The sequence below is a fragment of the Bradyrhizobium erythrophlei genome (assembly GCF_900142985.1).
Classification (GTDB): Bacteria; Pseudomonadota; Alphaproteobacteria; order Rhizobiales; family Xanthobacteraceae; genus Bradyrhizobium; species Bradyrhizobium erythrophlei_B.
Map to the genome: position 1 here is coordinate 3537752 of NZ_LT670849.1, position 57476 is coordinate 3595227.

The window sequence follows — 57476 nt, forward strand, 5'->3', positions numbered from 1 at the left end:
GCGACATCACGACCGATCCGGCGGTGACGTTGACACTGGACACGGTGACGCTCGATGGTGTGACGCTGTCCGGTGGCACCGACGATGCCACCGCGGTGACGGTGAGCGCCGACAGCACGATCAAGAATGCCACGGTGACCGGCGACATCACGACCGATCCGGCGGTGACGTTGACACTGGACACGGTGACGCTCGACGGTGTGACGCTGTCCGGTGGCACCGACGATGCCACCGCGGTGACGGTGAGCGCCGACAGCACGATCAAGAATGCCACGGTGACCGGCGACATCACGACCGATCCGGCGGTGACGCTGACGCTGGATACGGTGACGCTCGATGGCGTGACGCTGTCCGGTGGCACCGACGATGCCACCGCAGTGACGGTGAGCGCCGACAGCACGATCAAGAATGCCACGGTGACCGGCGGCATCACGACCGATCCGGCGGTGACATTGACGCTGAATACGGTGACGCTTGATGGCGTGACGCTGTCCGGTGGCACTGACGATGCCACCGCGGTGACGGTGAGTGCCGACAGCACGATCAAGAATGCCACGGTGACCGGCGGCATCACGACCGATCCGGCGGTGACGCTGACGCTGGACACGGTGACGCTCGATGGCGTGACATTGTCCGGCGGAACCGACGATGCCACCGCGGTGACGGTGAGCGCCGACAGCACGATCAAGAATGCGACCGTTACCGGCGACATCACGACCGATCCGGCGGCGGCGCTGACCCTGGACACGGTGACGCTCGACGGTGTGACATTGTCCGGCGGAACCGACGATGCCACCGCGGTGACGGTGAGCGCCGACAGCACGATCAAGAATGCCACGGTGACCGGCGGCATCACGACCGATCCGGCGGTGACATTGACGCTGAATACGGTGACGCTTGATGGCGTGACGCTGTCCGGTGGCACTGACGATGCCACCGCGGTGACGGTGAGTGCCGACAGCACGATCAAGAATGCCACGGTGACCGGCGGCATCACGACCGATCCGGCGGTGACGCTGACGCTGGACACGGTGACGCTCGATGGCGTGACATTGTCCGGCGGAACCGACGATGCCACCGCGGTGACGGTGAGCGCCGACAGCACGATCAAGAATGCCACGGTCACGGGCGGCATCACGACCGATCCGGCGGTGACGCTGACCCTGGATACGGTGACGCTCGATGGCGTGACGTTGTCCGGCGGTACCATTGATGATGTTGGCTCGATCGCAGGATTTGGCACGATCGGCTCGGCCATTACAGGTTCGGGTGCGCTGACAGCGAGCGGCGGCACGCTAACTCTGACGGGCGACAACACCTATAGCGGCGTGACCACGATCACGGGCACGCTGGTGCTATCAGGTTCGGGCTCGATTGCCGACTCCAGCGGCGTCATTGATGACGGCACCTTCGATATCTCCGGGCTGACGAGCGGCACCTCGATCGTGACGCTGTCGGGCAACAGCACTGGCAAGGTCATACTTGGCAACAACACGCTGACGCTGACGGCTGGCGTCGGCATCTTCTCCGGTGTGATCAGTGGCAGTGGCGGCCTGACGGTCGATGGCACCGGCACGGAGACGCTCACGGGCATCAACACCTTTGGTGGTGCGACCACCATCGGGTCTGGCGAGACGCTGGCGCTGACGGGCACCGGTTCGATCGCGGCCTCCAGCGGCCTCGCCGACAACGGCACCTTCGATATCACCGGGCTGACGGCCTCGGGCGCCTCGATCACGACGCTGTCGGGCAATAGCACCGGCAAGGTCCATCTCGGCGGAAAGACGCTGACGTTGACCAACGCCAACGATACCTTCTCCGGCGTGATCGACGGCACGGGCGGCGGCCTGATCTTGACGACCGGTACCGAGACCTTGACCGGCACCAATACCTACACCGGCGCAACGACGATCAATGGTGGCACGCTGGCGCTGTCGGGCACCGGCTCGATCGCAACCTCCAGCGGCGTCGCCGACAACGGCACCTTCAACATCTCCGGGCTGACGAGCAGCACTTCGATCGTGACGCTGTCGGGCAACAGCACCGGCAAGGTCATACTTGGCAACAACACGCTGACGCTGACGGCTGGCGTCGGCATCTTCTCCGGTGTGATCAGTGGCAGTGGCGGCCTGACGGTCGACGGCACCGGCACGGAGACGCTCACGGGCATCAACACCTTTGGTGGTGCGACCACCATCGGGTCTGGCGAGACGCTGGCGCTGACGGGCACCGGTTCGATCGCGGCCTCCAGCGGCCTCGTCGACAACGGCACCTTCGATATCACCGGGCTGACGGCCTCGGGCGCCTCGATCACGACGCTGTCGGGCAATAGCACCGGCAAGGTCCATCTCGGCGGAAAGACGCTGACGCTGACCAACGCCAACGATACCTTCTCCGGCGTGATCGACGGCACGGGCGGCGGCCTGATCTTGACGACCGGTACCGGTACCGAGACCTTGACCGGCACCAATACCTACACCGGCGTCACCACGATCAATGGTGGCACGCTGGCGCTGTCGGGCACCGGCTCGATCGCAACCTCCAGCGGCGTCGCCGACAACGGCACCTTCAACATCTCCGGGCTGACGAGCGGCACCTCGATCGTGACGCTGTCGGGCAACAGCACTGGCAAGGTTATACTTGGCAACAACACGCTGACGCTGACGGCTGGCGTCGGCATCTTCTCCGGTGTGATCAGTGGCAGTGGCGGCCTGACGGTCGACGGCACCGGCACGGAGACGCTCACGGGCATCAACACCTTTGGTGGCACGACCACCATCGGGTCTGGCGAGACGCTGGCGCTGACGGGCACCGGTTCGATCGCGGCCTCCAGCGGCCTCGCCGACAACGGCACCTTCGATATCACCGGGCTGACGGCCTCGGGCGCCTCGATCACGACGCTGTCGGGCAATAGCACCGGCAAGGTCCATCTCGGCGGAAAGACGCTGACGTTGACCAACGCCAACGATACCTTCTCCGGCGTGATCGACGGCACGGGCGGCGGCCTGATCTTGACGACCGGTACCGAGACCTTGACCGGCACCAATACCTACACCGGCGTCACCACGATCAATGGTGGCACGCTGGCGCTGTCGGGCACCGGCTCGATCGCAACCTCCAGCGGCGTCGCCGACAACGGCACCTTCAACATCTCCGGGCTGACGAGCGGCACCTCGATCGTGACGCTGTCGGGCAACAGCACTGGCAAGGTTATACTTGGCAACAACACGCTGACGCTGACGGCTGGCGTCGGCATCTTCTCCGGTGTGATCAGTGGCAGTGGCGGCCTGACGGTCGACGGCACCGGCACGGAGACGCTCACGGGCATCAACACCTTTGGTGGCACGACCACCATCGGGTCTGGCGAGACGCTGGCGCTGACGGGCACCGGTTCGATCGCGGCCTCCAGCGGCCTCGCCGACAACGGCACCTTCGATATCACCGGGCTGACGGCCTCGGGCGCCTCGATCACGACGCTGTCGGGCAATAGCACCGGCAAGGTCCATCTCGGCGGAAAGACGCTGACGCTGACCAACGCCAACGATACCTTCTCCGGCGTGATCGACGGCACGGGCGGCGGCCTGATCTTGACGACCGGTACCGAGACCTTGACCGGCACCAATACCTACACCGGCGTCACCACGATCAATGGTGGCACGCTGGCGCTGAAGGGCTCGGGCTCGATCGCCCACTCCAGCGATGTCATCGATGACGGCACCTTCGACATCTCGGCGACGACCTCGGGCGCCTCGATTGTGACCTTGTCCGGCAACGGCGCGCTCACCCTCGGCGCCGAGACGCTGACACTGACAAATGCCTCGACCACATTCAGCGGGACGATCAGCAGCACCGACGGCGGCATCACGGTCGCCAGCGGCACGCTAACCCTCGGCACGATGACCCTGGACGACCTGACGCTGGCGGGGAGCTTCAGCAATTCCGGCACGCTGACCATCGTCGACACCGTTACGTTCAATGGCGTCACCATGTCTGGTGGTACGCTCGATGTCTCCGGTATTCTGGATACGACCGGAACCACCACGATCAGCGGCGCCTCGATCATCAACCCCGGCCATATCGTTCAAGTGAGCGGCACGCTCACGATCGACCCCACGCCGTTCACCAACACCGGCACGTTCGAAGTACAGAGTTCCGCGGTCTTCAGTGGCGAAGTCCACACGGATACGCATGGTAATGTTACCAGCATTGACCAGGAAGTCGTTACCAACACAAATGGCACTATCCAGATTGACCATGGCGGCACGCTGACGCTGTTCGACGCCACCATCAATGGCGGTACGATTATCGACAATGGCACGCTGTTGCTCACGGGCACCACGAGCAAGCTCGAGAACGTCACGTTCACCGGCACTGCGACCCTCGATGTCGCCAGCGGCGCGACACTCGAACTCGGCGGGTCTGGCTATTCCGGTGTGACCGTGAATTTTGGCACGCCTGGACCGCATGGTAATGTCGTGTCCACGAGCGGCCTGCTGATCCTCGACGATTCTCACCACTTCGGCGGAACGATCTCCGGCCTGACCGAAGCTTCGTCCGAGAGCCAGGAAAACCACGTCGATCTCACCGATTTGCACTACGATCCGTCCCAGTCGGCGCACCAACGCGTAGCTGCGGTCGATTCCAACGGCGAGGTTACCGTTACGGTGACCGACGCGCATGGCCATACTCTGGATCAGGTTTCGCTTGCAGTTTCCGGGAATAGTTCTGGATCGTTCGAAACTTCGTCAGACGGACACGGCGGGGTATTGCTCGACGATCCCTCGACAACCGGCAATGTGACGATCGACAGCGATCAGACCCTGAGCATCTCGGCGGCAAGCTCAAACACGGTGACCTTCACCAACAATAGCGGCACCACAGGTGAGCTGCTGCTTGCCGACTCCAAGGATTTCACGGGCTCGATCACAGGCTTCACCGGTGACGGGACGGTTGCGAACTCTGATTTGATTGATGTTACCGACATCAACTTCGCGAATGTCGCGACGGACAAGACGACCTATACGGAAAATGCCGCCGGTACCGGCGGAACGCTGACCCTGCATGACGCGAACGGGCAGGCGCTCGACAGCATCAACTTCACCGGCAACTATCAGCTGGCGAACTTCACCATCGAGAACGACGGCTCCGGCGGTACGCTGATCGTCGATCCGCCGGTCGATACGAGCAGCCCGACGCCGACCAACACGGTCGTTGCCAGCGGCCCCAACCAGGTCTTGAGCGGCTCCGCACCCGGCGACAACTTTGTCTTCAACTTCGCCGGCGTCGGCCATTCCACGATCACAAACTTTGACCCGGCTGCAGATGCGATCAAGTTCTCCAGCTCCATCTTCGCCAATGCCCAGTCGATCCTGAACGCTACGCACGACGATGGCCACGGAAATGCGATCATCGCCATCGACGCTCATGACAGCATTACGTTGAATGGCGTTTTGAAAGCGCAGCTGCACGCCAGTGATTTCCACGTCGTTTAGGACGGTTTTGCGCGAAGTGCGCGGCCGTCGCTGTCGGGGCGTCACATCGATTCGCCGAAACAAGATTCGTGATCAATTCCGCATGTCGTGATATCGAAGCGGCATGAAACGTCTCAAAATCATCCGGCGCTGGTTCAGCCGAAAATTCGGCTACGCGCGCTTGATCTGCCTCGTCTTGCTGGTCGGCATCGCGGCGCTGCGCCTCGCCGATTTCGCGCCGATCGAGGAATTGCGGGTCAGGACCTTCGACTTCTACCAGCGCTTCGAGCCGCGCGTGAAGACGACGCGCCCCGTCACCATCATCGACATCGACGAACCGAGCCTGAAGAAGCTCGGACAGTGGCCGTGGCCGCGCACGTCCATCGCCGACATGGTCATCAACCTCGCCAATCTCGGCGCGGTTGCGATTGCCTTCGACATCGTGTTCTCCGAGCCTGACCGGCTCAATCCGGATGTCGCGGCCAAGAGCATGCGTTATCTGGATGAACTGACCCGGACCCGTTTGCGGGAGTTGCCGAGCAACGACCAGATCCTCGCCGATTCCCTCAGGCGGGCGCGCGTGGTGCTCGGCGAGACGGGTCTGGCGTCCGTGGTCTCCGAACTCGACATGGACCTTCCGTTCACGGGATTTGCGACGCTCGGCGACAAAGCGGGCGCGGAGCCGCGCTTCTACGAGTTTCCCGGTCTGTTGCGCAACGTCCCCCCGCTCGAAAAGGTGGCCGCAGGCCGCGGCCTCCTCACCATCGTTCCCGAGCGCGACGGCATCGTTCGCCGGGTGCCGATGATGCTGCGGGCGCAGGGCCAGATGATGCCATCATTGAGCATGGAATTGCTTCGGGTGATTTCGGGGACGTCGACGATCCTGGCCAAATACGACGAGGCTGGCGTCAAGAGTCTCGCGGTCCGGGGGCTCGACGTGCCGACCGACAGGAACGGCCAGCTCTGGGTGCACTTTGCGCGGCAGGATCCGTCGATCTACGTGTCGGCGGCGAGCGTTCTCGACAACACCGCGCCGCTCGACAAGATCAGGGGCAAGCTGGTCCTGATCGGCACATCCGCAGTGGCGCTGAACGACCTCAAGACGACGCCGGTCTCGGCCGCGATGCCGGGGGTGGAGATCCATGCCCAGGTGCTGGAGGCGGCGCTGACGCATGCGGTGCTGGCCCAGCCGAGTTACGCGATCGCGGTCGAATTCCTGGGCGCGATGGTGCTCGGAATTCTGGTCATCATCTTCGCACCCAGTTTCGGGCCCATCACGCTCGTCGGCGTCGGCGCCGTGTTCGCCACGCTGCTGTTCGGTTCGTCCTGGTACTTCTATCAGGCGCATCGGCTGCTGATCGACTTCACCTATCCGCTGCTGTCGACCACCGCGATCTATCTGACGCTGATTTTTGCAAGCTTCGTCAGGGAGCAGCGGCAGCGCCGTCAGATACGCTCGGCTTTCGGCCAGTACATTTCGCCGGCGCTCGTCGAGCAGCTCGCGCACTCGCCGGAAAAGCTCAAGCTCGGCGGCGAGGAGCGCGAGATGACGATCATGTTCTCCGACGTTCGCGGCTTCACGTCGATCTCGGAGTCCTACAAGCACGATCCGCAGGGCCTGACGGCCCTGATGAACCGCTTCCTGACGCCGCTCACCGACGCCATCCTGGCGTGCAAGGGCACCATCGATAAATATATGGGCGATGCGATCATGGCGTTCTGGAACGCGCCGCTCGACGACAACGATCACCAGGTCAACGCCTGCAATGCGGCGCTCGACATGCTGGAGAAGATCGACGCCCTCAACAAGGATCGCGAAATCGAGGCGCAGAACGGTGGCCATGTCTATATCCCGATCAATGTCGGGGTCGGCCTCAATACCGGCGTCTGCGTCGTCGGCAATATGGGTTCGAACCTGCGCTTCGACTATTCGGTTCTGGGCGACAGCGTCAATCTGGCCTCGCGCCTGGAAGGTCAATCCAAGGAATACGGTTTTCCGATTATCGCGGGCTCGAAGACGGCGCTCGCGGCCAAGGACAAGTTCGCCATTCTCGAGCTCGACTTCATCATGGTCAAAGGCAAGAAGGAGCCGGAGGTCATTTACGCCATCGCCGGGCGTCTGGATGTTGCCAACTCGGCGAAATTCCAGACGTTGCGCAATCTCACTATCGAGATGCTCGCCTGTTATCGCAGCCGCGATTGGGAAGGGGCGCTGGCCTCGATCGAGCGCGGCCGGCGCAAAGACGAAGCCGGCGCGCTCAACTATCTCTACAAGCTCTATGAAGCGCGGATTCACGATTATCAGCAAAATCCGCCGCCAGAGGACTGGAACGGCGCCTTCGCGCTATTGACGAAGTAGCGCGCCGCTCCTTTGCGAGCGCCTCATTCCACGCCGATCGTCGTCAGGTCCTGGAACCAGTGCTGGGCCTGCACGAACTTCTTGACCCGCGGCGACAGCGCATGCGGATTGGTGTCGTGCACCACCCACACCAGCGCGGCATCGTCGACGATCAAGGCGTGGGCCTGCGCGATCAACTCGTCCTGCTTCTTGATGTCGAAGGTCTGCTTGGCCTCACTGATCAGCGCGTCCACCTTGGGGTTCTTGTAGCCGCCCCAGTTGACGCCAACGGGCGCGACCTGGTCAGAAGCAAAGAACCGCACGATCGCGTAAAGCGGATCCGACGTCACATAGGCGATGTTGTTGGACGTAATGCCGGCATTCATCTCGTCGGCCGCGCCCTTGCGCCAATGCGTATAGAGCGTTTCGAGTTCGACGACCTTGAAGTCGATGTCGATACCGATTTCCTTGAAACTCTGCTGCAGGAATTCGTTCATCGGCAGCGACAGCATCTGCCCGGTGCCGCCTTGGGCGATGATGAACGTCGTCTTCAGCGGCTTTTCCCTGGAATAACCGGCTTCTTCGACAAGCTTCTTGGCGGCAGCGAGATCATACTTGATGTCGAACTCGGGCTTTCCAAACCAGGGGCTCGAAGGGTCGACCTGGCCTTTGGCGGGCTTCGCCAGGCCGTTCATCAGCCCGACCACGCCATCGCGGTCGATCGCGAGGTTGAGTGCCTTGCGCAGGCGAATGTCGGTCCATGGCGAGCCCGGCAGCACGCTTAAATGATAGTTCCACACATGCGGGGTAATGTTGTCGACGATCCGCATGCCGGCCGCCTTGAGCTGCGGCACCGCATCCGGCGCCGGGGTCTCGATCAGGTCGACTTGCCCTGCGAGCAGCGCGTTGGTGCGCGTCAATGCCTCGGGCATCGGAATCAGCACCAGCTTGTCGACCTTCGGAAGCCGTTTCTTGTCCCAGTAGTCCGGGTTCCTGGTCAGCTCGGCGAGTTCACGCGGCACCAGCTTGGTCAGCTTGAACGGACCGGTGCCCGAGGGCTGGCTTGCAAACTTGTCCCAATCCTTGCCGAGCTTTTCGTATTGCGCGGGGCTCGAGACCAGGAACCAGAGCATCTGGTAGGGGAAGAAGGAATCGACCGTCTTGGTCGTGATCTCGATGGTGTCGTCGTCGATCTTGGCGTAACTCGCGACCGACGGCAGGCGGGTCTTCACCTGCGCGCTCTGGCGCTTGTCGAATTGCGGCGCCTTGTCGTTGAGGACCTTGTCGAGATTCCAGATCACCGCGTCGGCATCGAAGTCGCTGCCGTCGTGAAATTTGACGCCCTTGCGCAGGCTGAAGCGCCACTTGGTCTTGTCCTTGTCGTCGACCTTCCACTCGGTCGCGAGGCCGGGAACAAGTTTTCCCGGACGGTCCGCGACGTCCATTTCCCAGGCGACCAGCGGATCGTAGATCGTATAGGCTGTGAACTGATAGCCGCCCGCGCCGCGATCCGGCTGTCCCGTCGTCAGCGGGACGTCGGCCATCGAAATCCCGTAGCGCACCACCGTTTCGGCGCGAGCAGATTTCGCGTCAAGACTGAGGCCTGCGGCAAGCGTCAGAGTGAAGGCGAGGATGAGATAGCGGACGCGCATAAACGAAAGCTCCGTTGAACGAGCAACGGCGCCTTGGCCTGCAAGCTTGATGCCAAAAAATGCACCTGCGACAATGCGTTCCGAGGTGTCCCGGGGCGGCGGCGTGGGCATCACGTTCGAGGGAGCTATTGCCGTCGGTGGCACAGCCATTGCATAAAGTTGCTCAGAAAATAGTCATCGAAAAATCGAGGGGATTGATGTCCATCCTGAGTGAAATCACGGGAAAACGCCGGCCTGCGGTGCTTGTGCTTGTGCTTGCCGCTGCGCTGAGTGCGTCGCTGCCGCAACTGGCGCGTGCGGAGACGGTGATCCGCATCGGCATGACGGCGGCCGATATTCCGCGCACGCTGGGTCAGCCCGATCAGGGTTTTGAGGGCAACCGATTCACGGGCCTCACGATGTATGACGGTTTGACGATGTGGGACCTGTCGTCGGCCGACAAGGCGAGTGTCGTGATTCCCGGCCTTGCAACCGAATGGGCGGTCGATGCGGCCGACAAGAAGAAGTGGGTCTTCAAGCTTCGTCCTGGTGTCACATTCCACGACGGTTCGTCGTTCAATGCCGACGCGGTGGTGTGGAACGTCGAAAAAGTACTCAAGCAGGACGCGGTCCAGTTCGATCCGAGCCAGGTCGGCGTGACCGCCTCGCGGATGCCGACGCTGGCTTCCGCGCGCAAGATCGACGACATGACGGTGGAATTGATCACCAAGGAGCCGGACAGTTTTCTCCCGATCAATCTCACCAACCTGTTCATGGCGAGCCCGGCGAAATGGCAGAAGCTGTTCGACGCTGCTTCAGGCGCGGACGCCAAGGCGAAATCGCAAGCGGCGTGGGACGCCTTTTCGAAGGATGCTTCCGGCACAGGGCCGTGGAAGATGTCGAGCTTCACGCCGCGCGAGCGGCTCGAGCTCGTGAAGAACGCAAACTATTGGGACAAGGCACGCGTTCCCAAGGTCGACAAGATCGTGTTGCTGCCGATGCCCGAGGCGAACGCCCGCACCGCGGCGCTGCTCTCTGGCCAGATCGACTGGATCGAAGCGCCGGCGCCGGACGCACTGCCGGAAATCAAGCAGCGCGGCTTTGTCCTCTATTCGAATGAGGAGCCGCATGTCTGGCCGTGGCAGTTCTCGCGTGTCGAGGGCTCGCCCTGGAACGATATCCGCGTGCGCAAGGCGGCCAATCTCTGCGTCGATCGTGAAGGCCTCAAGGACGGGCTCCTCGCAGGCCTGATGGTGCCGGCGACCGGCACTTTCGAGCCCGGCCATCCCTGGCGCGGCAATCCGGCCTTCCAGATCAAATATGACAAGCCGGCCGCGCAAAAACTGATGCAGGAAGCAGGCTTCGGTCCGAACAAGAAGTTGACGGTCAAGATTCAGACCTCGGCCTCCGGCTCCGGTCAGATGTTGCCGCTGCCGATGAACGAATATCTCCAGCAGGCGCTTGCCGAATGCTATTTCGACGTTCAGCTCGATGTCATCGAGTGGAACACGCTGTTCACGAACTGGCGGCGCGGCGCCAAGGATCCGTCCGCCAACGGCGCCAATGCCACCAACGTCACTTATGCGGCGATGGATCCGTTCTTTGCGATGGTGCGCTTCCTGCAATCGGGCATGGCGCCGCCGGTGTCGAACAATTGGGGTTTCATCAACAATCCGAAGTTCGACGAACTGGTGACGAAGGCGCGCCAGAGCTTCGATCCGGCCGAGCGTGACAAGGCGTTGGCCGAATTGCATGCAGCTTCGGTTGACGATGCCGCGTTCCTCTATGTCGCTCACGACGTGGCGCCGCGCGCGCTGAGCCCGAAGATCAAGGGTTTCGTACAGGCGAAGAGCTGGTTCGTCGATCTGTCGCCGGTAACAGTGACGCCGTGATCGTCATGCCCGGCCAAAGCGCGAAGCGCGTCTTCGTGAAATGGGCCGGGCATCCACGTCTGTCTTGCGCGTTGCCAAGACGTGGATGGCCGGGTCAAGCCCGGCCATGACAAGTGGCGGCGCAATACTTCATTCCGAAACTCCGCGAGAGCGGGATCAAGCGAGTGACCCGTGCTTACCTACGTTGCCCGACGCATCGTCTATGTGATCCCGATTCTCATCAGCGTGGCGCTGGTGTGTTTCATGCTCGTGCACATCACGCCGGGCGATCCGCTGGTGGCGGTGCTGCCGGCGGATGCCTCGCAGGAACTGGCCGATCAGATGCGTGCGGCCTATGGTTTCGATCGCCCCTTGCCGGTGCAGTTCGGGTTATGGCTGTGGCGGGCGGTCAACGGCGATCTCGGCAATTCGATCGCGACCGGGCGTCCGGTTCTTGCCGAAGTCATGCGCGCGGTCGGCAACACCGTGATGCTCGCGGTCGCGGCCGCGCTGATCGGCTTCACGCTCGGATTGCTGTTCGGTCTGATCGCCGGCTATTTCCGCGATACCTGGATCGACAAGGTCGCGACCTCGATCGCGATCGCCGGCGTCTCGGTGCCGCATTACTGGCTCGGCATGGTGCTGGTCATCATCTTCTCGGTACAGCTGAGCTGGCTGCCGGCGGTTGGCGCCGGCCCCGGCGGCTCAGGTGCATGGGCCTGGGATTGGGAGCACATCCGCTACCTGATCCTGCCGGCGATCACTACCTCCGTTATTCCGATGGGTATCATCACCCGCACAGTGCGCGCACTCACCGGCGATATCCTGAGCCAGGATTTCGTCGAGGCGTTGCGCGCCAAGGGCCTGCATGAGACGGATGTCTTCAAGCATGTCATCAAGAATGCGGCCCCGACCGCGATGGCGGTGATGGGCCTGCAATTGGGCTATATGCTCGGCGGCTCGATCCTGATCGAGACCGTGTTCTCCTGGCCGGGCTCCGGACTGCTGCTCAACTCCGCGATCTTCCAGCGTGACCTGCCGCTGCTTCAGGGCACCATCCTGGTGCTCGCAATGTTCTTCGTCATTCTCAATCTGCTGGTCGATATCGCGCAAGCCGCGATCGATCCGCGGATCAAGCGGAGCTAGCCATGAGGTCCCGCCAATGAGCGCGACGATGGATGCGGCACTTCAGGCCCCGCCCGTGACCAAGGCACGCGGCTACTGGGCCACCGTCGGCCGGCGCATCGTCCGCGACAAGATCAGCATGGTCTGTGCGCTCATCCTGATCGCAATTTTTCTCTCGGCCATTTGTGCGCCGTGGCTCGGCCTTGCAGATCCCTATCAAGGCTCGATGATCCGGCGGCTGCGTCATATCGGCACCGCAGGTTTTCCGCTCGGCACCGATGAACTCGGCCGCGACATGCTGGCACGCTTGATCTATGGCGGCCGGCTGTCGCTGGTCATCGGCATTCTTCCCGTGATCCTCGCTTTTGTGATCGGTACTTCGCTCGGCCTTATCGCCGGCTATGTCGGCGGCAAGATCAACACCGCGATCATGCGCACGATCGACGTGTTCTACGCCTTCCCCTCGGTACTGCTGGCGATCGCGATTTCGGGCGCCCTCGGCGCGGGCATCGTCAACTCGATCGTCTCGCTGACCATCGTCTTCGTCCCGCAGATCACCCGCGTCGCCGAAAGCGTCACCACCAGTGTGCGCAACATGGACTTTGTCGAGGCCGCGCGCGCCTCGGGCGCCCGTCCCTTCACCATCATGCGCGTGCATATGCTCGGCAATGTGCTGGGGCCGATCTTCGTCTATGCCACCGGCCTCATTTCGGTATCGATGATCCTGGCCGCGGGCTTGTCGTTCCTCGGTCTTGGCACCAAGCCGCCGGAGCCTGAATGGGGTCTGATGCTCAACACCCTGCGCACGGCGATCTACGTCAATCCATGGGTCGCGGCGTTGCCGGGGGCCATGATCTTTGCTGTCTCGATCTGCTTCAACCTGCTCAGCGACGGCATGCGCTCGGCCATGGACATCAGGAACTAGCCGATGACCCTGCTCGAACCCATCGAAGACGTCGGCGGCGCGGCGCAGCCGTTGCTGGAGGTCAAGGGCCTGACGAAACATTTCCCGGTGCGCGGCGATCTCTTCAGCCCGCGCAAAACGGTGCGTGCGGTCGACGACGTGTCGTTCGCGATTGCCAAGGGTGAGACCGTCGGCATTGTCGGTGAATCCGGCTGCGGCAAGTCGACCACGGCGCGGCTGTTGATGCATCTGATGCCGCGCGACGCCGGCGATATCATCTATGACGGCATGCAGGTCGGGCGCGCATTATCCTTACGTGAATTGCGCCGCGCCATGCAGATGGTGTTTCAGGACAGCTACGCCTCGCTCAATCCGCGCCTGACCATCGAGGAGTCGATCGCCTTCGGTCCGAAGGTGCATGGTATGGCGGATAGGCCGGCCCGTGCGCTCGCGCGTGAATTGCTGGGCAAGGTCGGATTGCGGCCGGAGAATTTCGCCAACCGCTACCCGCACGAGATTTCCGGCGGACAGCGGCAGCGCGTCAATATCGCGCGGGCGCTGGCGTTGTCGCCGCGTCTCGTCATCCTCGATGAAGCGGTCTCGGCGCTCGACAAGTCGGTCGAAGCGCAGGTGCTCAACCTTCTGGCCGATCTCAAGCGCGAATTCGGGCTGACTTATCTCTTCATCAGCCACGACCTCAACGTCGTGCGTTACATCTCCGACCGCGTGCTGGTGATGTATCTGGGTGAAGTCGTCGAGCTTGGCCCGGTCGATCAGGTCTGGGACGCGCCCGCGCACCCCTATACGAAGGCGTTGCTCGCGGCGATGCCTTCATACGATCCCGATCGGCGGACCGAGACGCCGCCGATCTCGGGCGATCCGCCCAATCCGATCGATCCGCCGGCGGGTTGTCGTTTTCATACCCGTTGCCCGTTTGCGGAGCCGCTCTGCGCTACCACTACACCTAAACTTACCGCGCTTGATAAAATGGGCCATCAGGCCGCCTGCTACATGGCTATTCCCGGTTCGGGCCACAGCCGTGCGCCAAAACAAGAAGGAGGAAACACCGCATGACGAGACCCACCGAGAAGGAAATCGGCGCCATTGCCAGCGCCGCCGGCGTGCCGGTCGACACCGAGATCGCTACGCGCATTGCTGGCTCGATCGGGCCGGCGTTTGACGGCTTTGCGGCGATTGCCGGCACATTGCCGTTCGATCTCGAGCCTTCGACGTTCACGCTTGTTCAAACCGAAAAGGCCGCGCGATGAGCACCGAGCCGGCCTTGATGTCGCTGACGGCGGTCGCAAGCGCGATCGCGGACAAGCAACTCTCTTCGCGCGAGGTGACGCAATCCTGTCTCGACCGGATCGCGAGATGGCAGCCTCATCTGAACGCCTTCATGGCGATCGAGGCGGATGAAGCCTTGAAGGCAGCCGACGCAGCCGATGCCGCGCTCGCCAAAGGCGGTCGCCGCGGCAAGCTGCATGGCGTGCCGCTCGCGCACAAGGATATGTATTACGAGGCCGGAAAGGTCGTGACCTGCGGCTCGCGCATCCGCCGTGACTTCGTCGCCACGACGACGTCGACCGCGCTGCAACGCCTCAAGGATGCCGGCACGGTCCGCCTCGGCTCGTTGCAGATGGCGGAATTCGCATACGGCCCGACCGGCCATAACGCCCATTTTGGCCCGGTGCATAATCCCTTTGGATTGCCGCATGTCACCGGTGGCTCGTCGTCGGGATCGGGCTCAGCGGTTGCGGCGCGGCTGACCTTTGCCGCGCTCGGCTCGGACACCGGCGGTTCGATCCGCATGCCCGCGCATTTCTGCGGCGTGACCGGCCTGAAGACCACCGTCGGCCGCGTCAGCCGCGCCGGCGCGATGCCGTTGTCGCAGTCGCTCGACACCGTCGGGCCGCTGGCGCGCACCGTGGAAGACTGTGCGGTGTTGTTGGGCCTGATGGCCGGCGCCGATCCGGCCGATCCCACCGCGAGTGCGTTGCCTGTGCCGGACTACGCGGCGTCGACCGCCCAATCGATGAAGGGGCTGACGGTCGGCGTACCAAGTGCGTTCTATGTCGACGATCTCGATTCCGAAGTAGCCCACGTGCTCGATACAACGATCGCAACACTCAGGCGCGAGGGCGCCAACGTCGTTCAGGTCGATCTGCCCGATCAGCGCCAGCTTGCGAGCGCCTCGCAGTTGGTGCTTGCGGTGGAAGCAGCTGCTTTCCACAAGCGCTGGATGATCGAGCGTCCGCAGGATTATGGGGCGCAGGTCATGATGCGGCTTCAGAACGGGCTTGCGATCTCGGGCGTTACCTATCTCGAAGCGCTGCGCTGGCGCGGTCCAGCGCTGGCGGCGCACAATGCCGCCACCGCCAAGGTCGATGCCGTGATCGCGCCGGTTTCGCCGGTCCCGGCGCCGACCATTGCCGAGAGCGATGTCGGCAGCAGTCCGGGCGCCGAGGCCGTGATCCAGCGGCTGACGCGTTTCACCCGTCCGATCAACTATCTCGGCCTGCCGTCGCTATCCGTTCCGTCGGGCTTTACCCGCGGCGGTCTTCCGGTGGGATTGCAACTGGTCGGCCGCTCGTTCGACGAGGCCACGATCCTGCGGATTGGGGCAGCGTTCCAGCGTGCGACGGATTTCCACGAAAAGGTGCCGCAGTTGCCATGACCGCGATCGTCGACGTCTCTAACCTCAGCATCCGCTTCTCGGGCGACCGCACGGTGCACGCCGTGAACAACCTGTCTTTTTCGGTCGGCGAGGGCGAGGTGCTGGGGCTGCTCGGCGAGTCCGGCTCGGGCAAGAGCGTGACGTTGCGGTCGCTGATGCGGCTGTTGCCGAAGAAGCGGACCGCGATCGAGGGCCGTATTCATCTAGCCGGCCGCGACGTGCTGGCGCTTGACGACGAGGAACTCTCGGCGTTCCGCGGCCAGACCGTCTCGATGATCTTCCAGGAGCCGGCGCTGGCGCTCGATCCGGTCTATACGATCGGCCAGCAGATCGCCGAGACCGTGATCCGCCATGAAGGCAAGAGCGCGAGCGAGGCGAGGGCGCGTGCGCTGGAAATGCTGGAGGTGGTTCGCATTCCCTCCGCCAAGCGCCGGCTCGACACCTATCCGCACGAAATGTCGGGCGGCATGCGCCAGCGCGCGATGATCGCGCTTGCGCTCGCCTGCCGGCCGAAGGTCCTGCTCGCGGACGAGCCGACGACCGCGCTCGATGCCACCGTGCAGATCCAGATTCTATTGCTGCTGCGTGAGTTGCAGCGCGAATTCGGCATGTCCGTGATTTTCGTAACCCACGATATCGGGGTCGCCATCGAGATCTGTGACCGCGTCGCCGTGATGTATGCCGGTGAAATCGTGGAGCAGGGCACGCTCAGCCAGATCGTGCGCTCGCCGGTTCACCCTTACGCCAAGGGGTTGTTGGCCTCGACCGTCCACGGCGCCAAACGTGGCGAGCGGCTGGGGACGATTCCGGGCACGCCGCCGACGCTCGATCATGCGCCGACCCATTGCTCGTTTGCGCGGCGGTGCAGTTTCGCCGAAGCGCGGTGCCTCGATCAGTTACCGCCGAACATACCAATGGCCGGTGGCCGGATCGCAAGATGCATCCTGGCGGAACGCGTAGCGGTTGCCGCGACCGTGTAGCTTGTTTCCTAGGTCTGCCGAAATCCTGGTCTGCAAATATCGCCCGAGCCGGTCCGCCGGTGTTCAAATTGGCATGGTCACGTCAGCCAATAATGGCTAGGTTTCCCACCGGGCGCTGGAGGAACGACGCGCATAAACCGGGGGAGTTTTCATGCATATTTCGAACGAAGGTCTGATTGTCATTCTGTTCGTCGGTCTGGTCGCGGGCTGGCTGGCCGGCAAGATCGTGCGCGGCACCGGCTTTGGCATCATCGGCGACATCGTCGTCGGTATCGCCGGCGCGCTGGTCGCAAGCTACCTGTTTCCGAAGCTCGGCATCGCGATCGGCTCCGGCCTGGTGTCGGAAATCATCTATTCGGCGATCGGCGCCATCATATTGCTGCTGATTGTCAGGCTGGTCCGGACCGGTGGCCGCTTTTAGCTCCGCCTTTACTATGGGAAGACGGCGGGGCGGACTTAAGTCCGCCCTGTCACCCGTAAGATATTGAGTTATAACGATATAAGCTGGTCTCCCGCATTGGACGGGGCTCGCGAAAATTAGTAAAATCTCCATGCGCATCCGTTATTTAAGGGGAATTACGAACCCCGTATGAAGAGATCAGGATAAATGGCAGCCGCCCCCGGCGTCCGGCGTTCCGAACTCGGCGAAGCGCTGCGCGCTTGCCGAAACGCCTTTATCGGCGTCGGCGTCATGAGCTGCATGATCAACCTGCTCTATCTGACCGGGTCGTTGTTCATGCTCGAGGTCTATGACCGGGTGCTGCCGAGCCGCAGTGTTCCAACATTGATCGGCCTGATCATTCTGGCGAGCGGCCTCTACGTGGCCCAGGGTGTCCTTGACCTGATCCGGGGGCGAATTCTTGGCCGCGTCGGAACCTCGCTCGATGAAGCGCTCAACGCGCGGGTGTTCGACACCGTCGTACGGCTGCCGCTCGTCGCCGGCGGACGCGGCGAGGGCCTTCAGCCGCTGCGCGATCTCGACAATATTCGCAGCTTTCTCGGCGGCATGGGACCGGGCGCGTTCTTCGACCTGCCGTGGCTGCCGTTCTATCTCGCGATCTGCTTTGCCTTTCACGTTCTGATTGGCGTCACCGCGCTCATCGGCGCCATCATTCTGGTGACGCTCACCGTCATGACGGAGTTTCTGTCGCGCGACCCGGCGCGTCAGGCGCTCGGGCTGGCGGCGCGGCGTAACGATTTGGCCGCAACCAGCCGCCGCAACGCCGAAGTGCTGGTGTCGATGGGAATGTCCGGCCGGATGTCCCGGCGCTGGGCCGATGCCAACCAGAACTATCTCGATGGCAACCAGCGCGCCAGCGACGTCGCCGGCGGGCTTGGCGCCATCGCCAAGGTTATGCGGATGATGCTGCAATCGGCCGTGCTCGCGGTCGGCGCCTATCTCGTGATTCATCAGGAGGCGACCGCCGGCATCATCATCGCGGGCTCGATCCTGAGCGCCCGTGCGCTTGCGCCGGTCGATCTTGCGATCGCACACTGGAAGAGTTTCATCGCCGCACGCCAGAGCTGGCACCGCCTGACGCATTTGCTGCAATCGATGCCGGTCCGCGCCACGCCGACCTTGCTGCAAACGCCGTCCAGCCGCCTGTCGGTCGAAGCCATCAGCATCCTGCCGCCCGGCGACCAGCGGGTCATCGTCCAGGACGTCACGTTTGCGCTTACGGCCGGAAACGGTCTTGGCGTCATCGGGCCGAGCGGTTCGGGAAAATCCTCGCTGGTGCGTGCGCTGGTCGGCGTATGGCAGCCGGCGCGCGGCAAGGTGCGGATCGATGGCGCCGCACTCGACCAGTGGTCCTCGGACGCGTTGGGCCGCTATATCGGTTACCTGCCGCAGGACGTCGAATTGTTCGCAGGTTCGGTCGCGCAGAATATCTCACGCTTCGATCCCGAGGCGACGTCCGACGCCATCATCGCGGCCGCCAAGGAAGCCGGCGTGCACGAGATGATCATCAAGATGCGCGAAGGCTACGACACCCAGGTCGGCGAACAGGGCACGGCGTTGTCGGCAGGTCAGGCGCAGCGCGTGGGTCTGGCGCGGGCGCTGTACGGCAATCCCTTCCTCATCGTTCTGGATGAGCCGAATTCCAACCTCGACACCGAAGGCGACGAAGCGCTGACCCGCGCCATCCGTGGCGCGCGCGAACGCGGCGCCATCGTGGTGGTGGTCGCGCATCGCCCGATCGGTATAGAGGCGGTCGACCAATTGCTGGTGCTCCGGGACGGCCGCATGCAGGCCTTTGGCCCTAAGGAAACCGTGCTGGCGCAGGTGTTGCAGCCACGCGTGACCGCGCCTTCGCCGATCAAGATCGTCTCCGACGGAGGCGTCGCCAAGCCATGATCACGCTGAAGGACTTCAACGAGAAGGGCACGCGCTTTTCGATCAAGCGGCATTTGATCGTCGGCTTGTCGGTCGTCATCCTGCTCGCGGGCGGTCTCGGCGGCTGGGCGTCGACCGCGCAGATCTCGGGCGCGCTGATCGCGCCGGGCTCGATCGTCGTCGAGTCCAACGTCAAGAAAGTACAGCACCCGACCGGCGGCGTCGTCGGCGAGTTGCGCGCCCATGACGGCGATGTCGTCAAGGCGGGCGACGTGGTGGTGCGGCTCGACGACACTGTCACCAAGGCGAGCCTTGCGATCGTCACCAAGAACCTCGACGGCTTGTGGGCGCGCGCGGCAAGGCTGGAGGCCGAGCAGCGCGGCCTGGACAAGCTCACGTTTCCTCCGATGCTGACGAGCCGCGCCAAGGATCCCGAAGTTGCCGCGATCATGGCCAGCGAAACCAAGCTGTTCGACGTGCGCGTCAACGGCCGGGCCGGCCAGAAATCGCAGTTGCGCGAGCGGATCGTTCAGTTGAACGAGGAAATCTCGGGTCTCACCGCGCAGGAAAAGGCCAAGGATCAGGAAATCGATCTGGTCGAAAAGGAACTAACGGGCGTTCGCGATCTCTACGACAAGCACCTTGTGCAGTTGAGCCGGCTCACGACGCTCGAACGCGATCGGGCTAGGCTCGCCGGCGAGCGCGCGCAATACATCGCCTCGCGTGCCCAGGCCAAGGGCAAGATCACCGAGACCGAATTGCAGATTATCCAGGTCGACAAGGACGTGGTGAGCGATGTGTCGAAGGACCTTCGCGAAACCAACGACAAGATCGGCGAATTCGTCGAGCGCAAGGTGACGGCCGAAGACCAGTTGCGGCGGGTCGACATTCGCGCGCCGCAGGACGGCATGGTGCTGCAATCGTCCGTGCACACGGTCGGCGGCGTGATCACAGCCGGCGACGCGATCATGCTGATCGTGCCGCAGTCCGACGATCTTCTGGTCGAGGCCAAGGTCAATCCGCAGGATATCGACAAGTTGCAGCTCGGACAGAAGACGTTGCTGCGGCTGTCGGCCTTCAACCAGCGTACCACGCCGGAATTGAATGGCGTCGTCACCCGCGTGTCGCCCGACACCACCACCGATCAGCGCACCGGGCAATCCTATTACACGATCCGGGTTTCGATGCCTGCGGATGAAATCGCGCGCCTTGGCGACGTCAAGCTCATTCCGGGCATGCCGGTGGAAGCCTTCGTGCAGACCGGCGATCGAACGCTGCTGTCCTACCTGATCAAGCCGCTGAGCGATCAGTTGATGCGGGCTTTCCGCGAGAAATGACGGCACAGACTAGCGCGACAGATTTTCCAGCAGCAGATTCAGCGCGCGCGCCGCAAACGCGTGCATGTTGGCTTGCCGGTCGGCGCTTCCGGTCTCGAGCGTGACCACCTGCGGGGTGCGCCCCGCGACCGCCATGCAGCTGTGGCCGGCGGCGTCGCCATAGCGGTTGCCGGTCGGACCGGTCGCGCCGGTCTCCGACAGGCCCCAGTCGGTTGAAAAGCGTTCGCGGGTCCGGTTCGCCAGCAATTGCGCGTAGGGCTCAGAGGCCGAACGAAGGCCCTTCATGGCCTCATCGGAAATATCGGCCAACAGCCGCCGGGCATCGCGTGTGTAGACCACGGCGCCACCGAGGAAATAAGCGGACGCGCCCGGCACCGCGAGCAGGCTCGCCGAAATCAGCCCGCCGGTGGAGGATTCCGCAACCGCAATGGTTTCCTTTCGTGCGACCAGTCTGGCTGCAACCTGTTCTGCAATCGCGATGAGGTCTTTCATATGGTTCGATTCCTTGAGCGGGGCGGGTCCGACGAGGCCCGCTTTATAGCACGCCAGCGATCGGATTTTGCCTAGTGTCCCGATTCCGAAGTTCGTATCATTCTGCGGCCCCCGGTTTGCGAACTTCGGAATCGAGAGGACACTAGTAAACTAAGGATCTAGTGTGGCTTTGGTTCAGAAGTTCGCATGATGAAGGCGCGGCAGAACTGATGCGAACTTCTGAACCGCCACACTGGTTGCCGACCAACTGGCAGGCTGCTTCAATAGGTCAAAGCACAGAGGAGGGAACGCCATGACGGCACTGGCCGCGGGCGGTGTGGATTGCGATCTGCATCCTGCCGTTCCTCATTTGACGAGCCTGTTGCCCTATCTCGACGACTATTGGCGCGACCAAGTCACCACACGCGGGATGACCGATCTGGTTTCGCAGTCCTATCCGCCGAACTCGCCGATTTCGGCGCGGCCGGATTGGCGGCCGGCCAAGGGCAAGCCGGGATCAAATCTTGCGGACATGCAGGCGCAAGCCCTCGACCCATTCGGTACCCGTTTTGGTATCTGCAATCCGCTGTTCGGTGTGCAGATGGTGTTCTCGGAAGATATGGCGGTTGCCTTCGCGCGCGCGCTGAACGACTGGCTGGTCAAGGAGTGGCTCGACAAGGACGGCCGCCTGCGCGGCTCGATCGTCATTCCGGCCCAGAGCGTCGAAAAATCCGTCGCCGAAATCGAGCGCTGCGCAAAGGACAAGCGCTTTGTGCAGGTGTTGATGCTGGTGATGGGCGACATACCCCTTGGCAAGCGTGCCTATTGGCCAATCTATGCCGCCGCCGAGCGGCTGGGGCTGCCGATCGGCGTCCATGCCGGTTCGAGCTATCACAACCCGCCGACGTCGGTCGGCTGGGGCTCCTACCACGTTGAGGATTACGTCGCGCAGGCGCAGGCGTTTCAGACGCAACTCACCAGCCTGATTGTTGAAGGCGTGTTCGCGCGGCATCCGAAGTTGAAAATGGTGATGCTAGAAAGCGGCTTCACCTGGCTGCCGCCTTATCTGTGGCGGCTGCATAAGTTCTGGCGTGGCATTCGCATGGAAACGCCGTGGGTCGACCGCGCGCCGCTCGAAATTGTGCGTAGCAATATCCGGTTTTCCTTGCAGCCGATCGATGCGCCGCCGGAACCGGACGTCTTGAATCGGCTGCTCGACCATATGCAGTCGGATGAATTGCTTCTATTCTCGACCGACTATCCGCATTGGCAATTCGATCGCGACGAGGCGTTGCCGGAGGGCATTTCCTCCGATCTGGTCAGGAAGATCATGATCGATAACCCGCTTGCGACCTACGGCCGTCTGAGAGAATCGGCGAGCAAGGAGATGGTGCCATGAACGTCCAGTTCCGTGAGCGACCGGATACGGCTTCGTCGACCGATGCGACGACGCAAGCCAAGACCGCGATTGCCGATTGCGATATTCATCCGGCGCGCGCCAGCGCGACCGAACTTCATCCCTTCCTGGCCACGCGCTGGCACGAGCATCTCGAAACCTACGGCAAGCATCCCTATCAGGGCATGATGGAAGGGCCGCCTTACCCGAAGGCGCAGCCGAACGCCTCGCGCCGCGACGCCTATCCGCCGGAAGGCGGCCCGCAGGGTTCTTCGCTGTCCTTCATGCAGAAGCAACACCTCGATCCGAACAACGTCGTGTTGGGGGTGCTCAATCCGCTCGCGACCGGGCAGGGCATTCGCAACCACGAACTGGCGACAGCGATCTGTTCGGCGATCAACGACTGGCAAATCGATAAATGGACGAGCAAGGATGGCCGCCTGAAAGGCTCCATCGTCGTCGCCAACGAAGACGGGCCGACTGCGGCCGCCGAAATCCGCAAGCGGGCCGGCGACAAGAGTTTCGTTCAGGTGCTGCTGCTCAGCCGCACGGTTGAGCCGCTCGGTCAGCGCCGCTATTGGCCGATCTACGAGGCGGCCGAAGAAGCCGGGCTGCCAGTCGGCGTGCATGCCTTCGGCTTCGGCGGCAATCCGATCACGGCCTCTGGCTGGCCGAGCTTTTACATCGAGGAGATGGTCGGGCATTCGCAATGTCAGCAGGCGGTGCTGTCGAGCCTGGTGCTGGAAGGCGTGTTCGAGCGATACAAGCGGCTGAAGATGATTATGATCGAAGCCGGCTTCGGCTGGGCGCCGTCGCTTTCCTGGCGGCTCGACAAGAACTGGAGGCGGCTGAAGAGCGAGGTGCCGCACGTGAAGCGGCTGCCGTCCGAAACCATTCGCGAACACATCTGGTGGACGACGCAGCCGATGGAAGATCCGGAGCGGCGCGACCATCTGTTTGACGTGATCGACTGGGTCGGCTGGGACAAGTTGTTGTTCGCCACCGACTATCCGCACTGGGATTTCGACGAGCCGTCACGGGTATTGCCGCCCGGCGTCAGTGATGCCAACCGCGACGCGCTTTATCTCGGTAACGCCAAGGCGCTGTACGGGCTGGTGTAAACCGGGATGGCCAGCACCAGGTACGTCATCGCGCCCGTGGATGAGTTGCCGCCGGGGACGCGCAAATTTCTCACCATCGACGACCGCCCGATCGCGGTCTTCAACGTCAATGGCGAGTTCTTCGGTCTGTTGAATCGTTGCCCGCATCAAGGGGCCGCGCTGTGCGAGGGGCCGCTGATCGGCCTGGCGCAGTCGTCCGATCCGGGCGAGATCGAATACACCCGGCTGGGCGAAATCATCCGCTGCCCCTGGCATGGCTGGGAATTCGATATTCGCACGGGCCAGTCCTACTGTGACCCGCGACGCTTTCGCGTGAAAGCCTATCCCGTCAATGTCGAACCGGGGACGGCCGTGGTGAAGGGGCCGTATGTTGCCGAAACGCTGAAAGTTTCGGTCGACAGCAACTACGTGGTGGTGGACCTGTAGGTCTACTGCACCCGGTGCCGTTCATGCGCATAGCGCACCAGCGAAGCAAAGCGAAAAAGCCCGTGGACAAACTTGCCATAGGGCATGGTCACGAACAGCGCGAAAACGACGCCAAGATGTAGCGCCAGCAGTGGGCCCATCGCGGTCGTTTCGCGCCAGGCGAGAAGCGCCAGCCCCGTGAGCCCGGTGAGGAACAGCATCAGCGTGAAGGCGGCGTCCATGCCTGAACTGTTGGTATCGACCAGCGCGGCGTCGCGCTTTGACTTCTCGACCAGCAACCCGATCGGGCCGACCACAAGCCCGATGCCGCCGAGCGTGCCGAGCACGACCGGCAGATCCCACCAGGCATAGGGCGCCTCGCGCGCGAGGAAATAATGATAGAGCGTCGCTACACATGTCGACGCAAAGCACAGCAGGAAGCCGTAGAACGCGAAGTGATGATAGATCCTGCGATGATCAGTCGGGCGTTCGTCTTCGTTGAAGCAACCGACGCCGCCGCCATCGAGATAGCGCAACCGGCTGGCGTCCTTCATCGCCTGCCACAGCGACGGCGGATCGGCCAGAGTCCCTGAGGGCTCGCCGATATCGCGCCAGAAGGCCCGCAGGCCCATCGCGAGTGCAATAATGGCGTAAAGGAATGCCGCGCCAAACAGGATGGCCATCGCATTATGCGGTATCAGCGCATAGAACGCGCCGGGTCCGGTGTGAACGCCGGTCAGAACTTGCGGGTCGTTGGTCGCGGCAAGACCGAAAATGAAGGCGGCGACGCTCAGCGCGCAGATGATGCTGATCGCAACGCCATTGTGGGCGAACAGGCCGGAGAACGCGCGCGGCCAGGCGTAGGTTGCCCAGGATTGCGCGCGCAAGGCAGCCAGGTTTTGCGGCACATTGACGTTGAATTCGTGTGGCGGCGAGAACTGGCAGTCGGTGTAGCAGGCGCCGCAGGCGTGGCAGAGATTGGCAAAGTAGTTGAGGTCGCCGTCGGAAAAGGCGCGGCGCATTTCCATCGCCGGAAACACCGCGCAGAGGCCCTCGCAATAGCGGCAGGAATTGCAGACCGTCATCAGGCGGTCGGCTTCTTTTAGAAGCTGGGTGCTGTGCGCGCCGGTCGGTTGTTGGTTCACTTCGTCAAACCCTTGCGTTCCAGCCAGCCCTGAATGAGACCTGCGACCTCGGCGTTGTTCTTGTCCATCATGACCATGTGCGAATTACCCTTGATGCCGACCTGCGGCAGGTCGATCACATCGACACTGCCGCCGGCAGCCTTGATGCTGTCGGCGAAGGCGACGCCGGCCGCGCGCATCTTCGGCCAGCGCGAATCGCGATCGATATAGTCGCCATACACGATCAGGATCGGAACGTTCTTCAGCGCCTCGACCTTGGCAGGATCGCCGATCGCCGCCGGCTCGACCGCGATCAGCGCCTTGACCTTGTCGGGGCGCGCCTGCGCGACCTTGAAGCCAAAGCTGCCCGACTGGCTGTGCACCATGACGATGCTCGGCCCGACGCGGTCGATTTCGGCGATATAGGCCGCAATCGTCGCATCATCGTTGGTGGTCCAGCGCGGCACGCCTTGCTTGACGAAGTTTTCGTAAGCTTCGACCGGAAACTGGCTGCCCGGCATCACCTTGCGTTTGGCGGGATCGGAAGCGTAGGAGTTCGGTCCGTCGCCGATGCGAAAACGCTCGAACGGGTTGGCCGTGGTCAGAAACACCGGATCGCTTTTGAAAATGTCGGGATATTGCGCCCACCCCGCACGCCCGCGTTCGACCGCATCGGAATTGTAAACGCTCCAGCCCTTGCGCAGGAAATAGGTCAGCCAGCCTTCGCGCCCGTCCGGCGTGGTTTCCCAGGTGACGCCGGTCAGTCCGCCGCCATGCCACATCAGGAGCGGATAGGCGCCGTGTTCGTTGGCGGGCAGGAAGTATTGCACGTACATCTGCTCGACCTGGTAGACGCCATTCGGATCGACCTTGGCCGGCACGCCGCCGGGCGTGAACGTCACTTCCTTGACCGGCTTGCCGCTGATTTCGACGAGCCGTCCGCCGACGTGGAACGAGCCCATGTCGCGCAGCGAGATCGGATCGGCGGCTTGCGCCGACGCTGTGGCGATCAAGTTTATCGCAGCGGCAGCGAAGATCAGCCGTGACTTGGCTCGTCCTTTTCTGCTCCCGCAAGCGGTGCGAGGTATGCAGCGCATCGCTTCAGTTCCTCGCATTCCGTGCCGCTTCCTGTCCCGCAATCCGGCCGAACACGCTGCCGATGGTCATGCCCATGCCGGCGGCGTAGCCCTGGCCGAGCACATTGCCGGACATGATTTCACCGGCGGCAAACATGTTGGCGGATGGCTTCCCGTCCTTCATCAGCATGCGCGCCTGCTTGTTCACGCGCGTGCCGAGATAGGTGAAGGTGATTCCGGGCCGGACCGGATAGGCGTAATATGGCGGCGTCTCGATGCGCCGCGCCCAATGCGTTTTCGGCGGCGTCAGGCCCTCGGTGCGGCAATCGTCGAGAATCGTATGGTCGAAGGTGCCCGGCCGCACCGCGGCGTTGAAGCCGGCGATGGTTTTTTCCAGCGCTGCGGCGTCAAGCTCCAGCTTTTCGGCAAGGCCCGCGACGGTCAGGGCTTCGATCGGCGGAAACAGCGTCGGCATGAAACTGTTGCGCGAGCTCGCATCGAAGATGATGTAGGCGATCTGGCCGGGCTGGGCGGCGACAAGGCGTCCCCAGATCGCGTAGCGCTTCGGCCAGATATCCTCACCCTCGTCGTAGAAGCGCTGCGCGTCGCGGTTGACGACGATGCCGAACACCACGGAATCATGCCGCGTGATGATGCCGCCGTCGAACTTCGGCGCGCGGGCATCGATCGCTACCGCGTGGCATTGCGTGGGGTCGCCGATCTCCTGCACGCCCTTGTCGAGTAGTAGTTTCAACACCGCGCCGCGGTTATAGGGCGTGCCGCGAATCAGGAAGTTGTCGGCAATCTCGCCCCAATATTGCTTGAGCCATTCGATGTTGGCTTCGAAGCCGCCGCAGGCGGCGACCAGCGCCGAGGCCTTGACGGTTGCGCGACCCTCGCCGCGCGTGAAGGTGGCGGACAGAAACATGCCATCGGCGATGTCGATGTCCATAACTTCGGCATCGTAAAGAACGTCGATGCCGAGTTGTTCGGCGGTCAGATAAAGAGCGTTCAGCATCGCGCGGCCGCCACCGAGGAAGAACGAGTTGGTCCGCCCGAGGCTGAGCGTGCCGCCGAGCGAGGGTTGCCAGCGCACGCCCTGCTGGACGATCCAGTGCAGGATGTCCTTGGATTCGCGGATCATGTGCCGCGCCAGCTCTTCGTCGGTCTTGCCGCCGGTGACGCGGACCAGGTCTTCCCAGAATTCCTCTTCCGTATATGGCCCGGTCAGAATCTCGGTCGCCGCATCGTGCGCGCAGCGCATGTTGCGGGTGTGGCGGGTGTTGCCGCCGCGATAGAATTTCGGGGCGGCTTCGAGCACCAGCACCGAGGCGCCGTCGCGAGCGGCGCTGATCGCGGCGCAAAGCGCGGCATTGCCGCCGCCGATCACCAGTACGTCGTATTTGCGGGTCAGGTCCACCATGCAGGCGTGTTATCTCGTTCGCATGGAAATCAGAACCGGCATCCGCGCAGGGCGATACGCCGTCAAGGCATGATCGAACATCAGGCGGCGAGCGCCTGCGCCTTCGCCGCCTCCTCGCCACTTCGATAGACAATCAAGGCGGCGACGATGCCAAGGACAGCAGCGCACATCAGCCAGTAGCCGGGAGAGGCCTTGTCGCCGGTGTGATCGATCAGCCAGGTCGATGCGAAGGGCGTGAAGGTCCCGAACAGGCCCGCTGCCAGCGCGAACGCCATCGAGAAACAGGTGGTGCGAACGTGCTTCGGTACGATCTCGACCAGTGCGCCGAGCATGGTGCCGCTATAGATGCCGAAATAGAACGACAACATCATTTCCACCGCCAGCATCTTGCCAAAGGTCGGCGCCTCGACCAGCCAATGCAGCGCCGGGTAGGCCGTGAGCAGCGACAAGACGGCGATCGCAAGCAGTACGGGCCTGCGTCCGATGCGATCGGACAATGCGCCGCCGACCGGATTCCAGATGAAATTCGTCACCGCGACCAGGATCGTCACGAGAAGCGCATCGGCGGAAGACAGCTTGAGCACGGTCCTGCCGAAGGTCGGGGTGTACACGGTGACGAAGTAGAAGGTCGTTGTGGTCAATACCGCGATCATCATGCCGAGCACGATGATCTGCCAGTTCGCCGCGGCCGATGCGAAGACCTCGCGCTGGGTCGGGTGCTTTTTCATCGCGAGAAATTCCGGCGTCTCTTCGAGCGTACGGCGCAACAGGAAGATGAAGGGAATGATGAGGCAGCCGATGAAGAACGGAATGCGCCAGCCCCAGGCGGCGACGGTCTCCGCAGGTACCATCTCGCTCAGCGCAAAGCCGATGATCGAGGCCACGAAGATCGCGACCTGCTGACTGGAAGACTGGAATGAAGTATAGAAGCCCCGATTTCCCGGTGTTGATATCTCGGCGAGATAGACCGATACTCCGCCCAGCTCGACGCCGGCGGAAAAGCCTTGCAGCAGCCGGCCGAGCAGCACGATGACCGGCGCGGCGATGCCGATGGTGGCATAGGTCGGGCAGAACGCGATGGTGACGGTGCCGATCGCCATGATGGTCAACGTCACGATCAAGCCCTTGCGGCGGCCGATCTGGTCGATATAAGCGCCGAGCACGATGGCGCCGACCGGACGCATCAGGGCGCCGAGCCAGAACACGCCGAAGGTGTTCAACAGCGCTGCGGTTTCGTCCTGGGCCGGAAAGAATGCGGCGGCGATATAGCGGGCGTAGAAACCGAACAGGAAGAAGTCGAACTGTTCGAGGAAATTGCCGCTGGTGGAGCGGAGGATGGCGCCAATTCGTGACTTGATCTCAGCGGGTGGCGAACTTGACGACGGCGTCATTGATTTGGTTCCCCCTGTATCCCGCGCCTTCGGCCCGTTTTCGGGCGCGCGAGTTGTCTGTCGCGGCAATCTGCCACGTTGTAGCGGCTTGACCAACCGTAATCAGGCGACCTTCAGGCCGCCCTGGACCGAGGCCAGAAGCCATCGCCGAAACGCCGACAGCTTGGGCAATTCGGCGCGCGCCTGCGGCGACACGAGATAAAAGCCGGCATCGGCCGGCAGCGCGATCTTGAACGGCACCACCAGCCGACCCTTGGCGATGTCGTCCTGGACATAGGTGGTCCGGCCGAGCGCGACGCCGAGTCCGTCGATCGCGGCCTGCACGGTCATCAGGATCAGGTCGAAGCTCAGGCCCCGCTGCTTGGAAATATCGGTCGGCAGACCGGCCGCGGTTAGCCACAGCCGCCAGTCGTCGTCATAGCCACCGCTGCTGTGCAAAAGCGTGTGGTGGGCGAGGTCTTCCGGGCAGCGCAACGGCTTGTCGCCCTTCAATAGCTCCGGGCTGCACACTGGAAACAATTCGTCCGCTGTCAGCCAGTCGGCGCGCAGGCCGGACCAGTGTCCGCGGCCGTAGCGGATCGCGGCATCGACATCGTCGCGGCGGAAATCGACCAGGCTGGTCGAAGAGGTGATGCGGACGTCGATTTCGGGATGGGCCTGCTGAAAGCTCGATAGCCGCGGCAACAGCCATTTCGCCGCGAAGGATGCCAGCGTGGACACCGTCAGCACGCGGTCGCCGTCCTTGCGCAGCAGGCGGTCAGTGGCGAGCCTGAGATCGTTGAAGGCGGCGCGAATGCCCGGCAGGTATTCCCTGGCTTCGGCGGTCAGCGTCAGGCTGCGGTTCTGGCGAACGAACAGCCTGATCCCGAGCTCGGCTTCCAGCCGCCGGATCTGATGGCTGATCGCGGTCTGCGTGACGTTCAGTTCGGTGGCGGCCGCGGTGAAACTCAAATGCCGGGCGGCGGCCTCGAAGGCGCGTAATCCGTTGAGCGAGGGAAGGCGGGTGGCCATGGATGCCCATAAGCATGAATTTATCTCATGTATTATGGCTCAAAGTGTCGTTTGCCGCAACGCCAAAATCGCCGCATTTTGCATGAAATCATTGGATTTAGGAGGGCGAGATGTCCCTTTGCTTATCCGAGACTGTGACAAATAATCATGATTCGGGCGTTTTGGCCCGGATCAGCCATCAACTCCATATTTGGGCGGACCGCTGGCAGCAGCGTCACGAGCTCAGCCATTGGTCCGAGCGCGACCTGCATGATGTCGGGCTCTCCTGGAGCGAGGTGGTCCACGAGGCTGAGAAACCATTCTGGCGGGCTTGAACGCAGCCACGGCCGGCGTCGCCTCACCCCTCAAGGGACGCCGGCCTTGTTCTTCCAACCTGGTGGAGGCCGCCATGGCCACGATCAGTCTGCTCGAACACCCAAGGCACACCGACCACCTCAGGCTCCGCGACGGCAGGACGCTGACGGTCCGGTTTATCGGCGCCGACGAAGGCGAGGCGTTGCAACGCTACTTCCGCAATCTTTCGGTGGGTTCGCGCCACAGCCGCTTTCTCGGTGCGATGAGCGAACTGCCGCCGGGCGAACTCGGCCATTTCCTTCATGTCGGCGAGAACAACCGCTTCAGCGTACTCGCGACGGTGACGACGGACGGCCGCGAGACCATCGTCGGCGAAGCCCGTTATGGTTTCGAGGCCGAGAGTGGGCGTTTTGAGTTCGGCATTTCCGTCGACGACCTTTGGCACGGCCAGGGCATCGGCGCGGCGCTGATCGGCAATCTGGAGTGCCGCGCGGCGGCGCTCGGTGCGCATGTCATGTTCGGCGACACCTTGCGTTCCAACGAGGCGATGATCTCGCTGGCGCGGAAAATCGGCTACACCTTCATGCGCCATCCGGACGACTGGAAGCTGGTGCGCTTCGAAAAGCCGATCGATTCGATCGCGGAGGAAATTCCCTGCGCAAGCTGGAAGCTCGTCGCCGCGCAGCGCGCGCTCGAGGCTGTGGCGTAAAACCCTCAGCGTCATTGCGAGCGTTAGCGAAGCAATCCAGATAAAGATGCTGGATTGCTTCCGCGTACGCGCAAAGCTGCTTCGGCGGACTGCTACCCCGCGAAGCTCGACAGCGAGCGGAGAGGGGTCGTCGCTTTGCTCCTCGCAATGACAAAGAAACGTCTCTTATCTCAAAACCTCTCGACCCAGGGCCGCAATTCCACTTCCCAGCTCCAGGCGCTGCGCGGCTGTTGCAATACGTTCCAGTAGCTCAACGCAATCGCGTCGGGATCGAGCATCGAATCCGGCTTGTCGGCGGGCTCGGCCCGGGCGGCACTGCGAATGCCGCCATCGATGACGAAGTGCGCGATGTGAATGCCCTGCGGCGATAATTCGCGCGCCATGCTCTGCGCCAGGCCGCGCAGCGCGAATTTCCCCATCGCGAACGGCGCGGACTGCGCATAGCCCTTGACGCTCGCGGAGGCGCCCGTGAACAGGATCGCGCCGCGCTTGTTCGGCAGCATGCGCTTGGCGGCCTGCTGGGCCACCAGAAAGCCGCCGAACGCGCTCACCGTGATCGCCTGCGCTACATCAGCCGGCACCAGATCGACGAACGGCCCACGCGTCCGTCCGCTCGCATTGTAAACCACCACATCCGGCGTGCCGCTCTCGCGTTCGACCAGGCCGAACAGCCGTTCGACTTCCTCAGGGTCGGCTGCGTTGCAGGCATAGGCGCGCGCGCCGGTTTCCGAACACAGCGCGCCGAGCTTTTCGATGCTGCGGGATGCAAGCGCGACCTTGATCCCCTCGCGCGCAAACAGACGCGCCAGCGAGGCGCTGATCCCGGCGCCGGCACCGACAATCAGGGCGTTCTTGTATTTTGGCATCTCCATCGGATGTTCCTTGTTTTACCCGGGGTGGGATGTGCGATAGTTCGCCTCAACAAATGAGGAAGCGGCCGAGGGAATTCAATGCAGGACCCGCAAAATCGCGTTGCCAATTGGAATTCTGAGCCAGGCTTGCTGGCGCCGGATACGTCAGGCATGAATTTTTATCGTGCGGACCCTGCGCTTTCCGACCTCTTGCGTATCCACCTGCCGGAGGCGCTGTTTCGCCATATCGAACCGCATCTGGATCGCCTCGGCGGGCTCGCCGGCGGCCATCTCGATGAATGTGCACGGCTCGCCGATCGCCACGTGCCGGTGCTGCATCAGCGCGACCGCTTCGGCCGTGACGCGCAATGGATCGAATATCATCCGGCCTATCGCGAGCTTGAACGCGCTGCGTTCGGCGAATTCGGCATCCATGCGATGTCGCTGCGCAAGGGCATTCTCGGCTGGCCCGATAAATATCCTGTCGTCGCCAAGCACGCCTTTACGTTTTTGTTCAACCAGGCCGAGTTCGGGATGGGCTGCCCGATCAACGTCACCGATGGCTGCGCCAAGTTGCTCGCGAATTTCGGCAGCGAGGCGCTGAAGGCAAAGTATCTCGATGGTCTGACATCGACGGACATGGACAGACTGACCCAGGGCGGCCAGTTCATGACCGAAAAGGAAGGCGGCTCCGATGTCGGCACGCTGACGACATCAGCCGTGCCGGAGGGCGATCACTGGCGGCTCTATGGCGAGAAATGGTTTTGCTCGAACGCCGACGCCAGGGTCGTGATGCTGCTGGCGCGCCCGGAAGGGGCGGGACCGGGCACGCGCGGCGTCGGTCTGTTCTTGATGCCGCGCACGCTGGATGACGGCTCGCCCAACGCTTACCGGATCGTGCGGCTGAAGGACAAGCTCGGCACGCGCTCGATGGCCTCGGGCGAGATCAAGCTCGAAGGCGCGATCGCTTACGCGGTCGGCCGACTCGACCGCGGCTTCGTGCAGATGGCCGAGATGGTGAATTCCTCGCGGCTGTCGAACGGCGTGAAGTCTACCGCGCTGATGCGGCGCGCCTACCACGACGCGACGACGGTCGCCCGTAACCGCGTGGTGTTCGGCAGCCGCATCATAGATCTGCCGCTGGCGCGACGGCAATTGATGAAGATCATGCTGGCCACTGAGCAGGCGCTGTCGATGAGTTTCCTCACCGCCGACGCGCTCGACCGCGCCGAAGCCGGCAGTCAGGATGCCGCGGCGCTGTTGCGGATTTTGACGCCGACGCTGAAGTTTCGCGCCACGCGCGATGCCCGCAAGGTCTGCGGCGATGCGATGGAGATGCGCGGCGGCATCGGCTACATCGAGGAATTCGCGACCGCGCGGCTGCTGCGCGACGCGCATCTCGGTTCGATCTGGGAAGGCACCGGCAACATCGTCGCGATCGATGCGCTGAAGCGCGCGGTCGGCCGTCACGGCGCGGACGCGGCGCTGTCAGCCGATCTGAATGCAAGGCTCGATGACAGCGCCAATGTACCAAGCGCCTTCCGCGATCGCTTGCGCGGGCTTGCCGACTCCGCCGTTCGATTTGCCAAAGAGGTCGCGGGCCGCAGCGAAAACGAAGCCGAGGCCCGCCGCGCCACCAGTCTTCTCTATCATGTCGCAAGCGCGGTTGCGCTGGCGTGGGAGGCTGGTCGTATTCACGAGGCGCGCGGCGATGCGCGCCGCCTGCTGTTGTCGCGGTTCGTGATCGATCACCGCCTTTCGCCTGGCGATCCGTTCCGGCTTGGCGATGACGGCAGGCAACACGCGATCACCGAACTCCTGCTCGGTGACCGCGCCGTCGGCATGAAAGAGGCTGGCGACCTCGTCGGCTAGGTTTTGATACGGCTTGGAAGATATTGCGGGATTGTTTCCGCTCCGTGAGCTGACACGGCACGGCGCTTGCATTTGAGAGGACAGGTGTTCTGTCCTCTATGCGAGGTGCAGCTTTGAGCGGCTTGATCGATCGCTCGGTGACAAGTTTCGGCTTCGACCGTCAGGAGCCCGTGCTCGGTCACGAGAAAGAGCTGCATCATGCTGGCAGCCCGTGGTTTTTGGCCCTGACTGCGCTCGGCGTGGTGTTCGGCGATATTGGCACCAGCCCGCTTTATGCCTTCCAGGTAGCGCTGACCGGGCTAGGCCACCCGGCACCTACCGCAGCCGAGACCACCGGGATCGTATCGCTCATTCTTTGGGCGCTGATGGCCATGGTCTCCCTGAAATATGTGATTTTCATCCTGCGCGCTGACAATGAAGGCGAGGGCGGCATTCTGGCGCTGCTGTCGTTGGTTGCGGCGGACAAGGTCGCGGACGGCGGGAAACTTCCCCTCCTGGTGCTGCTCGGCGTAGTCGGCGCGTCGCTGCTTTACGGGGACGGCGTCATCACGCCAGCCATCTCCGTACTGTCGGCGATGGAGGGTTTGAAATTGGTCGCACCGACCTTCGAGCACTTCATCCTGCCGGCTACCATCGCGATCCTGGTCGGCCTTTTCATGATCCAGCGTCACGGTACCGAGAGCATCGGAAAACTGTTCGGCCCGGTCATGGTGGCGTGGTTCGTCGTGATCGGTCTGCTCGGCATCGTCAACATCGTTGCTGCGCCGGCGATCCTTCGCGCGGTCAATCCGCTCGAGGCCGCGCATTTCTTGCTCGGCGATCCCAAGGTCGCCTTTGTCGTGATCGGCGCCGTCTTCCTCGCGCTGACCGGAGGAGAGGCGCTCTATGCCGACATGGGCCATGTCGGCGCGACCGCGATCCGACGCGCATGGTTCGGGCTGGTGCTGCCGGCGCTGCTCTTGAATTATTTCGGGCAGGGCGCGCTGATCCTGGCCGATCCGTCCGCTGCCGATAATCCCTTCTACAAGCTCGTACCTGGCTGGGCGCTGATCCCGATGGTGGGTCTGGCGACGCTGGCCACCATCATCGCTTCGCAGGCGTTGGTGTCCGGCGTGTTCTCGCTGACACGCCAGGCGATGCAGATGGGCGTATGCCCGCGGGTACGTATCACCCCAACCTCTTACGATGAGGCCGGCCAGGTCTATGTGCCTGCCGCCAACTGGCTGTTGATGACCGGCACGCTGTTGACGGTGGTGCTGTTTCGCTCGTCCGACAATCTTGCCGCGGCCTACGGCATCGCGGTGTCCGGCACCATGTTGATTACGACCATCCTGCTCTACCGGGTCGCCGTGTCGCGATGGAAGTGGCCGCAAGGCCTCGCGATTCCCGTCATCGCCATCTTCGGCGCGATCGATGCTGCCTTTCTGGTTTCCAACTCGCTGAAGATCGTCGAGGGCGGCTGGTTTCCGCTACTGGTCGGCACGCTGATCGCAACGCTGATGCTGTCATGGCGCAAGGGATCCTCCGAGGTACGGCGCCGCCTGCACGAGATGTCGATGCCACTCAACGAGTTCCTGGACTATGCGGACAAGGCGGTGATTGGTCGCGCGCCCGGCATGGGCGTCTGGCTCACCAAGGTCGAGCATGGCGCTTCGCCGATGCTGCTGCGTCACATCGAGCATAACCGCGTGCTGCATCAGACGGTGGTGCTGCTTACGTTCGTGCCCGATCGCCGGCCGCGCGTGCCCTTCGGCGATCGTCACTCCGTGCACCGCCTCGGTCACGGCTTCTATCGCATCCAGGTGCGGCTCGGCTTCATGCAGACGCCGGACATCCCGCTGACCTTGATTAATTGCAACAAGCTTGGCTTCGACGGCGACCTTGACCACAAGAACTATTATCTCGCGCATGAGACCATCGTCCGCCGCGAGGCCGGATCATCGATGAATCCCTTGACCTTCGCGCTGTTCTCTTTCCTCAACAGGATCGCCAGCCGCGCACCCGACTTCTTCAAGATTCCGCACGACGCCGTGATCGAAGTCGGTTTCCGCGTCGAGGCCTGAAGCCGATCTCTAGTCGTTGAAGTCAGGCGGTGGCACGAAGCCGCCGAACTCGCGTTCGATCAATTCCGCAAGCTTGATCGGCGTGCGATCCTCCAGCCACGGACCGATGATCTGCGCGCCGACCGGCAAGCCGTTGGGCGAAAAACCGATCGGGATTGCGGTCGCAGGCAGACCGGTGAGATTGGCGACGGCCTGCCACGCCATCTGGTCGGCAAATGGAAATTCCTTGCCATCGATCATGATGCGGCGACTTTCCTGCTCGGCGGTGTGATCATGGGGAAAAGCCGGCGTCGGCATCACAGGGCATATCACGGCATCGAAGCTTTCGAACAACGCGCGCCACTTCGCCCGCAACTGCGCGCGTGCGCTCTCCGCCATCACGAAGTCCCGATGGCTGAATGCGATGCCGCGCAGCCGCTCGGCCTGTCCGCTCCGGTCGTCGGCGGGAAGACTGGCCGCGGCCGCAACCGCGCCCTCATAAATCTCCGGCGCGAAACCGACCGAGAGCGCCGACATCAGCATCCGCATGAAGAGAGCAGACGTCGCTGCAAAATCCGGCCAGAGTGGACTTTCGCGCGCAATTTGCACACCGGCTTTGCCGAGATTGGATGCAAGCCTGTCGATCGCTGAGCGCACAACCGTATCGGTCGGCAGCATCGCTTCGCTGTCGATCACGAGTATGCGGAAGCTCTTCAAGTCAGCATGGCAGGGCGGCGGCAATGACAGCTGGTAGGCCTTGCCGGAGTCAAGTGGATCTGGTCCCGCGACGACGTCGAGCAAGAGCGAGAGGTCCGCCGCCGAGCGTGCCATCGGGCCGATCGATCCCATGTCGCGATCGCTGGGCAGCGCCGGAAATGGCGGCGGCACATGACCGCGGAAAGGCACCAACCCCTGCGTGGATTTGTGCGCGAAGACGCCGCAGTGAAAAGCCGGCGCGCGTAACGATCCGGCGAGATCGGTGCCGATCGAGAGCGAACCGTAGCCTGTCGCGAGTGCCGCGCTCGACCCGCCAGAAGAGCCGCCGGGCGTACGGCCGAGATCGTAAGGATTATTCGTGGTGCCGTAGATGTCGTTGTAGCTTTGCCAATCGCCGAGCCCGAGCGGCACGTTCGTCTTGCCGAGGATGACGCCGCCGGCGTCCTTGATACGTGTGATCGCGAGCGCATCTTCTTTCGGGTGAAAATCCTTTTGCGCCGGAATGCCCCAGGTCGTCGGTGTTCCCACGAGATTGAAGGATTCCTTCACCGTCATGGGAATGCCGAGCAGCGGCTTGTTCTCGCCGCGTCCGCGCGCGGCGTCGGCCGCGCGGGCAGATGTGAGCGCGCGCTCGAAATCACGCACGCAAACCGCGTTGACTTTTGTGTCGTGACGTTCGATGCGGCTGATCGCGTGTTCCGTCAGTTCGACGGCGGAGACCTTCTTCTGCGCGAGCGCTTCGGATAATTCGGAGGCGGTCGCAAAACTCCACGGTGATGTCGCCACGTCATCCCTCCCGGTCTAACCTTCGTTCGCGCGGAATATGCGCAGCCGAGATGACAGCCGCTAGACCGGGATTGCTGTCGTTCGATTTCTCTATGCGGCCCCGATCAAAATACCGACGCCAAGCACGATGACGCCGCCAAGCACGATCTGGAACACGGCCTGCAGGAACGGCGTATCCATATAGCGCGCGCGGATATAGGCGATCGCCCACAATTCGACGAACACCACGATTCCGGCGATCGCGGTTGCAATCCAGAATGCATTAGCCCAGCGATCGGGCACCAGATACGGCATGGTGTGTCCGAGGCCGCCAAGTGCGGTCATCAGGCCGCAGGTCAGGCCGCGCAGCCATGGCGAACCACGCCCCGTGAGCGAGCCGTCATCGGACAAGGCTTCCGCAAATCCCATGCTGATGCCGGCGCCGATCGAAGCGGCAAGACCAACGAGAAAGGTTTGCGAGTTCTGGTGAGTGGCGAACGCAGCGGCAAACAGCGGCGCCAGCGTCGAGACCGATCCGTCCATCAGCCCGGCGAGGCCCGGCTGCACATATTGCAGCACGAATACGCGCCGGCGCGTCCTGTCTTCTTCCTCACGTACGTCGGGCGTGAGAATCTCGTCGGTCAGTTTCGCTGCGACGTGCTCGTGGCCTTTTTCGGCTTCGGCAAGGTCGGCGAGCAACCGGCGCACGCCGACGTCCTGGGTCTGCTCGGCGGCCTTGATGTAAAACCGCTCGGCCTCGAACTCCATCGTCGCGGCCTCTTTTCGAATGGTCTCGAGCGAGAGGTTCTTGGTCAGCCAGATCGGGCGGCGGCGCAAAAAGCCCTTGACGTTGTCGCGCCGGATCGGCGGCAGATTTTGGCCAAATCGCTGTTCGTACATTTCGAGCAGCATGTGACGGTGGCCTTTTTCTTCCTCCGCCATCTGCTCGAACAGCTTGGCGGATTCCGGATAGCGCTCCGCGAGGTCTTCCGCGAAACTCATGTAAATGCGGCTGTCTTCCTCTTCGGAGGCGATTGCCACCGCCAGCACTTCCCGCTCTGTCAAATCGGCAAATTTCTTCACGGCGTGGCCCTTGGTATCAGTTTAGAATGATTCTAAATCCGATATAGCAGGTCCCAAGCCAAGGTCAAACATTCAGGTTCAAAAACGCACGATGAATTGCAGCAGCAAGCGGCTGACCTCCTCCGGCTGCTCCTGCTGCACCCAGTGCCCGGCCCCGTCGACCAGGTGAACGTCGGTCATCCGCGTGCAGGCGGTCGTCTGCATGGTCTCGAATACGCCGGGACGCTGATGGGTCCCCCAATCCTGCTTGCCCGAGATAAAGCAGGACGGCACGTCGATGCTCCTGCCAGACCAGGTCTCGAGTTCTGCGGTGAATGCGCCGCGATACCATTGCAAGCCGCCCTGGAATCCGGTGCGCTGATATTCGGCGCTGTAGACCGCGAGCTCATGGTCGGGGAGCCAGGTATTGGCGGCGATTTGTTCCTTGGACGGCATTTCTTGCGCCACCGTCTCCGACATGGTTTTCGCGAGATCCATCACGTAATAGGTCGGGAGCTTCGCAAGCTCAGCCGCCGACCAGGATTTCAGCGGATGCGGCCGGTTGTCTTTCCAGTCCGCGCTCTTGTGATGGTAATAGGCGCGCAGGAAATCATGTACGCCCTGAGGCGCGCGCCACATGTCGTCGTTGGCCTCGCGCGTCGAATAGTGCCAGTGATAGTGCTTGCGCGGACGCGGCAGGGCGGCGAGTTCTTGGTGAACGGGGTCGATGCGCTTTGGCGGTAACGGCGCATCCGCGATGCCGAATGCAAGCTGTGGCGCACCTGCAAAGGGCGCGCTCATCAGCACCACCGAGCGGAACACGTCGGGCCGGATAATCCCGCACCAGGCCGCAACCGAGCTGCCGAAATCATGCCCGACCACGGCCGCTACCGAGCGATGGCCGAACGCCGCGACGACGCCAAGCGCGTCGTGCACCAGGTTGGGCAGGCCAAACGAACGGAGATCTCCGTCGAAACTGCCATCCCAGCCGGTGGTGCGGCCATAGCCGCGCTGGTCCGGCGCAAGCACGTGATAGCCGGCCTGCGCCAGCGCGGGCATCACCTTGCGCCAGCTATAGCTGAGTTCCGGGAAGCCATGCAGCAACAGAACGCAAGGCCGGTCCCGGCTTTCAAAGCCGGCCTCCAGCACATGCATGGTGAGGCCGTTGATGCCTTCGACGAAGCGCGAACGGATGCCTGAGGGGAGCGGGAGGGGCGGATAGCTGGTCGTCATGTTCATCGTTCCGGAGCTGACGTTTCAAGGCTGGCGACTTGCCTCTGCCAGTGATCCACGTTTAGCGTGAGAGCAAGACCGAAAAAAGGACGCTTCGATGCAACGAAAAGACGAGGAACGGATCGCCGTTCTGGAGGAACTGCTCGGCGAGCGCTTTTCCTGCCGCGCCTTCAGGCCTGATCCCGTGCCGCGACCGGTCATCGAGCGAATATTGAAAGCGGCACAGCGCACCGCGTCCTGGTGCAACAGCCAGCCGTGGCAGGTCGTGATCGCAAGCGGCGAGGCCAAAGAAAAGTTTCGGAAAGCCATCTATGCGTCGGCGGCCTCAGGCGTCGATGATGGCGATTTTCCGTTCCCGCGGGAATATCGCGGCGTGTACCTGCAGCGGCGGCGGGAGAGCGGCTTTCAGCTCTACAACACGCTTGGCATCGCCAAGGGCGACAAGGCCGCTTACGCGAAACAGGCGCTGGAGAATTTCAATTTCTTCGGCGCGCCGCACGTCGCCATCATCCACACCGACGAGGCCCTTGGCGTTTATGGTGCGATCGACTGCGGCGCCTATGTCAGCAATTTCATGTTGGCAGCGCAAGCGCTCGGCCTCGGCACGATTCCGCAAGCCGCGCTCGCGCATCAATCAGGTTTGATCCGGCGTCATTTCGATATCGGCGACGACCGACGCGTGGTGTGCGGCATATCCTTTGGCTTTGCAGACCGCGATCACCGTATCAACAGCTATCGCACGACGCGCGCCGAAGTGGCGGAGGCGGCAACTTTTGTTGACACATAAAGCGATGAGAGAAGCCCCGATCGTTTCACCGTTCGGGGCTTCATTGTGTTTTGAAGCGGATCAGTAGCAAACGTTGACCATACGCACGCGCAGGCCGTGGCGGGTCTGTACAACCCGCTCCTGATAGCAATCGTTCACGCCGGTGTTGATGTAGAGGCCGCCGAAGCCGAAGCCGTGGTGCCAGCCGCCATGAAAGCCGCGAGCAGAAGCGGAAGCCGGCGCAAGCGCTGCCGCGGCAAGAGAGGCCGCAGCGATCAGTCCGAGGGTAATCTTGCGAGTCATTGTCGTAATCTCCAGTGTTTAACGAGCCATTGTTATGTCCCGATCGTTGGTCGGGGCGTCTGTGCGGCGCGTTCAATCGAGAACAGAGGAGTTTGGTTTCAGGACGGTTTCATCATCGCAAGAACGAAGGCTCAAAACTTCGGCGGGCGCTTCTCGGCAAAGGCCTTGATGCCTTCCTTGATTTCGTCGCCGCGCATGCTGTCGCGGGCGCGGCGATCGGCGGCCGCTTCGTCAAGCCTGCCGCGCGCGATTTCATGGATCGTCTGCTTCATGCCGCGCATGGCGATCGGCGCATTGCCAGCCAGAATGTTGGCCAGCCGGTCGACTTCCTCGTCGAGGGCCTCGGCGGGCACGACCGAAGTGAGATAGCCGATCCGCAACATTTCCGGCGCGCCGATCTTCTCGGCGGTCAGGAACAGCCGCTTGGCGTTATCGAGCCCGAGCCGCGCCACGTAGCGCGCGATCCCGCTCTTGTAATAGTGCAAACCGAGCCGCGCCGCGGGCATGAACATTTCGCAGGTATCGACGCCGATGCGGAAATCGCAGGCGAGCGCAAGATCGGTCGAACCGCCGTAAACGCCGCCATTGAGCCGGCAGATCGTGGGGATGCCGATATCCTCCAGCCGGTTCACGACGGCTTCAAAGGCCGAGCCCGCGCTTTTCTGTTCGACGTCGCTAACTGCGCGCTCGGCGACCGAATTGAGATCGTAACCCGCGCTGAACGCACGGCCGGTGCCGGTCAGCACGAGAACGCGCAGCCCTGAATCAGCCTCGATCTCCGTAAACAGCCTCATAAGAACGTCGAGATCGTCGGCTTGCAGGCGATTGAGATGTCTTGGCCGGTTCAATCGAATGGCGGCGCGGGCGCCCTGGCGATCAAGCACCGGCGGGCTTGCGTCGTTTTCCGACATTCTTGTCTCCGCTGTTTATTTCGCTACTTGTTTTCCTGCGCACGCCGCTTCGCTTCGGCTTCAATCGTTTCGGCGAGATCGGGATGCCGGGCCATCAACAGCCGAAAGTCGACGAGGTCAAGCACCAATAGCTGCGACACCCGCGTCGTCGTGATATTGGCCGAGCGCAGGTTGTTGCCCAGAAGCGCCATTTCGCCGAAGAACGCGCCTTCGCCAAGCGCCACTTTCTTGCCCGGAAGGTCGACCTCGACCTCGCCGTTGGCGATGAAATACATGCAGTCGCCGCTCTGGCCTTTGCGAATGATGGTGGTTCGCGGCGGAAGATCGATGGTCCGCAGCATCTGGGTGACGTCGGCGATCGCAGACGAGCCGAGCGTGGCGAAGAACGGCACCTTGCTCACGTGCTCCCAGGTCCGCAGGAAATTATCGCGGCGCGTTTCCGCGGCAAAGCCGGTGGCGAGAATGCCGGTCCACAGGCCGAATACGCCGAGGCCACAGATCATGACGGCGGCGGCGATGATGCGGCCGAGCGGCGTGATCGGGACCACGTCGCCATATCCGGTCGTGGTCAGGGTCGCCACTGCCCACCAAAGCGCTGCAGGTACGCTGCCGAAGGCGGCCGGTTGCACCTCGTGCTCCAGGACAAACTCCGCGACGGAAGCCAGGAACAGCACGGTGAGAAAAATAACAAGCACACTCAGCAGTGGACCGGATTCCTGAACGATGACCCGGCGCAATTGCCGCAAGCCGCGAATGCCGGGCACGACCTTGAGCACCCAGAACATGCCGAGCAGCCAGGCGCTTCTTGGACTGATCTCGGCCACCAGGGCGACAGGCACCGCGAGCGCGGAAGCCATATCCACGATTCCCCGGAACGAAAGGATGTAGGCAGGCCGGCGGCCGATATTTGCGGCATGGCGGAGCCTGATCACCCATTCAAAGACGAAAAAAGCCAGGCACGCCCACAGCGCAGTGTAGATCAGGTAATGCAGGGCCGGGTAGGCCGGATCGACCGTCAACAGCACGATCGCGACAACGCCGCAAGTGACGGCAACATAGGCTGCGCTCGTCATGTTGCGGCCGGTTGTTGCGGTCACAAACTGATCGAAAACCGGGAAAGTGGACGATCTGGACATCGGGCGCGCTGTCTCTTAGGCGCTTTGCGCGGTTTTGACGACTACCACGTTGTCGTCGTGCCCGCCCTGCCGCTTCAGGCTCTCGCGCCGCAAGCCGATCTCGTCGCGCACGAATTCATATCCAAGCTTGAAGGTATCCAGCCCATCGCTGGAAATGGTGCCGTCGCGAAGTCCGATCACGACACCGCGAAGCACGCGTTCAAGCTCATCCTGAAGGCTGTCGAGCGCCTCCATGCTCTTTGCATCCGCGGCCCGCTCGCCGATGTCGAGGATGGCGGTTGCGAGTTCGCTGGCCTTTTCCGGCGCGACCCGCGTAACCTTGGTGTAGAGCGCGACAAACAGCGAGCCGATCACGCTGAGTGCGGCGACGCCCAGATAGAACAGGTCGCTGTAGCGTTCGAGGAATGATTTGGCGGTGTCGTTGATATATTCGGTGACGCCTTGATGGGCGACGACGAGGGCGGTCTTGTCGACGTCGGCCGGTTCGATCTTGGTGGCAAAGCCGTCGTCGAGCGCAAGCTCTGCCTTGTTTTCATAGATGGTGCGCGCAAGGTCGCCTGCGGTGTTCGCCGACATGGTGGTCTGTCCGACCAGGAGCCATTGCAGCCCGACCGTGTCGAGATCATCGTCGGGAATCTGCGGCGTCGAGGACAACAACCCCGTGGCCAGCGTCTCCTCCAGAATTCCAGGATGGCGCCGGCTCAAGGCCTTCGCCTCGTCGACGGCGTTCACTGTGAATGGCGCCCGCTTGGCGATCTGTTCGAAGTTCTTGTCCTTCACGATCGCGGATGCATGGTCGACCGCGATGACGGCGCCATAGCCGCCAGAGGCGAACAGCTTGTCGAGTGTTGCATTCGCCGGCGCCAGTTGCAGCCGCGAAGTGGCATCCGAGCCCTCTGCTATGTCGAGAACATTGCGCACAAAGGCGAGATTGTTGCCGCTTGCCAACACGGCGACTTTCTTTTTCTTCAGTTCCGCCAGCGATTTGATCTTCTTGTCGCCGGGACTGATCAGCATCAGCACGTCGTGCTCAAGAATGGCGATCGAGCGGGCGCGAGGTGGAATTTTCGCATCGGTTCGCAACACGGCGAGATCCGCCAGTTTCCGGTCGAATTGGCCGAGCGCCTTGGCATTGTCGGCATTACGGACGATCTTGACCTGAAGCCGCGACGAGGTTGCCTTGAGCATGGCAGCCAATCTGGCGGCAAACCGCGCCTCGGGCCCGCTCGCTTCGCCCACGGCAAAGACCAGCGTTTCGGAATCCCTGAGCAGAATGCGGCCGCCCCACACGGTTGCGACCGTCAGAATCAAGGTCAGCGCGGCAAACAGGACCACCTGTCGGCGGTTGCTGTTGAGAAGCGGCGGACGCGAGTGGCGCGTGTCGGGTGATGATGTCGGGACTTCAGCACTCATGGCTCATATCCGCAACCTTAGGGCGCCTTCGATAGCGCAAGCGGCGCCGAAAATTGCCCGAACGACGTCCTAAATGTCTAAAAAAGAACGATAATTTTATAAGGGTGCATGATATCCGCATAACGGTGGATTGCAATCAAGCTGCCGCAGGTAACCTTACCGGTGGCTGCGCGCATCGGCCACACCCTGTGTTTTTCGAAAGCGACGGTGGTGCATTCCGAACCGGGAGATGTCATAAAATGGGGAACCCCGCGTGTATTTGTCGGGGGTTCAACAAGAAGAAGTCGCGCTGAAGCCGCCGTTTATTTTCAATCTTTCAAGTCCGAGGGCTTCAGCTTTGTCGTTTCCCCCCATGTCCGCATCGGTACCGGTAGGCGCACTGATCGGATGGATGGTCCTTTTGACCGTCAAGCACGTCATTGCCGACTTCGTGTTGCAAACATCCTGGATGGCGATCGGCAAGGATCAACGGGAGGGATGGGCGCTTCCCCTGCTCGCCCATTGCGGCGTGCACTTTGCGGTTGCGCTTGCCTTTATCCTGATCGTGGCGCCACGGTTCTGGTTCGTGGCCGTGATCGATTTTGTCATTCACATCACGGTCGATCGGTGCAAGGGACTGGTGTCGTCGCGGCTCGGCGTGACGCAGGAGAACCAGCATCCCTGGTTCTGGACATTGATCGGCGTCGACCAGGCGCTGCACCACCTGACCGGCTTCGGCCTGTCGATCTTCATGGCCGCGAACTGATTGACGAGCTGGTTTTTCGGCCGCTGGCGCGAACCGAATCAGTCCGATTTACAACATGGGCTGCCGATCAAGTTCTCCGTGGCACTACTGGGGGGCTTGGTTAACCTTTCGTTAGAGAGTCGCATTGCATCCTCAGGCGCGGGGGATATGCAAATGCTCGAGAACGACTTTTGCCCGGTCCGAGACGAACTGCTCGGTGAAATGTATCGCGCCAGCGAGCACGGCTTGCCGCAGCTCGTGGCAAGCGTCTCGCCCGATGTTCGGGCGATGCTGGCACTGTTTTGCTATCGCAAGAGCCACCTGCACTCGCTGGCGCTCGCGATAGCTGCGAGCTGCACCGAGCAGGAGCTGGTTCACGCCGGCGGCCGCGTCGGTTCGACGCTTTTCGCCCTGTCCCGTGAACCCGCAGAGCGGACGCAGCCGACGTCCGTGAACGGCCGCAAGCCGATCACCCTGTCGACCAAGCCGCTCTCGGCGGTCACGCCGATCGACGACGAACTCGACGACGCGGACTTTGCCGAGTTCGCCAAAGCCGTCACGGCGTAAGTTTTGGCCTGTCGTCCCGGCCAAGCGCCAGCGCGAGCCGGGACCCATAACCACCGAATTCGATAATGACTTTCAGTGCCTCATCGAGGCATCACGCGGTATGGGTCCTTGCGTGCCGCTTTCGCTTGCAGCTTCGGCGGCCCAAAGTGCTCGCCCCCGGCGAAGCCTTGGCGTAGCCGGGTCGCAGGGACGACCCACGCGGGAAATCATCCGAGCACCGGCAGCCCCCATTTGCGCCGCGCCATATCGCATTCGGCGTCGCCCGGCATGCAGGTGCGGCACACTTCGGGCCGCACCGCGTAGACCACGCACGAAGTTTCAACGCCGACCCGTCCTGACAGCGCCGAGCAACGGTCGCCTTCGCAGCGCATGCCGGATTGTCTTTCGTTGACGAATTTTTCCGGGATGAGGCCGAGCGCGACATCGTCTTCGGTGGAAAACCGCGGCCAGTTGCTCGAATAGGCGCAGCATGCGCCACAGGACTGGCACGGGCTGTCCGACGTCGAAGACTGATTTGCCGCTGCCACCATCACATATCGCTCGGAGCTTCCCAGACCAGGCTGCGCCGCCATTTTGCCCGGAGCAGGTCTCGCCTTTCAGGGTATTTTTCATCGAGGTAGACGGCGTCGACGACGCGGTCGGTGCGGAAAGAGCGAAAGTCCCGGCGTAATTCGCACCATGCCGCGAGCAGCCGTACCGCTTCCAGATAGCCGATCGCAATCGGCCAGATGGTGCGCTCGCTGTCGCGTCCGTGCTCGTCGCGATAACGCAGTGTGATCTTCTTGCCTTCGTGAATGTGGGCCCGCGTCCGCGCCATGTCGATGCGATCAGGCTCCTTGCGCCAGGCCGGCCGCGCGCGGCTCGCCGGTTCAAGCACGAAGGGCCGCAAGCGCTCGGGCACGGTCTCGGAGATTTTGGCGATCAGGTCGGCAGCGGCGCGTGACAACGCTTCATCCGCATGGCCGGCGACCCATTGCGCCCCCAACACCGCGGCCTCGATCTCGTCGGGCGTCAACATCAGGGGCGGCAGGTCAAAGCCCTTTTCCAGGATGTAGCCCATGCCGGCCTCGCCGCGGATCGGCACCCGCTGCTCCATCAGCGTGGCGATGTCGCGGTAGATCGTGCGTTTGGAGGTTTCGAGTTCGGCCGCGATCGCATCCGCAGTCAGTGGCTTTCGGGTGCGCCTTAGCACCTGAATGATCTGAAACAGACGGTCGGCACGTCGCATGAGAGGTCTCGTATCTTTTTCCGCTCGAATTTTTCCGAGGGCGCTCTCGGATGCTGACACCATGTTGGCAGCAGGTGGCAAGTATACCGGTGACAACACTCAAATCGAGAGGGGTTTGTCCCATGATCCTACTTTACGGCCTCGACCTATGGACGACGTTTTCGCCACTGCTGACACCACGGTGGCAGCAGGGTGTCGCTAGCCTGAAGGCGTTTTTCAGGAGAATCGGAGTGCTCCAGTGATCACGCTTTATGGCTTTGGCCCTGGCTTCGGCCTGCCGGAAATGAGCCCGTTCGTGACCAAAACCGAGGTCCAGCTCAAGATGGCTGGCCTCGGCTACGTCAAGGAAAAGACGAGGCCCAACGCATCTCCCAAGGGGCAGTTGCCCTATATCGTGGATGAGGCCGAGGCGGTCGCCGATTCGACCTTCATCCGTGCGCATGTCGAGGGCAAATACGGTTTCGACTTCGACGCGCCGCTGAACTTGCAGCAGCGCGCCCAAGCCTGGGCGTTCGAGCGCATGATCGAACACCACATGTACTGGGCGCTGATCGGCGCCCGCTGGACCGACCCGGACAACTTCGCCAAGGGGCCGTCGCATTTCTTCGATGGCGCGCCGGCGCATATGCGGGAAAAACTGCGCGAGGACGCCCAGTTCCGCGTCGCCGAGAATTATCTCATCAGCGGCCTTGGCCGTCACGCGCCGGACGAGGACGTCGATCTGGCCGTCCGTTCGCTGCTCTCATTGTCGGTTCAGCTTGGCGACAAGCCCTATCTGATGGGCAAGACGCCTTGCGGCGCGGACGCGACGGCCTTCGGCGTAATGGCCGGGATTCTGACCCCGTTCTTCGTCTCGCCCTTGCGCGAGCGGGCCCAGCAGTTCGACAACCTGATCGCCTATGTCGACCGCATGATGGAACGGTACTATCCCGAGTTTGCCTGGACGCCGCTCTGCGAGGCGGCCTGAGCGTCGCCCGCGTTCTTGGCAACGGACTGGCCCTTCAGGGCGGCTAGTTCTGCTTCAAGCTCGGCGATCCGCTGATCGCGCGCAGCGAGCGCTGCCGCGACGTCAGCCGCATCGAATTTCTGCGGAATGTGCTGCGGGCAGTTGGTATCCCAGGCGGCGATCTTGAACAGGATCGCCTGCTCGGGACGCGCCCGATAGCCCTTTGGCATCAGCGATCGCAAAAGCGCCGGGTCATCTTCGATGACTTTCGCCTCGCCCCAGAGCTTCACCCTGCGCCGCCGCGCATAATCCATGATGAAGATATAGGCCTTCGGATTCTCCGACAGGTTGCCTTGCGTGATGTATTGCTGATTGCCGGCGAAGTCCGCGAAGGCAATCGTCTTGTTGTCGAGAATCCTGATGAACCCTTCCGGCCCGCCGCGGTGCTGGATGTAGGGCTGGCCATCGGCGGAAGCGGTCGCGAGATAGATGCTGTCGGCGTCCAATAGACGCGCCGCCAGATCTTCATCGATCTCGGTTCGCCATCCGCCGCGTTCCTCGACATGGGCATAGGCCTCGCGCGACCCCTTGCGGGCCTGGATCGCCTTCACGGTCGGCGTGAACGCGACGTCGCTGGAATAGATGTTGTTTGAATGGGTTTGGGTCTCTGACATCGGAAATCTCCGGGGTCGCTTGCGCCGATACGGCCGAAAATGGCCTCTGTCGTCGTTTAAAACAATCGTCGCAGTTGACAGTAGATAATTGCAATATATGAAATAATCCCATGGACCGACTGGATGCGATGCAGGCCTTCGTGACGGTTGCGGATCTCAAGGGATTCGCAGCCGCCGCGCGCAAGCTTCGTCTGTCGCCCTCCGCCGTGACGCGGCTGATCGCCTCGCTTGAAGATCGCGTTGGCGCGCGCCTGTTGCAGCGGACCACGCGGCAGGTCGCATTGACGGATGCAGGCGCGCGCTACCTCGAACGCGCCCGGCGCATTCTGGCAGATATCGAGGAGGCCGAGATCGCGGCCGAAGGCGAGCGTGCCCGCCCGACCGGACGGCTCGTGATTTCCGCGCCGGTTGGTTTTGGGCGACTTCATGTCAGTTCGGTTCTGACTGCCTACCTCAAGCGCCATCGCGAGGTGTCGGCCGAATTGAGGCTGGAAGACCGCGTCATCAATCTGGTGGAGGAGGGCGTGGATCTCGCGGTCCGGATCGGTCAGCTCCCGGATTCCTCGCTGGTCGCGCGCCATGTTGGCGACATGCGGCGGATCATGGTGGCCTCGCCCAGCTATCTGAAGTCGCGCGGCGAGCCGAAAAGGCCACAGGACATTGCAGCCCACGATGCCATCCAGTCCGGCTCCACCTCGGGCCAGGCCGAATGGCGTTTCGTCGAAGGCGGAACCGAGATCCGTATGGACTATGCGCCGCGGCTTGTCACCAACACGGCGGACGCCGCGATCCGGTATGCGGAAGCGGGCGGCGGGCTGACACGTGTCCTGGCCTATCAGGCCGCGGAGGCGATCAAGCGCGGCCGGCTCAAGATCGTGCTGGCGAAATTCGAGCAGCCGGCGCTGCCGATTCACATCGTCTACCCGACCTCGCGGCTATTGTCGGCGAAGGTGCGCACCTTCATCGATCTCGTGGTCGAGATCAGCGACTGGCATTTCGGCCGATAGAGTAGCTATGCTTCCTTCGCCTTGACGACGCGAAAGGTTCCGTTGGCGCGGGCGATCACCGCGTCATCGGCGGTGACGCGGCATTGTGCGAAGCAAAGCGTGCCGCCGGTCTTGATCACTTCGCTTTCGATCACCAGCCACTGACCGATCTGGGCACTGCTGATGAAATCGATCGACATGCTGACCGTCACCAGCGAATGCGTGCCGCGCATCTTGTGGCCACAACTGTGGCCCATGGCTTTATCGGTCAGCGCAGCAATCAGTCCGCCATGGGCGAAACAGCGTGCGTTGGTATGCGCTTTGGCCAGCCGAAGTCCCAGAATGATCGCGTCAGGTGTCTGCTTCGAATAAATCGGTTCCCAGGGATCGGTGAGGGGGCTCGGCCGGGTTTGGCGTTCAAAGCCTTCGGGAATATCGGAAGCAGCCATGCGAAACGCCCGAAAATGTGTGATGTCTCATTGAACCCAATCGGACTCCGATTTGCACGGCTTACAAAGTTTAAAACAAAGCTAAAACGGCAGGCCGACATAGTTTTCGGCGAGCGAGGCGGCGGCGGCCTTGGAGTTCACGACATAGTCGAGTTCGGCGAGCTGAATCCGTGCGCCGAACGCGCCGTTGTCCGGAAACTTGTGCAGCATCGAGGTCATCCACCACGAGAAGCGCACCGCCTTCCAGACCCGTGACAGCGCGCGTGTCGAGTAGGCGTCGATGCCGGCGGACGATTTCTCGTCGTAGAACTCACGAAAGGCCTGCGCGAGGTAGTGCGCGTCAGAGGCCGCGAGATTAAGTCCTTTCGCGCCGGTCGGCGGCACGATATGCGCGGCGTCGCCCGCCAGAAACATCCGCCCGAACCGCATCGGCTCGGCGACAAAGCTGCGCAGTGGCGCGATGCTCTTTTCGATCGAGGGGCCGGTGACGAGCTTGTCGGCGGCTTCCTGGTCGAGACGTCGTCTCAGCTCGTCCCAGAACCGGTCGTCGGGCCATTCCTCGACATGGTCGTCGAGTGGACACTGCACGTAATAGCGGCTGCGTTTGGTCGAGCGCATGGTGCACAGCGCAAACCCCCGCGCGTGATTGGAATAGATCAGCTCATGGCTGACCGGCGGGGTTTCGGAGAGAATGCCCAGCCAGCCGAACGGATACACCCGCTCATAAGTTTCAATGGCGGACGGTTTGACGCTGGCGCGGCTGACGCCGTGATAGCCGTCGCATCCGGCGATGAAGTCGCATTCGAGTTCATGCGTGACGCCGTCTTTGACGTAGGTAATGCGGGGGTGATCGGTGTCGAAATCGATCGGCTTGACGTGCTCGGCCTCGTAGATGCTGGTGAGCCCGGCGGCGCGCCGCGCATTCATCAGGTCGAGCGTCACTTCGGTCTGGCCGTAGATCGTCACTGTCTTGCCGGTAGGCTCGTACAGATCGATGCGGTGGCGCTCGCCACCGAACGCAAGCTCGATGCCCTCATGCAACAGGCCTTCGCGGTGCAACCGCTCGCCGGCTCCGACCTCATCGAGTAAAGCGACGGTGCCTTCCTCCAGGAGGCCGGCGCGGATCCGGCCGAGCACATATTCGCCGGTGTGCCGCTCGAGAACGACGTTGTCGATGCCGTAGCGATGCAGCAACTGTCCGAGCAAAAGGCCCGCAGGCCCCGCGCCGATGATGGCAATTTTTGTACGCAAGTCCCGTTCTCCCCGGTTGCACGACTCTGCGATCCGCAATCGTCATATGCAAGTAGCCGAGCTAATTATTATAACAGTTGGCGGCCTAGTGTCCCGATTCCGAAGTTCGGATCATTTTGCGGAGCCACGTTTGCGAACTTCGGAATCGACAGGACACTAGCAGACCTATTGGTCTAGTGTGGCTTAGGTTCAAAACGTCCGCATGAAGGACCTCGCGGCAATAATGATGCGGATTTTTGAACCGCCACACTTTGGAGCGCTTGAAGCAAAATCCACCGCTATATAACATGTTAAATAACAAGACCGGCCAAGCAAGGCCGCCGCCATCCCAGGGGAGGGAGACCGATGAAAAAAGCGCTGCTTGCCGTGCTGTTCGCCGCTTTCGCGGCGCCTGCTTTCGCTCAGGAAAAGACCTTCGAGCTGAAGATTTCGCATTGGGTGCCGGCCTCGCATCCGCTGCAGAAATCGCTGGAGGACTGGGCGGCTGCGGTCGAGAAGGCCTCCGGCGGCACCATCAAGTCCAGGGTCTTCCCGGCGCAGCAGCTTGGCAAGGCGTTCGACCATTACGACATGGCGCGCGACGGCATCGCCGACGTGACCTACGTCAATCCCGGCTATCAGCCCGGCCGCTTTCCGATCATGGGCGCCGGTGAACTACCGTTTTTGATGTCGGACGCCAAGGGTGGCTCGATGGGGCTGGACGCCTGGTACCGCAAATATGCCGAGAAGGAGATGAAGGACGTCAAATTCTGCCTCGCCTTCGTCCACACGCCATCCTCCCTGCATACGCGGACCAAAAAGGTCGTGGTCCCCGACGACATCAAGGGCATGAAGATCCGCCCGGCCGACGCGACGATCGCAAATTTCGTCACCCAGCTCGGCGGCACCAATGTGCAGTCGTCCGCGCCGGAAGTGCGCGACATTATCGAGCGTGGCGTGGCCGATGGCGTTTTTTTCCCGGCCGGATCGCTGGTGCTGTTCGGGGTGGACAAGGTGACGAAGTTTCACATCGACGCGCCGATGTATGTCACGACCTTCGTCTTTGTCATCAACAAGGACAAATATAACGAGATGTCGGAACGGCAGAAGAAGGCCGTCGACGACAACTGCAACACCGAGGCCGCCGGGCGCGTCGGCGAGTTCTGGGGCAAGTTCGAGGATGCAGGCATCGACAAGGTGAAGGCGCAATCGGGTCAGGACGTCTACGCACTGACGCCGGAGCAGGTCGCCTTGTGGAAGAAAGCCTCCGAACCGCTGATCAAGACCTGGGGCGACGGCGTCCGCAAGACCGGCGTCGATCCCGATGCCGCGCTCACCGAGTTGCGCGCCTCGCTCGCCAAGTACAACGCGCTGACACCGTAGCAACCCGCTTTTTCACCCCGCTTGATCGCCGGAGCGCTACATGACGCGCCACTCCATGGATCGCTTCATCGACACGATCGAATGGATCGCGGCCGCCTTTGTCGGCCTCGTTGCGCTCGATATCTTCGTGTCGGTGCTGCTGCGCAATCTCTTCAACTACGCGATCCCCGATTCTTTCGACATCGGGCGGATGCTGCTCGGCATCCTGATCTTCTGGGGCATCGCCGCGACCAGCTATCGCGGCGCCCACATCACCGTCGATCTGGTCTGGGGCAATGTCAGCCCGCGATATCAGCGCTGGATCGACGTGTTCGCGACGCTGGTGCTCTTGTTCGTGGTGACGGTGCAGACCTGGACCCTGTTCGACAAGGTGCGCGGCACCTATCGCGACAATGTCACGACCTTCGATATGCATATGCCGACCTGGCCGTTCTTTGCGGTGGCCTGGATCGGCGACGTCTCCGCGGTGCTGTTGATCGCGATCCGCACTTATCGGCTGGTCTTCCATCCCGAAGACATGCACGACCCCAAGCTCAAGGCCACGGAGTGAGGGAAGCATGAGCACCGATGCCGTCGCCATTACCGGATTTGTCGCGCTGTTTCTCCTGATGCTGTTGCGCGTGCCGGTCGGCATGGCGATGGGTCTCGTCGGCGTCTGCGGTTTTGGCTATCTCACCGGCTTCACCCCGGCGCTGAAGCTGGTCGGCCAGACCTCGATGCGCACGGTGACGGACTACACGTTCGGCGTGATCCCGATGTTCCTGTTGATGGGTACCTTTGTCAGCCATTCCGGCATGAGCCGCGACCTGTTTCGCGCCGCCAACGGCTTTGTCGGTCATTTGCGCGGCGGGCTCGGCATCGCAACGGTGGCGGCCTGCGGCGGCTTTGCCGCGATCTGCGGTTCGTCGGTCGCAACCGCGGCGACGTTTTCCGCCGTCGCCTATCCGGAAATGCGCCGCTTCGGCTATCCGCAGTCCTTTGCCACCGGTGTGATCGCCGCGGGGGGCACGTTGGGCGCCATGCTGCCGCCGTCCACCGTGCTCGCGGTCTACGGCATCATCACCGAGCAGGACATCGGCAAATTGTTCATGGCCGGCATCATTCCCGGACTGCTCGCGATGACCATGTACATGATCACGATCGCCCTGATCGGCTATCTGCGGCCGGGATTCCTGCCCGCGGGCAAGCAAACTCCCTGGCGCGACAGCTTTGCCGCTTTGAAGGATATCTGGGCGCCGGTTCTGCTGTTCATCTTTGTCATCGGCGGTCTCTATGGCTTGCCCTATCTGCCGCGCTTTACGCCGACCGAAGCCGGCGGCGTCGGCGCAACCGGCGCATTCCTGATCGGCGTCCTCACCGGCCGGCTCGACCGCGAAAAGATTCTCGCCTCGCTGTTGCAGGCGACGCGCACGGCGGCCGCCGTGTTCACCGTGCTGATCGGTGCGCTGATCTTCGGCTATTTCCTCACGGTGACGCAGACGCCGCAGAAGGTCACGGAATTTCTCACCGGACTTGGCCTCGGCAGCTACGGCGTGCTTGCCGTGATCATGGTGATGTATCTCGTGCTCGGCTGCCTGATGGACGCCATGGCGATGATCATCCTGACGGTGCCGATCATCTTTCCGGTGGTCTCGCAACTCGGCTTCGATCCGATCTGGTTCGGCGTCATCATCGTGATGACGGTCGAACTCGGCCTGATCCATCCGCCGGTTGGCATGAACGTCTTTGTCATCAAGAGCGTGGTCAAGGACGTCTCCTTCACCACGATCTTCAAGGGCGTGCTGCCCTTCGTTGCTACCGACATCATCAGGCTGATCATCCTGATTGCGTTTCCGCTGCTGGCGACCTGGTTGCCGCAGCAGATGATGGCCCGCTGAGTCTGTCCGATGGTTCGAGACGCGCGGCGTGATCACGCCACGGTTCTCACCATGAGGACCTCATCCTGAAGAGCATCGCGTCGCGATGCGTCTCGAAGGATATGAATAGCAAAAGGTGGCTCGATGGAACCGGTGCTCGCGACCCGTTATGTCTTCACCATCACCGCTGAAGTCGCGGGCATCACCTCGGCCGGCGACATCGGCGTCGGCGAGCGCCGTATCATTCCGATTGTCGGCGGCGAGGTGAGGGGCAAGAACATCAACGGAAAGGTCTGCGCGTTCGGTGCCGACTTCCAGATCGTGCGGCCGGATTCCTCGATCGAACTCGAGGCGAAATATGCGCTTCAGACCGACGACGGCGCGGTGATCTATGTCGATAACCGCGGCATCCGGCGCGGACCCACTGAACTCGTCCAAAAGCTCAACCGCGGCGAGGCGGTCGATCCCGCGCTGATCTATTTCCGCACCGTGCCGCGGTTCGAGACCGGCGCTGTAAAATACCGCTGGCTGATGCAAAGCCTGTTCGTCGCTTCCGCCGCGCGCCACACCGATCGCGTGGTGATCGACGTACATCAGGTGCTCTAGGCCCTCCTGGCGAGGCTCGAAAGCCGTCCCCGACAGGGATTTATTGACTCCACCCAAATTAGTTATAAAACATAACTATTCGGGGGGTGGACACCGGGTATGAGCGTACGGGTATGAGCGCAACAGCCGACCTGTCCTTGCAAGCGAGCGGCGCGCTGCCGTCGTCAGACAGCGGCCTTTTCCCTTTGCGCCCGATTTCATTCAGGGATCCCGAAATAACGGTCGATCGCCGCGCCGATGGCACGATCTATCTGCGGCCGCAACAGCTCGACATCGAATACCCGGTGCGCCTGACCGACTCCTTGCGTTACTGGGCCGCCGTCGCGCCCGACCGCCTGTTCATGGCGGAGCGTGATGCCGCTGGCGGCTGGCGCAAGGTCACTTATGCCGAATTGCTGAACGCAGGCCGTCGCATCGCATCAAGCCTGCTGGCGCGCGATCTCTCGGCCGAGCGGCCGGTCATCATTCTCTCCGGCAACTCGATCGACCATGCGCTGGTCGCGTTCGGCGCGATGGTGGCAGGTGTGCCGTTCTGCCCGGTGTCGCCGGCCTATTCGTTGATCTCGAAAGACTACGGCAAGCTCGCCTACCTGATGAAGCTTCTGACGCCGGGGCTGGTCTTTGTCGACGACGCCGGCCCATTCGCGGCCGCGCTGCAAGCCAATGTGCCCGAGAATATCGAAATCGCCATCTCTCGCGGCGCACTGCCGGGCCGCGCTCTGACGGCCCTGTCGGACCTGCTGGCGACGCCGCTGCATCCCGATCTCGATGGCGTGCAACAGGCGATCGGTCCGGATTCAATCGTCAAGTTTCTGCTGACGTCGGGCTCGACCGGCAATCCCAAGGCCGTCATCAACACCCAGCGCATGCTCTGCGCCAACCAGGTGATGATCCGCGAGAGCATGACTTTCCTGAAGGAGGAGCCGCCGGTCATCGTCGATTGGCTACCGTGGAATCATACGTTCGGCGGCAACCACAATCTCGGGCTCGTGCTGTTCAACGGCGGCTCGATCTATCTCGATGCCGGCAAGCCGATGCCCGGCGGCATCGAGGAGACGGTGCAGAATCTGAAGGAGATTTCGCCGACGGTCTATTTCAACGTACCGAAAGGCTTCGAATCGCTACTGCCCTACCTGCGCGACGATGCGCAGCTGCGGCGGACGTTTTTCGGCAAGCTCCAGGCGATGTTCTTCTCGGGCGCGGCGATGTCGCCGTTTGTCTGGAAAAGTCTCGACGAGCTCTCGGTGCAAGAAACCGGTTTCCGCGTGCCGATGTTGACCGGGCTCGGAGCCACCGAGAGTGCGCCGCTCTCGCTATCGGCGACGCCGCGCACCAGCCGTTCCGGCCATATCGGGCTTCCGGTGCCCGGCAACGAGATCAAGCTCGCACCGCGCAATGGCAAGCTCGAATTGTGCGTCAGGGGGCCGAACGTCACGCCGGGCTACTGGCGTCAGCCGGAGTTGACGGAAGCTGCGTTCGACGAGGAGGGTTTTTATCGGTTTGGCGACGCGGCGAAGCCTGCGGTGGCCGATGATTTTTCGGCCGGGCTCGATTTCGATGGCCGCATTGCCGAAGATTTCAAACTTGCGAGCGGCACCTGGGTCAGCGTCGGCCCGTTGCGCGCCCGTTTCATCGCGGCCTGCGCGCCGCTGGTGCGCGACGTGGTGGTCGCCGGCATCAACCGCGATGAGGTCGCGGCGCTCGTCATCCCTGACTTGGATGGTTGCCGGCTGGTCAATCCGGCGCTGCCGCCGGGCGACGTCGGTGCCTGCGCCCGCGACGAGGCGGTACGAAGCGCCTTCCGGCAGCGCTTCGCGGCGTTTCATACCGCGGCGACCGGCTCTTCGACGCGGATCGTCCGTGCGTTATTCATCGACGCGCCGCTCTCGATCGATCGCGGCGAAGTCACCGACAAGGGATCGATCAACCAGCGCGCGGTGCTCGAACACAGAAAGGCGCTGGTCGAAGCGCTTTATTCGTCCAGCTTGGACGCCGACGTGATAACGCCTTAAGAGAGGTTCAGGAGGAAGCGATGCAATTGAAGGATCAGGCTGCGATCGTCACCGGCGGTGCGTCGGGATTGGGTGCTGCGACCGCGCGGCGGCTTGCGAAGGAAGGCGCCAAGGTCGCGATCTGCGACGTCAACGCCAAGCTCGCCGAGACGGTTGCGAAGGAAATCGGCGGCGTCGCCGTGACCTGTGATGTTGCCGACAGCGCCTCGGCGGAAGCCGCGATTGCCGCTGCCGCCAAGGCCCATGGCCCGGCGCGGGTCTTGATCAACTGCGCGGGCATCGGCGTGGCCAAACGGGTGATCGGCCGCGAGGGGCCGATGGCGCTGGCCGATTTCGACCGCGTGATAAGGATCAACCTGATCGGCTCCTTCAACATGATCCGCCTGGCGGCCGCCGACATGACCAAGCTCGAGCCGCTCACGACCGGAGAACGCGGCGTGATGATCTCGACCGCCTCGATCGCCGCCTATGACGGTCAGATCGGCCAGGCCGCCTATTCGGCCTCGAAGGGCGGCATCGTCGGCATGACGCTGCCGATCGCGCGCGAATTTGCGCAGTTCGGCATTCGCGTGCTGGCGATTGCGCCGGGCCTGTTCCTCACGCCGCTGCTCGCCGCTCTGCCGCAGGAGGCGCAGGATTCGCTCGCCGCCGCCG

At 62.5% G+C, this 57476-nt stretch carries 50 protein-coding genes (2 of these 50 running past the window's edge); 30 read left to right on the forward strand and 20 right to left on the reverse strand.

Going from position 1 to position 57476, the window contains the following annotated elements; all coding sequences use genetic code 11:
* Both BUA38_RS16490 and BUA38_RS16495 read left to right on the forward strand, forming a co-directional pair.
* Window positions 1-5492, forward strand: the 3' portion of a protein-coding gene (locus BUA38_RS16490; protein WP_072819276.1) for an autotransporter-associated beta strand repeat-containing protein. Its footprint begins 4624 nt before the window's first position; only the last 5492 of its 10116 coding nucleotides appear in the window; the start codon falls outside the window, past its left edge; it ends in the stop codon at window positions 5490-5492.
* A 103-nt stretch (window positions 5493-5595) separates the two neighbouring features.
* Window positions 5596-7830 (forward strand): CHASE2 domain-containing protein, encoded by a 2235-nt coding sequence (locus tag BUA38_RS16495; RefSeq protein WP_072819278.1) that lies wholly within the window; start codon window positions 5596-5598, stop codon window positions 7828-7830.
* Window positions 7831-7853: 23 nt separating this feature from the next.
* Here BUA38_RS16495 and BUA38_RS16500 read toward each other — a convergent pair whose 3' ends face one another.
* The gene (locus BUA38_RS16500; RefSeq protein WP_072826170.1) at window positions 7854-9461 is read right to left on the reverse strand and encodes an ABC transporter substrate-binding protein; all 1608 of its coding nucleotides are present in this window, start codon (window positions 9459-9461) and stop codon (window positions 7854-7856) included.
* A 197-nt stretch (window positions 9462-9658) separates the two neighbouring features.
* Here BUA38_RS16500 and BUA38_RS16505 point away from each other — a divergent pair, with 197 nt between their 5' ends.
* The 10 genes from BUA38_RS16505 to BUA38_RS16550 all read left to right on the forward strand — a co-directional run bounded on the left by BUA38_RS16505 (window position 9659) and on the right by BUA38_RS16550 (window position 20669).
* On the forward strand, window positions 9659-11332 hold the full coding sequence (locus BUA38_RS16505) for an ABC transporter substrate-binding protein (protein WP_072819280.1): 1674 nt from the start codon (window positions 9659-9661) through the stop codon (window positions 11330-11332).
* A 171-nt stretch (window positions 11333-11503) separates the two neighbouring features.
* The gene (locus BUA38_RS16510; RefSeq protein ID WP_072819282.1) at window positions 11504-12457 is read left to right on the forward strand and encodes an ABC transporter permease; all 954 of its coding nucleotides are present in this window, start codon (window positions 11504-11506) and stop codon (window positions 12455-12457) included.
* Between the two features lie 16 nt (window positions 12458-12473).
* The gene (locus BUA38_RS16515; RefSeq protein WP_072819283.1) at window positions 12474-13361 is read left to right on the forward strand and encodes an ABC transporter permease; all 888 of its coding nucleotides are present in this window, start codon (window positions 12474-12476) and stop codon (window positions 13359-13361) included.
* A 3-nt stretch (window positions 13362-13364) separates the two neighbouring features.
* Window positions 13365-14414, forward strand: a complete 1050-nt coding sequence (locus tag BUA38_RS16520; RefSeq protein WP_072819285.1) for an ABC transporter ATP-binding protein — start codon at window positions 13365-13367, stop codon at window positions 14412-14414.
* Window positions 14411-14608 (forward strand): hypothetical protein, encoded by a 198-nt coding sequence (locus BUA38_RS16525; RefSeq protein WP_072819287.1) that lies wholly within the window; start codon window positions 14411-14413, stop codon window positions 14606-14608. Before BUA38_RS16520 ends, BUA38_RS16525 begins: the two co-directional genes overlap by 4 nt.
* Complete coding sequence (locus BUA38_RS16530) at window positions 14605-16017, forward strand: Asp-tRNA(Asn)/Glu-tRNA(Gln) amidotransferase GatCAB subunit A (RefSeq protein WP_072819288.1); 1413 nt, start codon at window positions 14605-14607, stop codon at window positions 16015-16017. Before BUA38_RS16525 ends, BUA38_RS16530 begins: the two co-directional genes overlap by 4 nt.
* Window positions 16014-16997: an ABC transporter ATP-binding protein gene (locus tag BUA38_RS16535; RefSeq protein ID WP_072819290.1), complete on the forward strand. Its 984-nt coding sequence runs from the start codon at window positions 16014-16016 to the stop codon at window positions 16995-16997. The genes BUA38_RS16530 and BUA38_RS16535 overlap by 4 nt, the downstream gene beginning before the upstream one ends.
* A 151-nt stretch (window positions 16998-17148) precedes the next feature.
* Window positions 17149-17418 (forward strand): GlsB/YeaQ/YmgE family stress response membrane protein, encoded by a 270-nt coding sequence (locus BUA38_RS16540; RefSeq protein ID WP_072819292.1) that lies wholly within the window; start codon window positions 17149-17151, stop codon window positions 17416-17418.
* A 186-nt stretch (window positions 17419-17604) separates the two neighbouring features.
* Window positions 17605-19353, forward strand: a complete 1749-nt coding sequence (locus BUA38_RS16545; protein ID WP_072819293.1) for a type I secretion system permease/ATPase — start codon at window positions 17605-17607, stop codon at window positions 19351-19353.
* Complete coding sequence (locus tag BUA38_RS16550; RefSeq protein WP_072819294.1) at window positions 19350-20669, forward strand: HlyD family type I secretion periplasmic adaptor subunit; 1320 nt, start codon at window positions 19350-19352, stop codon at window positions 20667-20669. Before BUA38_RS16545 ends, BUA38_RS16550 begins: the two co-directional genes overlap by 4 nt.
* Window positions 20670-20678: 9 nt before the next feature.
* Here BUA38_RS16550 and BUA38_RS16555 read toward each other — a convergent pair whose 3' ends face one another.
* Window positions 20679-21161, reverse strand: coding sequence for a CinA family protein (locus BUA38_RS16555; protein ID WP_072819295.1), 483 nt, complete (start codon window positions 21159-21161; stop codon window positions 20679-20681).
* 292 nt (window positions 21162-21453) lie between these two features.
* Here BUA38_RS16555 and BUA38_RS16560 point away from each other — a divergent pair, with 292 nt between their 5' ends.
* Genes BUA38_RS16560 through BUA38_RS16570 form a run of 3 tightly spaced genes read left to right on the forward strand, consistent with a single transcriptional unit; the run spans window position 21454 to window position 24083 of the window.
* Entirely contained in the window at window positions 21454-22539 is a 1086-nt protein-coding gene (locus BUA38_RS16560; RefSeq protein WP_072819296.1) for an amidohydrolase family protein, read from the forward strand.
* On the forward strand, window positions 22536-23657 hold the full coding sequence (locus BUA38_RS16565; protein WP_072819297.1) for an amidohydrolase family protein: 1122 nt from the start codon (window positions 22536-22538) through the stop codon (window positions 23655-23657). The genes BUA38_RS16560 and BUA38_RS16565 overlap by 4 nt, the downstream gene beginning before the upstream one ends.
* A 6-nt stretch (window positions 23658-23663) precedes the next feature.
* Window positions 23664-24083, forward strand: a complete 420-nt coding sequence (locus BUA38_RS16570; protein ID WP_072819298.1) for a Rieske (2Fe-2S) protein — start codon at window positions 23664-23666, stop codon at window positions 24081-24083.
* A 2-nt stretch (window positions 24084-24085) separates the two neighbouring features.
* On the opposite strand, the gene tcuB is transcribed toward BUA38_RS16570, so the two are convergent.
* The 5 genes from tcuB to BUA38_RS16595 form a co-directional block, all read right to left on the reverse strand.
* Entirely contained in the window at window positions 24086-25207 is a 1122-nt protein-coding gene (gene tcuB / locus BUA38_RS16575; protein WP_276328163.1) for a tricarballylate utilization 4Fe-4S protein TcuB, read from the reverse strand.
* Complete coding sequence (locus BUA38_RS16580; protein ID WP_338076364.1) at window positions 25204-26148, reverse strand: esterase; 945 nt, start codon at window positions 26146-26148, stop codon at window positions 25204-25206. The genes tcuB and BUA38_RS16580 overlap by 4 nt, the downstream gene beginning before the upstream one ends.
* Before the next feature lie 139 nt (window positions 26149-26287).
* Complete coding sequence (gene tcuA / locus BUA38_RS16585; RefSeq protein WP_172806036.1) at window positions 26288-27685, reverse strand: FAD-dependent tricarballylate dehydrogenase TcuA; 1398 nt, start codon at window positions 27683-27685, stop codon at window positions 26288-26290.
* An 80-nt stretch (window positions 27686-27765) separates the two neighbouring features.
* Window positions 27766-29076 (reverse strand): MFS transporter, encoded by a 1311-nt coding sequence (locus BUA38_RS16590; RefSeq protein WP_072819300.1) that lies wholly within the window; start codon window positions 29074-29076, stop codon window positions 27766-27768.
* Between the two features lie 102 nt (window positions 29077-29178).
* Window positions 29179-30087 carry a transcriptional regulator GcvA gene (locus tag BUA38_RS16595; protein WP_072819301.1) on the reverse strand — a complete coding sequence of 303 codons (909 nt, stop codon included), beginning with the start codon at window positions 30085-30087 and terminating at the stop codon, window positions 29179-29181.
* A 110-nt stretch (window positions 30088-30197) separates the two neighbouring features.
* Between BUA38_RS16595 and BUA38_RS16600 the strand changes: the two genes are divergently transcribed.
* Both BUA38_RS16600 and BUA38_RS16605 read left to right on the forward strand, forming a co-directional pair.
* Entirely contained in the window at window positions 30198-30401 is a 204-nt protein-coding gene (locus tag BUA38_RS16600) for a DUF1127 domain-containing protein (RefSeq protein ID WP_072819302.1), read from the forward strand.
* A gap of 74 nt (window positions 30402-30475) precedes the next feature.
* Window positions 30476-31090, forward strand: coding sequence for a GNAT family N-acetyltransferase (locus BUA38_RS16605; RefSeq protein ID WP_072826173.1), 615 nt, complete (start codon window positions 30476-30478; stop codon window positions 31088-31090).
* Between the two features lie 170 nt (window positions 31091-31260).
* Here the strand turns inward: BUA38_RS16605 and BUA38_RS16610 are convergent, their stop codons facing one another.
* Window positions 31261-31962, reverse strand: a complete 702-nt coding sequence (locus BUA38_RS16610) for an SDR family NAD(P)-dependent oxidoreductase (protein WP_072819303.1) — start codon at window positions 31960-31962, stop codon at window positions 31261-31263.
* Between the two features lie 78 nt (window positions 31963-32040).
* Between BUA38_RS16610 and BUA38_RS16615 the strand changes: the two genes are divergently transcribed.
* Window positions 32041-33813, forward strand: a complete 1773-nt coding sequence (locus tag BUA38_RS16615) for an acyl-CoA dehydrogenase family protein (RefSeq protein ID WP_072819313.1) — start codon at window positions 32041-32043, stop codon at window positions 33811-33813.
* Window positions 33814-33926: 113 nt separating this feature from the next.
* Complete coding sequence (locus BUA38_RS16620) at window positions 33927-35876, forward strand: potassium transporter Kup (RefSeq protein ID WP_244553264.1); 1950 nt, start codon at window positions 33927-33929, stop codon at window positions 35874-35876.
* Window positions 35877-35885: 9 nt separating this feature from the next.
* Here BUA38_RS16620 and BUA38_RS16625 read toward each other — a convergent pair whose 3' ends face one another.
* The 3 genes from BUA38_RS16625 to BUA38_RS16635 all read right to left on the reverse strand — a co-directional run bounded on the left by BUA38_RS16625 (window position 35886) and on the right by BUA38_RS16635 (window position 39632).
* Window positions 35886-37358, reverse strand: coding sequence for an amidase (locus BUA38_RS16625; protein WP_072819315.1), 1473 nt, complete (start codon window positions 37356-37358; stop codon window positions 35886-35888).
* A gap of 90 nt (window positions 37359-37448) precedes the next feature.
* Entirely contained in the window at window positions 37449-38420 is a 972-nt protein-coding gene (gene mbfA, locus BUA38_RS16630; RefSeq protein WP_072819317.1) for an iron exporter MbfA, read from the reverse strand.
* Between the two features lie 78 nt (window positions 38421-38498).
* Window positions 38499-39632: an alpha/beta hydrolase gene (locus tag BUA38_RS16635; RefSeq protein ID WP_072826175.1), complete on the reverse strand. Its 1134-nt coding sequence runs from the start codon at window positions 39630-39632 to the stop codon at window positions 38499-38501.
* Between the two features lie 97 nt (window positions 39633-39729).
* Between BUA38_RS16635 and BUA38_RS16640 the strand changes: the two genes are divergently transcribed.
* On the forward strand, window positions 39730-40419 hold the full coding sequence (locus BUA38_RS16640; RefSeq protein WP_072819319.1) for a nitroreductase: 690 nt from the start codon (window positions 39730-39732) through the stop codon (window positions 40417-40419).
* Window positions 40420-40479: 60 nt separating this feature from the next.
* On the opposite strand, the gene BUA38_RS16645 is transcribed toward BUA38_RS16640, so the two are convergent.
* The 4 genes from BUA38_RS16645 to BUA38_RS16660 form a co-directional block, all read right to left on the reverse strand.
* Window positions 40480-40701 carry a hypothetical protein gene (locus BUA38_RS16645; protein ID WP_072819321.1) on the reverse strand — a complete coding sequence of 74 codons (222 nt, stop codon included), beginning with the start codon at window positions 40699-40701 and terminating at the stop codon, window positions 40480-40482.
* Window positions 40702-40832: 131 nt separating this feature from the next.
* On the reverse strand, window positions 40833-41612 hold the full coding sequence (locus BUA38_RS16650) for an enoyl-CoA hydratase/isomerase family protein (protein WP_072819323.1): 780 nt from the start codon (window positions 41610-41612) through the stop codon (window positions 40833-40835).
* Window positions 41613-41635: 23 nt separating this feature from the next.
* Window positions 41636-42748 carry a cyclic nucleotide-gated ion channel gene (locus tag BUA38_RS16655; protein WP_072819325.1) on the reverse strand — a complete coding sequence of 371 codons (1113 nt, stop codon included), beginning with the start codon at window positions 42746-42748 and terminating at the stop codon, window positions 41636-41638.
* 15 nt (window positions 42749-42763) lie between these two features.
* Window positions 42764-44161, reverse strand: coding sequence for a TAXI family TRAP transporter solute-binding subunit (locus BUA38_RS16660; RefSeq protein ID WP_072819327.1), 1398 nt, complete (start codon window positions 44159-44161; stop codon window positions 42764-42766).
* A 391-nt stretch (window positions 44162-44552) separates the two neighbouring features.
* On the opposite strand from BUA38_RS16660, the gene BUA38_RS16665 reads away from it, so the two are divergent.
* Together BUA38_RS16665 and BUA38_RS16670 are read left to right on the forward strand one after the other, a co-directional pair.
* Window positions 44553-44906, forward strand: a complete 354-nt coding sequence (locus BUA38_RS16665) for a DUF3307 domain-containing protein (protein WP_072826176.1) — start codon at window positions 44553-44555, stop codon at window positions 44904-44906.
* Between the two features lie 147 nt (window positions 44907-45053).
* A complete protein-coding gene (locus BUA38_RS16670) occupies window positions 45054-45452 on the forward strand; it encodes a hypothetical protein (protein WP_072819329.1) in 399 nt (132 codons plus the stop codon).
* A gap of 206 nt (window positions 45453-45658) precedes the next feature.
* Here the strand turns inward: BUA38_RS16670 and BUA38_RS16675 are convergent, their stop codons facing one another.
* Together BUA38_RS16675 and BUA38_RS16680 are read right to left on the reverse strand one after the other, a co-directional pair.
* Window positions 45659-45982, reverse strand: a complete 324-nt coding sequence (locus BUA38_RS16675) for a YkgJ family cysteine cluster protein (RefSeq protein WP_072819331.1) — start codon at window positions 45980-45982, stop codon at window positions 45659-45661.
* On the reverse strand, window positions 45982-46680 hold the full coding sequence (locus BUA38_RS16680; protein ID WP_072819333.1) for a helix-turn-helix transcriptional regulator: 699 nt from the start codon (window positions 46678-46680) through the stop codon (window positions 45982-45984). Before BUA38_RS16680 ends, BUA38_RS16675 begins: the two co-directional genes overlap by 1 nt.
* A gap of 238 nt (window positions 46681-46918) precedes the next feature.
* Between BUA38_RS16680 and BUA38_RS16685 the strand changes: the two genes are divergently transcribed.
* Window positions 46919-47647, forward strand: coding sequence for a glutathione S-transferase family protein (locus BUA38_RS16685; RefSeq protein WP_072819335.1), 729 nt, complete (start codon window positions 46919-46921; stop codon window positions 47645-47647).
* Here BUA38_RS16685 and BUA38_RS16690 read toward each other — a convergent pair.
* Entirely contained in the window at window positions 47605-48300 is a 696-nt protein-coding gene (locus tag BUA38_RS16690) for a pyridoxamine 5'-phosphate oxidase family protein (RefSeq protein WP_072819337.1), read from the reverse strand. The genes BUA38_RS16685 and BUA38_RS16690 overlap by 43 nt on opposite strands.
* Window positions 48301-48410: 110 nt before the next feature.
* On the opposite strand from BUA38_RS16690, the gene BUA38_RS16695 reads away from it, so the two are divergent.
* Entirely contained in the window at window positions 48411-49307 is an 897-nt protein-coding gene (locus tag BUA38_RS16695; RefSeq protein WP_072819339.1) for a LysR family transcriptional regulator, read from the forward strand.
* Between the two features lie 5 nt (window positions 49308-49312).
* Here BUA38_RS16695 and BUA38_RS16700 read toward each other — a convergent pair whose 3' ends face one another.
* Both BUA38_RS16700 and pobA read right to left on the reverse strand, forming a co-directional pair.
* Window positions 49313-49735: a PaaI family thioesterase gene (locus tag BUA38_RS16700; RefSeq protein ID WP_072819341.1), complete on the reverse strand. Its 423-nt coding sequence runs from the start codon at window positions 49733-49735 to the stop codon at window positions 49313-49315.
* 81 nt (window positions 49736-49816) lie between these two features.
* Window positions 49817-50986, reverse strand: coding sequence for a 4-hydroxybenzoate 3-monooxygenase (gene pobA, locus BUA38_RS16705; RefSeq protein WP_072819342.1), 1170 nt, complete (start codon window positions 50984-50986; stop codon window positions 49817-49819).
* A gap of 345 nt (window positions 50987-51331) precedes the next feature.
* On the opposite strand from pobA, the gene BUA38_RS16710 reads away from it, so the two are divergent.
* The 6 genes from BUA38_RS16710 to BUA38_RS16735 form a co-directional block, all read left to right on the forward strand.
* Window positions 51332-52348, forward strand: a complete 1017-nt coding sequence (locus tag BUA38_RS16710; protein WP_072819344.1) for a TRAP transporter substrate-binding protein — start codon at window positions 51332-51334, stop codon at window positions 52346-52348.
* A gap of 40 nt (window positions 52349-52388) precedes the next feature.
* A complete protein-coding gene (locus BUA38_RS16715; RefSeq protein ID WP_072819346.1) occupies window positions 52389-52898 on the forward strand; it encodes a TRAP transporter small permease in 510 nt (169 codons plus the stop codon).
* Between the two features lie 7 nt (window positions 52899-52905).
* Window positions 52906-54225 carry a TRAP transporter large permease gene (locus tag BUA38_RS16720; protein ID WP_072819348.1) on the forward strand — a complete coding sequence of 440 codons (1320 nt, stop codon included), beginning with the start codon at window positions 52906-52908 and terminating at the stop codon, window positions 54223-54225.
* A 123-nt stretch (window positions 54226-54348) separates the two neighbouring features.
* On the forward strand, window positions 54349-54810 hold the full coding sequence (locus BUA38_RS16725; protein WP_072819350.1) for a DUF3237 domain-containing protein: 462 nt from the start codon (window positions 54349-54351) through the stop codon (window positions 54808-54810).
* A 113-nt stretch (window positions 54811-54923) separates the two neighbouring features.
* Window positions 54924-56822, forward strand: a complete 1899-nt coding sequence (locus BUA38_RS16730; RefSeq protein ID WP_083587606.1) for a feruloyl-CoA synthase — start codon at window positions 54924-54926, stop codon at window positions 56820-56822.
* Between the two features lie 20 nt (window positions 56823-56842).
* A protein-coding gene (locus BUA38_RS16735; RefSeq protein WP_072819352.1) for an SDR family NAD(P)-dependent oxidoreductase crosses the window boundary here: on the forward strand, window positions 56843-57476 show its 5' portion. It continues 128 nt past the right edge of the window; the window shows 634 of its 762 coding nt (coding positions 1-634); the start codon lies at window positions 56843-56845; the stop codon falls past the right edge of the window.

What these genes read in the sequence shown, in the direction of transcription:
- BUA38_RS16560 (WP_072819296.1), top strand. Translation starts at nt 21,454, where the DNA reads ATGACGGCACTGGCCGCGGGCGGTGTGGATTGCGATCTGCATCCTGCC.
- BUA38_RS16610 (WP_072819303.1), bottom strand. Translation starts at nt 31,962, where the DNA reads ATGGAGATGCCAAAATACAAGAACGCCCTGATTGTCGGTGCCGGCGCC.
- BUA38_RS16580 (WP_338076364.1), bottom strand. Translation starts at nt 26,148, where the DNA reads ATGGGCTCGTTCCACGTCGGCGGACGGCTCGTCGAAATCAGCGGCAAG.
- BUA38_RS16535 (WP_072819290.1), top strand. Translation starts at nt 16,014, where the DNA reads ATGACCGCGATCGTCGACGTCTCTAACCTCAGCATCCGCTTCTCGGGC.
- BUA38_RS16700 (WP_072819341.1), bottom strand. Translation starts at nt 49,735, where the DNA reads ATGGCTGCTTCCGATATTCCCGAAGGCTTTGAACGCCAAACCCGGCCG.
- BUA38_RS16710 (WP_072819344.1), top strand. Translation starts at nt 51,332, where the DNA reads ATGAAAAAAGCGCTGCTTGCCGTGCTGTTCGCCGCTTTCGCGGCGCCT.
- BUA38_RS16725 (WP_072819350.1), top strand. Translation starts at nt 54,349, where the DNA reads ATGGAACCGGTGCTCGCGACCCGTTATGTCTTCACCATCACCGCTGAA.
- BUA38_RS16715 (WP_072819346.1), top strand. Translation starts at nt 52,389, where the DNA reads ATGACGCGCCACTCCATGGATCGCTTCATCGACACGATCGAATGGATC.
- BUA38_RS16665 (WP_072826176.1), top strand. Translation starts at nt 44,553, where the DNA reads ATGGTCCTTTTGACCGTCAAGCACGTCATTGCCGACTTCGTGTTGCAA.
- BUA38_RS16605 (WP_072826173.1), top strand. Translation starts at nt 30,476, where the DNA reads ATGGCCACGATCAGTCTGCTCGAACACCCAAGGCACACCGACCACCTC.
- BUA38_RS16655 (WP_072819325.1), bottom strand. Translation starts at nt 42,748, where the DNA reads ATGTCCAGATCGTCCACTTTCCCGGTTTTCGATCAGTTTGTGACCGCA.
- BUA38_RS16525 (WP_072819287.1), top strand. Translation starts at nt 14,411, where the DNA reads ATGACGAGACCCACCGAGAAGGAAATCGGCGCCATTGCCAGCGCCGCC.
- BUA38_RS16720 (WP_072819348.1), top strand. Translation starts at nt 52,906, where the DNA reads ATGAGCACCGATGCCGTCGCCATTACCGGATTTGTCGCGCTGTTTCTC.
- BUA38_RS16540 (WP_072819292.1), top strand. Translation starts at nt 17,149, where the DNA reads ATGCATATTTCGAACGAAGGTCTGATTGTCATTCTGTTCGTCGGTCTG.
- BUA38_RS16500 (WP_072826170.1), bottom strand. Translation starts at nt 9,461, where the DNA reads ATGCGCGTCCGCTATCTCATCCTCGCCTTCACTCTGACGCTTGCCGCA.
- BUA38_RS16545 (WP_072819293.1), top strand. Translation starts at nt 17,605, where the DNA reads ATGGCAGCCGCCCCCGGCGTCCGGCGTTCCGAACTCGGCGAAGCGCTG.
- BUA38_RS16570 (WP_072819298.1), top strand. Translation starts at nt 23,664, where the DNA reads ATGGCCAGCACCAGGTACGTCATCGCGCCCGTGGATGAGTTGCCGCCG.
- BUA38_RS16650 (WP_072819323.1), bottom strand. Translation starts at nt 41,612, where the DNA reads ATGTCGGAAAACGACGCAAGCCCGCCGGTGCTTGATCGCCAGGGCGCC.
- tcuA (WP_172806036.1), bottom strand. Translation starts at nt 27,685, where the DNA reads ATGGTGGACCTGACCCGCAAATACGACGTACTGGTGATCGGCGGCGGC.
- BUA38_RS16590 (WP_072819300.1), bottom strand. Translation starts at nt 29,076, where the DNA reads ATGACGCCGTCGTCAAGTTCGCCACCCGCTGAGATCAAGTCACGAATT.
- BUA38_RS16505 (WP_072819280.1), top strand. Translation starts at nt 9,659, where the DNA reads ATGTCCATCCTGAGTGAAATCACGGGAAAACGCCGGCCTGCGGTGCTT.
- BUA38_RS16595 (WP_072819301.1), bottom strand. Translation starts at nt 30,087, where the DNA reads ATGGCCACCCGCCTTCCCTCGCTCAACGGATTACGCGCCTTCGAGGCC.
- BUA38_RS16675 (WP_072819331.1), bottom strand. Translation starts at nt 45,982, where the DNA reads ATGGTGGCAGCGGCAAATCAGTCTTCGACGTCGGACAGCCCGTGCCAG.
- BUA38_RS16520 (WP_072819285.1), top strand. Translation starts at nt 13,365, where the DNA reads ATGACCCTGCTCGAACCCATCGAAGACGTCGGCGGCGCGGCGCAGCCG.
- BUA38_RS16695 (WP_072819339.1), top strand. Translation starts at nt 48,411, where the DNA reads ATGGACCGACTGGATGCGATGCAGGCCTTCGTGACGGTTGCGGATCTC.
- BUA38_RS16495 (WP_072819278.1), top strand. Translation starts at nt 5,596, where the DNA reads ATGAAACGTCTCAAAATCATCCGGCGCTGGTTCAGCCGAAAATTCGGC.
- BUA38_RS16635 (WP_072826175.1), bottom strand. Translation starts at nt 39,632, where the DNA reads ATGACGACCAGCTATCCGCCCCTCCCGCTCCCCTCAGGCATCCGTTCG.
- BUA38_RS16550 (WP_072819294.1), top strand. Translation starts at nt 19,350, where the DNA reads ATGATCACGCTGAAGGACTTCAACGAGAAGGGCACGCGCTTTTCGATC.
- BUA38_RS16555 (WP_072819295.1), bottom strand. Translation starts at nt 21,161, where the DNA reads ATGAAAGACCTCATCGCGATTGCAGAACAGGTTGCAGCCAGACTGGTC.
- BUA38_RS16515 (WP_072819283.1), top strand. Translation starts at nt 12,474, where the DNA reads ATGAGCGCGACGATGGATGCGGCACTTCAGGCCCCGCCCGTGACCAAG.
- BUA38_RS16600 (WP_072819302.1), top strand. Translation starts at nt 30,198, where the DNA reads ATGTCCCTTTGCTTATCCGAGACTGTGACAAATAATCATGATTCGGGC.
- BUA38_RS16660 (WP_072819327.1), bottom strand. Translation starts at nt 44,161, where the DNA reads ATGAGTGCTGAAGTCCCGACATCATCACCCGACACGCGCCACTCGCGT.
- BUA38_RS16670 (WP_072819329.1), top strand. Translation starts at nt 45,054, where the DNA reads ATGCAAATGCTCGAGAACGACTTTTGCCCGGTCCGAGACGAACTGCTC.
- BUA38_RS16615 (WP_072819313.1), top strand. Translation starts at nt 32,041, where the DNA reads ATGCAGGACCCGCAAAATCGCGTTGCCAATTGGAATTCTGAGCCAGGC.
- BUA38_RS16690 (WP_072819337.1), bottom strand. Translation starts at nt 48,300, where the DNA reads ATGTCAGAGACCCAAACCCATTCAAACAACATCTATTCCAGCGACGTC.
- BUA38_RS16530 (WP_072819288.1), top strand. Translation starts at nt 14,605, where the DNA reads ATGAGCACCGAGCCGGCCTTGATGTCGCTGACGGCGGTCGCAAGCGCG.
- BUA38_RS16680 (WP_072819333.1), bottom strand. Translation starts at nt 46,680, where the DNA reads ATGCGACGTGCCGACCGTCTGTTTCAGATCATTCAGGTGCTAAGGCGC.
- BUA38_RS16640 (WP_072819319.1), top strand. Translation starts at nt 39,730, where the DNA reads ATGCAACGAAAAGACGAGGAACGGATCGCCGTTCTGGAGGAACTGCTC.
- BUA38_RS16645 (WP_072819321.1), bottom strand. Translation starts at nt 40,701, where the DNA reads ATGACTCGCAAGATTACCCTCGGACTGATCGCTGCGGCCTCTCTTGCC.
- BUA38_RS16730 (WP_083587606.1), top strand. Translation starts at nt 54,924, where the DNA reads ATGAGCGCAACAGCCGACCTGTCCTTGCAAGCGAGCGGCGCGCTGCCG.
- BUA38_RS16565 (WP_072819297.1), top strand. Translation starts at nt 22,536, where the DNA reads ATGAACGTCCAGTTCCGTGAGCGACCGGATACGGCTTCGTCGACCGAT.